Source organism: Pantoea sp. IMH, from assembly GCF_000599885.1.
Lineage (GTDB): Bacteria > Pseudomonadota > Gammaproteobacteria > Enterobacterales > Enterobacteriaceae > Erwinia.
Map to the genome: position 1 here is coordinate 1 of NZ_JFGT01000006.1, position 57,179 is coordinate 57,179.

The following is a 57,179-nucleotide window of genomic DNA, read 5'->3' on the forward strand; positions in this document are numbered from 1 at the left end:
GGGGGGGCCGGGGGGGGGAGCCGCTACAGGTGGTCAGGGGAATGGACGGCTGCCACTCCGCCAATATCGGGCCGGACAATAAAACGCTCTACGTACCAGCGCTGAAGCAGGATCGCATCTGCCTGTTCGATCTCAGTGAGCAGGGCGAGCTGACCGCGCATTCGCAGCCGCAGGTCACCACCGTTGAAGGCGCCGGTCCGCGTCATATGGTGTTTCATCCCCGCCAGCAGTATGCCTACTGCATCAACGAACTGGACAGCACCGTTGACGTCTGGCAGCTGAATAATGCACATGGCGAAATGGAGCGGGTGCAGACGCTGGATATGATGCCGGCTGGCTTCAGCGATACCCGCTGGGCGGCAGATATTCATATCACGCCGGACGGGCGTCATCTTTACAGCTGCGATCGCACCGCCAGCGTGCTGGCTATTTTCAGCGTTAGCGAAGATGGTGGATTACTGACGCTGGAAGGGCATCAGCAAACGGAAACGCAGCCACGCGGCTTTAATATCGATCACAGCGGCCGCTATCTGATTACCGCAGGACAGAAATCTCACCACATTGAAGTGTGCAAAATTGCCGGTGAGCAGGGGCTGCTGACGCCGCTGGGGCGTTATGCCGTTGGTCAGGGGCCGATGTGGGTGGTTGTGCATCGTCTGGACTGAATGCAGGGGCCTGCTGTCGGGATCGTTGCTGAGTAAAAGCAGGGCGGAGTCCTCTCCGCCCTGAGCATATTTCCGTATCAGGAATAGAGTGCCGTCACGGAGGCACTGGCAAGCTGGTGGAAATGCACATTGAAGCCAACCATCGCGCCACTGGCGGTGTCGTCAACTTCAAGCTTTTCCACGTCCAGCGCGTGCACGGTGAAGATATACCTGTGGCTTTCGCCCTTTGGTGGCGCTGCGCCACCGTAGCCCGCTTTGCCGAAATCGGTCCGGCACTGAACGGTGCCGGAGGGCAGCGCGGCGATACCGGAACCTGCCCCCTGAGGCAGCACGCGCGTGTCTGCGGGCAGATTGGCGACCACCCAGTGCCACCAGCCAGAGCCGGTCGGCGCATCGGGATCGTAGCAGGTCACAACGAAGCTTTTGGTGCCCGCCGGCACCTCATCCCACATCAGCTGCGGGGAAAGGTTGTCGCCCTCGTAGCCCATGCCGTTAAAGACATGACGCAGCGGAAGCTTATCGCCATCGTTGAAATCCTGGCTTAACAGTTTCATTCCACCTCCTGGTTTTATTGATGAAGCAGTTTCAGCAGCTCTTCGGCCGCTGCGGCGGAGGATGCGGGATTCTGTCCGGTCACCAGATGACCATCCGTCAGCGTAAAGACGCCCCAGTCATCGGTTTTTTCAAACTGTGCGCCCAGCGATTTCAGCGCATCCTCTACCAGAAAAGGTACCACATTCGTCAGTCCGACGGCCTCTTCTTCGCTGTTAGTAAAACCCGTTACCCTTTTGCCTGCCACCAGCGGCGTGCCGTCAGGTTTTTTAGCATGGCGCAGTACGCCAGGCGCATGGCAAACGGCGCCTACCGGCTTGCCGTTGGCGTAGAAATTTTCAATCAGCTCAATGCTCTTACGATCTTCCGCCAGATCCCATAACGGGCCATGCCCGCCGGGATAGAACACCGCATCGAAGTGGCTGCTGTCAATTTTCTCCAGCTGCTGGGTATTGGCCAGCGACTGCTGAGCAGCAACATCGCGGCGGAAGCGCTCGGTATCACTGGTCTGTGCGTCAGGCTCATCGCTTTTGGGGTCCAGTGGCGGCTGACCGCCCGCCGGGGACGCCAGTACCACATTGATGCCGGCATCGCGGAAAACGTACCAGGGAGCGGCAAACTCTTCCAGCCAGAACCCGGTTTTCTTGCCGGTTTCACCCAGCCGGTCATGTGAGGTTAATACCATTAGCACTTTCATACTGCTCTCCTTTACGGATTATCGCCGGCAACGCGGATCAGCACCTTGCCGAAGTTTTTACCTTCAAGCATACCGATAAAGGTTTCAGGTGCTTTATCCAGCCCGTCGACGATATCTTCGCGGAAGACGAAGCGGTCTTCTGCCACCCACTGACTCATCTGGCTGAAGAATTCACCGAAGCGGTGACCATAGTCCTGAGTGATGATGAAGCCTTGCACGCGTAGCCGCTTGCGCAGAATCGCGCTCTGGAACGGCTGCAGGCGGTCAGGGCCTTTGCCTGCTTCGGTACTGTTATAGTCGGCAATCAGGCCGCAGACCGGGATCCTGCCTTTGGTATTCATCAAGGGCAGAACGGCATCAAAGACCGGGCCACCGACGCTTTCGAAGTAGACATCAATGCCGTCGCGACAGTAGCGCTTCAGCGCTTCATCCAGCCCTGACGCGCGGTGGTCCAGGCATTTATCAAAGCCCAGCACCTCTTCAGCGTAGCGGCACTTCTCTTCGCCGCCGGCTATGCCAACCACGTAGCAGCCCTTCAGTTTAGCTATCTGACCGACCATCGAGCCGACGGCGCCGGTCGCGGCGGCAACCACAACCGTTTCGCCGGGCTGAGGATTACCAATATCGAGCAGGCCCATATAAGCGGTGAAGCCAGTCATGCCGAGCATACCCAGCGCCCAGGAAGGGTGCTTCAGAACCGGCCCGCTCAGCTTGAAAAGATCTTTGCCATCTGAAACCGCAAAGTCCTGCCAGCCGCTCTGGCTGACGACCCAGTCGCCGGGCGCGTAATCTTCGTGGTTTGACTGCTCAACGATGGCCACGGTGCCTGCGCCCATCACCTCATCAATGCCCACCGGCGGCACATAAGAGGGAGCGTCGCTCATTCTGCCGCGCATATAGGGGTCAAGCGAGAGCCAGACGGTGCGCAGTAAAACCTGACCCTCGCCGGGAGAGGGAACATGCTGAGATTCGAGACGGAAATTCGCTTCCGAAGGGGCGCCATGAGGGCGCGAAGCCAGCACAATCCGGCGATTAGTTTGTTTATCTTGCGGCATATATTTTCTCCTTTACGGGACGTGATCCCGTAAAAGCGTAGTGCATCAGCGCCATCGCCGCCTGGCGCTGTGTGCCAAAAAGCGCCTGCAGTGCGATTCCGTCATCAGGAAAGAAACAATTCAGGACGTTCCAGCGCTCCGGCGATCGCCCCGGTCAGCCGCGCCAGCGCTTCAGGCGCGATAATATAAGGCGGCATCAGATAGATTAACCGGCCAAACGGACGGATCCAGACGCCCTGATCGACAAAGAAAGCCTGGATCGCCGCCATATTGACCGGTTGGTGCGTTTCCACCACGCCAATAGCGCCCAATACCCGCGTCTCTTTTACCCTGGCGTGATCGTTAAGCGGCAGCAGAGCTGTCTGCAACTGCGCCTCAATGGCGGCGACCTGCTGCTGCCAGTGGTTCTCCTGCAATATCGCCAGACTTTCACTGGCGACGGCACAGGCGAGCGGATTTGCCATAAAAGTCGGGCCATGCATAAAGCAACCCGCTTTGCCGTTGCTGATGGTATCGGCCACCTCTCGCGTGGTCAGCGTGGCGGAAAGGGTCATGGTACCGCCGGTGAGCGCTTTGCCGACGCAGAGAATATCGGGCGAAATCCCGGCATGCTCGCAGGCAAACAGCTTACCGGTACGGCCAAAACCGGTGGCGATTTCATCGGCGATCAGCAGAATGTTGTGCTGATCGCACAGCTCACGTACCCGTTGCAGGTAGCACGGATGATAAAAGCGCATTCCGCCAGCGCCCTGCACAACGGGTTCCAGGATAACGGCAGCGATCTCTCTGCCATGGAGATGCATTTGTCGGGCAAAATCTTCGATATCCGCCTCCTGCCAGCTGTCGCCGAAACGGCAGTTTGGCGCTGCGGCGAACAGGTGTGCTGGCAGATACCCCTGATAAAGGCTGTGCATGGAATTTTCGGGATCGCAGACCGACATCGCGGCAAAAGTATCGCCATGATAGCCGTTGCGCAGCGTCAGGAAGCGCTGACGTTTTTCGCCCCGCGCCTGCCAGTACTGCAGCGCCATTTTCATCGCCACTTCTACCGCAACCGAGCCGGAATCAGCCAGAAAAACGCACGTTAGCGATTCGGGGGTCATCTCAACCAGCTGGCGGCAGAGCGCCACGGCGGCAGGATGCGTGATGCCACCAAACATAACATGTGACATCTGCGCGATTTGCGTCGTCATCGCCCGGTTCAGTCGGGGATGGTTGTAGCCATGTATCGTCGCCCACCAGGAGGACATGCCGTCGACAAGGCGACGTCCGTCAGCCAGTTCCAGCGAGGTTCCTTCTGCGGCCACAACCGGCCAGACCGGCAGCGGCTCGCTCATTGAGGTGTAGGGATGCCAGATATGGTCACGGTCAAATGCGAGGTCGGAAGGCGTCATAAAATACTTGTAAACCAAAATTAAAAAATTTAGTTTACAAGTATAACCAGACCGTCACCCCAAACGACAGCAATTTTTGGAGCATGCAATGGCAACCCCCTGGACGATCTCGCAGGCACAGGCCCTGTTTGATAAGCCTTTTCTCGAACTGCTATTTGAAGCGCAGCAGGTTCACCGTCAGCACTTTGATCCGCGTCAGGTTCAGGTCAGCACGCTGCTGTCGATCAAAACCGGCGCCTGTCCGGAGGACTGTAAATACTGCCCGCAGAGCGCCCGTTATAAAACCGGACTGACATCAGAACGGCTGATGGAGGTGGAAGAAGTGCTCAGCGCCGCACGTAAAGCGAAAGCGGCGGGTTCCGATCGCTTCTGCATGGGGGCGGCGTGGAAAAATCCTCATGAGCGCGATATGCCTTACCTTGAAGAGATGGTCAAAGGCGTCAGAGCGATGGGGCTGGAGACCTGTATGACGCTTGGCACGCTGAGTGATGAACAGGCGCAACGCCTGGCGCATGCCGGCCTGGATTACTACAACCACAATCTCGATACCTCACCCGAGTTTTACGGCAACATCATCACCACCCGCAGCTATCAGGAACGCCTCGATACACTGGGAAAAGTGCGTGATGCCGGGATTAAAGTCTGCTCTGGCGGTATCGTTGGGCTGGGCGAAACCGTTGACGATCGCGCTGGCTTGCTGGTGCAGCTGGCCAACCTGCCTATCCCGCCGGAAAGTGTGCCAATCAATATGCTGGTGAAGGTCAAGGGAACGCCGCTGGCGGAAAACGAGGACGTCGATCCTTTTGATTTTATCCGCACTATCGCGGTGGCCCGTATCATGATGCCGACATCCCATGTACGCCTCTCCGCCGGGCGCGAGCAGATGAGTGAACAGACGCAGGCTATGTGCTTTATGGCCGGCGCGAACTCCGTGTTTTACGGTTGCAAACTGCTGACCACGCCGAATCCGGAAGAGGATAAGGATATGCAGCTGTTCCGCAAGCTCGGCCTGAATCCGCGCCAGAGCACTACAGCGGCGGGCGATAACGAACAGCAGCAGGCGCTGGCCGGGCAGCTGCTCCAGGCTGATACCGAACAGTACTATAACGCGGCCCGCTAAATGAGCTGGCAGCAACGGCTTGACCAGGCGCTGGCGGCGCGCCATGAGAAAGCGCAGTTTCGACAGCGTCGTATTAACCAGCAGGGCGACGCCAGAACGCTGCGGATAGAAGGACGAAATTACCTCAATTTCTCCGCGAATGATTATCTGGGGCTGAGCCAGCATCCCCGCATCATCAGGGCCTGGCAACAGGGTGCCGCACGCTACGGCGTCGGCGCAGGGGGGTCAGGACACATCACCGGCTATCATCCGGCCCATGCGGAATTTGAACAGCGGCTCGCCAGCTGGCTGGGATACCCGCGGGCGCTGCTGTTCATCTCAGGATTTGCCGCGAATCAGGCCATTATTGCGGCGATGATGGCGAAAAATGACGTTATTTATGCGGATAAGCTCTCCCACGCCTCGCTGCTGGAAGCGGCAGCGCTGAGTCCGGCGACGTTACGCCGCTTTGCACATAACCAGCCTGATTCGCTTGGCAGGCTCTTTGCCAGACCGCACCAGGGAGAAGCGCTGGTGGTGACGGAGGGCATCTTCAGTATGGATGGCGACCAGGCGCCGCTGGCGGCGTTACAGGCGGTTTCCCGGCAGCACAGCGGCTGGCTGCTGGTGGACGATGCACACGGCGTGGGCGTCATCGGTGAGGAGGGGCGCGGCAGCTGCTGGCAGCAAAAGGTGATGCCGGAGCTGCTGGTGGTGACCTTTGGTAAAGCGTTCGGCGTCAGCGGTGCGGCGGTGCTCTGCCAGAACGACACGGCGGATTATCTGCTGCAGTTCGCCCGTCACCTCATTTACAGCACGGCGATGCCTCCTGCCCAGGCGTGTGCGCTTGATGCGGCGCTGACCTGCATACAGCAGGGGGATGATTTGCGTGAGCAGCTTCAGAGTGCTATCCGGCTTTTCCGGCAGGGCGCGCGGGAACGGGGACTGAATATCGCGGCGTCTGAAACGGCTATTCAACCGCTGATCGTGGGGGATGAGGTGCGAACGCTGAAGCTGGCAGAGATGCTGCGTCAGCAGGGATGCTGGGTGACGGCGATCCGTCCGCCCACCGTACCGCCGGGAACGGCCCGGCTGCGTATCACGCTCAGCGCAGCGCATCAGCCGGAGGATATAGAACGACTGCTGGAGGTAGTGCATGACGCAATGGGTCAATAAGGAGGCCGTGGCCCAGGCCTTTGGCCGCGCCGCCCGCCATTATGATCGGCACGCTGAACTTCAGCGGCTGAGTGGGGAAGGGCTGGCGGCGCTCGCCAGCCGCAGGCAGGAGATGCTGGTGCTTGATGCCGGCTGTGGCACCGGCTGGTTCAGTCGCCGCTGGCGTGAGGCCGGTAATCAGGTTACCGCGTTTGATTTGTCTGCTGAAATGCTGCAGCAGGCGGAAGCGCAACAGGTGGCCGACTGCTATCGGCAGGGAGATATCGAGGCGCTGCCTTTTGCCGCGCAGACGTTCGATCTTTGCTGGAGTAATCTGGCGGTGCAGTGGTGCAGCGATCTGCGGCGTGTACTGACCGGGTTCAGGCATGTTACCCGGCCAGGCGGGCAGGTTCTTTTCTCAACGGTGACCAGTGGCTCATTGCAGGAACTGAAAACGGCCTGGGAGAAAAATGATATGGCCGCGCCGGTAAATACGTTTCTAACGCCGGAGGAGGTCGCCGGGGCAGGAGAAGGGCTGGCGCTGCGTCTCCAGCCGCACAGCATTACGATGGCTTTTCCCGATCTGCTCAGCCTGCTTCATTCTTTGAAAGGGATCGGGGCGACGCATTTACATCAGGGCCGCAACGGCGGTCCATTGATCCGTTCTCAACTGCAAAAGCTGGCATGTGACTGGCCGCAGGACAGTCGCGGTTATCTGCTCAGCTATCAACTGATTTATGGAGTGATTCACTGTGACTGAACGCTGGTTTATTACCGGAACCGATACGGAAACAGGCAAAACGGTCGCCAGCTCGGCGCTGCTTCAGGCGGCAAAACGGGCGGGGAAAGTGAGCGTCGGTTACAAACCCGTCGCTTCCGGTTGCGAAGTAACGGCGGAAGGCGTACGTAACAGCGATGCGCTGGCTTTGCAGAAATACTCTGCGCTGGCGCTCCCTTACGAGAGCATTAATCCTCTGGCCTTTCTTGAACCCACGTCGCCACATATCGTCAGTGCGGAAGAAGGCCGGCCCATTGCGTTTAGCCAGCTCTCCGCAGGCCTTGCGGCGCTGACGCAGCAGGCGGACTGGGTGCTGATTGAAGGCGCAGGCGGCTGGTTTACGCCGCTGTCAGTCAGTACCACCTTCGCCGACTGGGTGCAGCAGGAACAACTGCCGGTGGTGCTGGTCGTCGGCATTAAGCTGGGCTGTATTAATCACGCCATGCTGACCGCCCAGGCGATAGCCGCGAGCGGCCTGCGACTGGCTGGCTGGATAGCCAATGATATTCAGCCGCCCGGAAAACGTCACCATGAGTACCTTGCCACGCTCAGGCAGCGGCTTCCCGCGCCGCTGCTCGGTGAGATCCCGTACCTGACCGATGCCGCCGCGTTCGACAACCTTGGCCAGTACGTCACGCTGCCCGCCTGATCCTGATAATGCCGCCGGAGAAGCCTTTTCTTGCTCCGGCATTACACTCATACCCTGAGCCAGGTATTCACCATATGCTCATCAAGCTGGGCAACCTTGCCATGCGCAACATTGCGCCCACGATGCAGCAGCAAAAAATAATCCGCAACCTTGCGAATAAAAGAGAGACGCTGTTCCAGCAACAGGATCGTCAGGCCAAAATCGTGATTCAGAATATGGATCAGATTTCCCGTCTCTTCTTCCAGCCAGGGCGACATTCCGTCGGTTGGTTCATCCAGGATCAGCAGCTTAGGCTGCAACACCAGCGCCCTCGCCAACGCCAGCTGCTGCTGCTGGCCGGGTGGCAGCTCGCCGCTGCGCTGGTGCCGCAGCGCGTAAAGCGCAGGGAAGAGGGTGTAAACCATCGGCGGTATCGCCGGATGAAGATCGCCCTCTTTGCCCGCCAGCAAAGCGATATGCAGGTTATCTTCAACGCTGAGCTGCGAGAAAATATGCCCCCGCTGCGGCACGTAGCCAATACCCAGCGCGGCACGCTGTTCCACAGGTTGCAGCACTAAATTCTGTGGCGGCAGATCACCTTCCTGCCAGATCATGGAGCCGCTGTTAACCGGCAAATGGCCCATGATGCAGTTAACCAGGGTCGTTTTCCCCATGCCTGGCTGGCCCAGCACGCCGGTACAGGTGCCGGGCGGCAAATCCAGATCCATATCCCAGAGAATATGATTTTGGCCGTAAAATTGGTTTACCGAACGTAAGCTGAGCATCTGACTCTCTCCTCCAGACAATTTTCGGTTGCGCCCGATTGCGTCCGCTCCCTGGCGGCGACGCAGCTTCAGCGCTTAGCAGGAAAACCCTGCAGCTCTCTTTATCTCGCTCTGGTGTTGAGAAACGCGAGGCGGTCAGGAGTTAGCCTGCAATTCGCGGGCCAGAATCATCATTTTTGCTTAAGAGTGCCGGAAAGGGGCAATCAGGACCGCTGATTAGTCAATGATGTTAACTAATTGCTCCGGGAAATGGTCTGTTGCACTTCGCCAGTGCTGACGGAGAGAAAAATGGCTCGCAATTATCTGTCATCAGGACAAAAAAAAGCGGCAGACCTACGACGAAAAGCGCAACAAAAGGGCTGGCAGAAGCGGATGAAGTATGCATTGCTGGCGTGCCAGTTCTGCAATTTAAAGCGAAAAAAAAGCAAAAAAAAATATTTCGTCGCTCAGCGCCAGCCTTACGCCGGTTTATACACATCAGTCTGGTTGGGCGTTGAAATCAGTTATCCACTATTCCTGTGGATAACCATGTGTATGAGTGGCTTAAAACCCGTGGGAAACGAGAGCGGGCGCGGGCTGGCTACGAGTTGATGTGAAACTCGTCTTGTCCTTCAATCCACTAAAAATCAGTATGTTAGTGAAAATCAAGCATTGGAATATTCTGACCGCTTCGGAGTCAGCCATTTTGTCAGCGACACTTGACAAATGTTAAATGCTGCATCCGCCTGGGGATAACCCTAAGCCGACACGAAGCAAGACGAGATGCACTAAAGTAAGTCATAGCCTCTTCGTCGGCTAATTATGCAATCATGTAATATCACTGGGGATATATCCAGTATTATTTGCTGGCAAAATCGCCATGGCCGAGTAAAATAAGATCCCTGTTCGCGTAAATTCATCACCAGGTAGCCCGTCAAATGAGCAAAGTCTTTAAACTCAACTCCGAATTCAAACCGTCAGGCGACCAGCCGGAAGCGATCCGTCGTCTTGAGGAGGGCCTTGAGGATGGGCTGGCGCATCAGACGCTGCTGGGCGTGACCGGCTCGGGCAAAACCTTTACCGTCGCCAACGTCATTGCCGATCTGAACCGGCCCACGATGGTGCTGGCGCCGAATAAAACTCTCGCCGCCCAGCTCTATGGCGAAATGAAGGAGTTCTTCCCTGATAACGCGGTTGAATACTTTGTCTCTTACTACGATTACTACCAGCCGGAAGCTTATGTGCCGAGTTCCGACACCTTTATCGAAAAAGATGCCTCGGTAAACGAACATATTGAGCAGATGCGGCTTTCTGCGACCAAAGCGCTGCTGGAGCGGCGGGATGTCATTGTGGTGGCCTCGGTATCCGCCATCTATGGCCTTGGCGATCCCGATCTCTACCTTAAAATGATGCTGCACCTTTCGCGCGGCATGGTTATCGATCAGCGCGCTATTCTGCGCCGGCTGGCGGAGCTGCAATACACCCGCAACGATCAGGCGTTTCAGCGTGGCACCTTCCGCGTGCGGGGTGAAGTAATTGATATTTTCCCTGCCGAGTCGGATGACTATGCGCTGCGCGTTGAGCTGTTTGACGAAGAGGTGGAGCGGCTGTCGATTTTCGATCCGCTGACCGGCCAGATTGATTCGGTGATCCCGCGCTACACGATCTATCCCAAAACGCACTACGTCACGCCGCGCGAACGTATCCTGCAGGCGATGGAAGAGATCAAAGATGAGCTGGCCGATCGTAAAAAAGTGCTGCTTGCCAATAACAAACTGCTGGAAGAGCAGCGCCTCTCTCAGCGCACCCAGTTTGATCTTGAGATGATGAACGAGCTGGGCTACTGCTCGGGAATCGAGAACTACTCCCGCTACCTCTCCGGCCGCGGTCCCGGCGAAGCGCCGCCAACACTGTTCGACTACCTGCCTGCTGATGGCCTGCTGGTGGTCGATGAATCACACGTTACCATCCCGCAGATCGGCGGAATGTATCGCGGTGACAGGGCGCGTAAAGAGACGCTGGTGGAATACGGTTTCCGTCTGCCGTCGGCGCTGGATAACCGTCCGATGAAGTTTGAAGAGTTTGAGGCGCTCGCACCGCAGACCATCTACGTTTCCGCCACGCCGGGGAACTACGAGCTGGAAAAATCGGGCGGAGAGGTTATCGATCAGGTTGTGCGTCCTACCGGTCTGCTCGATCCGCTGATTGAGGTACGCCCTGTGGCGACCCAGGTGGACGACCTGCTCTCTGAGATACGTAAACGCGTGGCCGTCAATGAACGCGTCCTGGTGACGGTGCTGACCAAGCGTATGGCGGAAGATCTTACGGAGTATCTGGAAGAGCACGGTGAGCGGGTGCGCTATCTGCACTCCGATATTGATACCGTCGAGCGGGTGGAGATCATTCGCGATCTGCGTCTTGGCAAATTTGATGTACTGGTGGGCATCAACCTGCTGAGGGAAGGGCTGGATATGCCGGAGGTGTCGCTGGTGGCGATCCTGGATGCTGACAAAGAGGGCTTCCTGCGCTCCGAACGTTCGCTGATCCAGACCATTGGCCGCGCCGCCCGTAACGTCAACGGTAAGGCGATCCTCTACGGTGATAAGATCACGCCTTCCATGGAGCGCGCCATTGGTGAAACGGAGCGCCGCCGTGAGAAGCAGGAGATCTACAACAAGGAAAGAGGCATTGTGCCGCAGGGCCTCAATAAGAAAATTGCCGATATCCTCGAGCTGGGCCAGGGCATTAACAAATCCAAAACCAAAGGGCGCGGAGGAAAATCGGGGCGTGCCAGCATTGTGGAAGATGATGCGGCCTACCTGGATATGTCACCAAAAGGGCTGCAGAAGAAAATTCACGAGCTGGAAGCCCGGATGCAGCAGCATGCCCAAAATCTGGAGTTCGAAGAGGCAGCCCACGTGCGCGATCTGCTGCACGAAGCCCGCGAGCTCTTTATTGCCGCCTCATAAGGGCGGCGCGCTCCCCCGCCTGTGATATCCCCTTTTAAAGATGGCGCTGTGCAGGTCCCTTTACATCGTCTGATCAACAGCCCGCTGTACCGGGCCGTTTTCGTGCCGCCCAGGTGTTTTACGTTTCCGTCGCTGCTGCGCCAGCAATTGTCAGACGATAGACTGAATGGCATGCTCCAGCGCAGCGTGGAGCAGTTGGCGATCGTGACGATATTTAATATCTTTCGCTTCCAGCGGCTCCTGAATGACCACCCGATCCTGAAGATCGCTGGTGTCGATATTGGGGCCAGTCACTACCGCATCGATCACTTTTCTGCCGATTGCGCGCTCCATCAGCGTCAGCCTACCGGCCAGCGTAAGCTGTGCCGCTGCCGGACTCAGCTCCTTGCCCAGGTTGTCGATAAATACCATGGTGGCGGGCGTACGACGCAGCGCCTGGGCCATGTCCGGCATCAGCAATACAGGCATCAGGCTGGTATAAAAGCTCCCCGGACCAATCAATACCAGATCGGCTTCGCCAATAGCCTCGATCGCTTCCCGTGTCGCTTTTACCGCCGGACAGAGCATCAGTTCGAGGGGCGGCTGCGGCATACGGTCAATATCGGTTTCGCCATAGACGGTATTACCTTCGTCATCGATCGCGACCAGATCAACCGGCTGTTCTGACATAGGGATCAGAAACGCGTGTACCTTGAGCAGATTGCGGATCAGGTTGATCGCCTCGACTGGCCGGACGCTGAGATGATCCAGCGCTTTCAGCATCAGATTACCCAAATTATGCCCTGCCAGTTCGCCATTGCCCGCGAACCGGTATTCAAACATCGCCGACGCCACGCTCGGCTCGGTAATCAGCTGGTTGAGGCAGTTACGCATATCCCCCCAGGCAATACCACCCTCGGAGCGGCGGATGCGGCCGGTTGAGCCGCCGTTATCCGTGGTGGTGACGATACCGGTCAGACGTGAGCCCAACGGGGAGAGGGCGGACATGACCCGGCCCAGGCCGTGTCCGCCTCCCAGAGCCACTACGCGGTCGAGATCGGCCAGTGTGCGGTTACGCATATCATTCCTTTATGGTTATCAGGCGGCGCGTTGACCCAGCGCAAAAGGGATTACCGCCCGCTATCTTATCCTGCCTCTCGGGGAAAATGCTGTGAAAATCCGTTATATATCAAAATATACACCGAAACGCTGCGCTGGTAACAGGGCGATAATAGCAGTAGAATTTTCCCACCATGATTTGCCGATGTCCGGTTTATCACACTTAGCCTTGGCACCTACGTCTCCTGATAGGGTGCCCTGGCCGCAACGATCCGTTGCCAGGGTGCAGAAAGAAATGCCTGCATCTCCCGTATTTGGAAAGGTGTTCTGGTGCCACAATTTACCGATAGCTACGACCGCAGCTTCTATTATCTGCGCCTGTCGATTACCGACGTTTGCAATTTTCGTTGCAACTACTGCCTGCCTGACGGCTATAAGCCGCAGGGTGTCGCTAACAAAAGTTTCCTGACGCTGGATGAAATCCGGCGCGTTACCCGTGCCTTCGCCGCGGCGGGCACTGAAAAGGTGCGTCTGACCGGCGGAGAACCTTCACTGCGGCGCGATTTTACCGATATCATCGCCGCCGTGCGGGAAAACCCCGCTATCCGCAAGCTGGCTGTGACCACCAACGGTTACCGGTTGGCCCGTGACGTCGCGCAGTGGCGCGACGCAGGACTGACCGCCCTTAACGTCAGCATCGACAGCCTGGATGCCCGTCAGTTTCACGCCATTACCGGCCAGGATAAGTTCCATCAGGTGATGAGCGGCATCGACGCGGCTTTTGAGGCGGGCTTCAGTAAGGTGAAGGTCAATACCGTACTGATGCGCAACATTAATCATCAAAGCCTCAATACCTTCCTCGACTGGATCCGCAACCGGCCTATCCAGCTTCGCTTTATCGAACTGATGGAAACGGGCGACGGCGGTTCGCTGTTCCGTCAGCACCATATTTCCGGTGAGGTTATCCGCGACAGCCTGCTGATGCAGGGCTGGACGCGCCAGCCCCGCGAACGCAGCGACGGCCCGGCGCAGGTGTTTACCCATCCTGATTATCAGGGTGAAATTGGTCTGATCATGCCGTATGAGAAAGATTTCTGCGCCAGCTGCAACCGGCTGCGGGTGTCGGCCACCGGCAAGCTGCATCTCTGCCTGTTTGGCGACGGCGGCGTTTCCCTGCGCGATCTGTTGCAGAACGACAATCAGCAGGCCGAGCTACAGGCGCGCATCGCCGCCAGCCTGCGGACCAAAAAGCAGACGCATTTCCTCCATCAGGGAAATACCGGCGTGACGCAAAACCTCTCTTATATTGGTGGCTAACTAAGGACGCAAACATGGCTAAACCTGTTAACGAATTTATGCCGCTCAGCGCGGCTGTACTGACCGTTTCCGACAGCCGCGATGCGGCCAGCGACAGCTCCGGCGATTATCTGCGGGAAGCGCTGACCGGGGCAGGGCATGAAGTGCTCGATCACGCGCTGGTCAGAGATGACCGCTACCGTATCCGTGCCGTCGTCTCCAGCTGGATTGCCAGCGCGGACGTGCAGGTCGTGCTGATCAACGGCGGCACCGGTTTTAACAGCAAAAACAGCACGCCTGAAGCGCTGCTGCCGCTATTTGATCGTGAGATTGAAGGCTTTGGCGAGCTGTTCCGCATGATCTCCTGGGAAGAAATTGGCAGCGCCACGCTGCAGTCGCGTGCGGTAGGCGGCATCGCGAACCAGACGCTGATCTTTGCCGTGCCGGGTTCCACCAGCGCCTGCCAGATCGCCTGGGAGCGGATTATCCGCGAGCAGCTGGATGCGCGGACCCGCCCCTGTAATTTTGTCTCTCATCTGAAGAAGTCCTGAAACCATGTCTCAACTGACCCATATTAATGCCGCCGGTGAGGCGCATATGGTGGATGTTTCCGCCAAACGGGAAACGGTGCGTGAAGCGCGCGCGGAAGCCTTTGTGGTGATGCATCCCGATACGCTGCAAATGATCGTTGAAGGCAGTCATCATAAAGGCGACGTGTTTGCCACTGCGCGTATTGCCGGTATTCAGGCCGCCAAGCGTACCTGGGAGCTGATCCCGCTTTGCCATCCGCTGCTGTTAAGCAAGGTGGAAGTGGCACTGACGGCGGATGTGGCGCAAAACCGGGTGCGGATTGAATCGCTCTGCCGACTGACCGGTAAAACCGGCGTCGAGATGGAAGCGCTGACGGCGGCGACGGTTGCTGCGCTGACCATCTACGATATGTGTAAAGCGGTACAGAAAGATATCACCATCGAATCCTGCCGCCTGCTGAGTAAAAGCGGCGGTAAATCGGGCGATTTTCAGGCGGTTGAACATGATTAACGTGCTCTTTTTTGCGCAGGTGCGTGAGCTTGTCGGCACCGACAGCATCACGATCACGGAGGATTACGCCACCGTGGAGGCCCTGCGGGCCGCGCTGGCGTCAAAAGGCGATCGCTGGTCGCTGGCGCTGGAACCGGGCAAGCTGCTCGCGGCGGTCAATCAGACGCTGGTACCGCCGCACCACCCGCTGAAAGCGGGTGATGAAGTGGCATTTTTCCCACCGGTAACCGGAGGCTGAGATGGAAACGCGGATCAGAGTCGGGCAGTCTCCCTTTGATATGGCGGAAGAGTACCGCTGGCTGGCGGCCTGCGATGAGGATGGTGCGGTTGTCACCTTCACCGGTAAGGTACGTAACCATAACCTTGGTGATAACGTGTCTGCGCTGACGCTTGAACACTATCCCGGCATGACCGAGAAAGCGCTGGAGGCGATCGTGGCCGAAGCGCGCACCCGCTGGTCAATGCAGCGCGTCACGGTCATCCACCGCATTGGCGAGCTCTTTCCGGGCGATGAAATCGTTATGGTTGGCGTGAGCGGCGCGCATCGCGGCAGCGCTTTTGCCGCCGCTGAATTCATCATGGATTATCTGAAAACCCGCGCGCCGTTCTGGAAGCGTGAAGCGACGCCGGAAGGCGATCGCTGGGTTGAGGCGCGCGACAGCGATCGTGACGCCGCCACCCGCTGGGAATAAGCGGTTCCGCGCTGACAAAAAGTGGCTGCGCAGCGGGGCGACATGAAAGCCGCCACGCTGATGGATTATTACGGCTCCGCTGTGTACCCTTGGCGCACTATTTCGTTTAACAGGGATTGCGATGTCATTTATTTCGCTGAGAAGCGCGACGCTGCTGGCGCTGATGGTACTGGCGGGCTGTAGCAGCCAGCCTGAAAAAGCGCTTCCGGAGCGCCGACCTGCCGATGTGAAGGCGCAGATCGCTAAATTGCTGCCGCCGGGCATCACCGACCGGCAGGGCTGGACCAACGATATCTTCGCCGCCTTTAACAGCCAGCAGCGCGACCCTTCCGTCAGTAATCTTTGCGCCGTGATCGCCGTGACCGATCAGGAGACAAACTTCAGCGCCGACGGCAACGTTTCCGGACTGTCCAAAATCGCCTGGGGTGAGATTGACCGGCGGGCGGCCAAACTGCATATTCCCGGTTTCGTCGTGCGCACCGCGCTCAGGATCCCTTCGCCTAACGGTAAAAGTTATACCGAACGCCTGGATAACGTGCGCAGCGAAAAAGAGCTGAGCGCGATCTTTGATGATTTTATCAATATAGTGCCGATGGGGCAGATGCTGTTTGGCAATCTGAATCCTGTCCACACCGGCGGGCCGATGCAGGTCAGTATCGCCTTTGCCGAAGCGCATGCGGAGGATTATCCTTATCCGGTTGACGGAACAATACGCCGGGAAGTCTTCACCCGACGCGGCGGCATCTATTTCGGCACACTGCACCTGCTGGGCTATCCAGCCAGCTACAGTAAACCCCTCTACCGCTTCGCAGACTTTAACGCAGGCTGGTATGCCAGCCGCAACGCGGCGTTTCAGGCTGCCGTGACGCGGCTTACCGGCATCAATCTGGCGCTGGACGGCGATCTGATCCTTTACGGAACGGATAAAGCGGGAGCCACCGAGCTGGCGGTCCGCACCTTAGGCAAACGTCTGGATATGAGCGACAGCGCGATCCGGCGCGCGCTGGAGAAGGGGAACAGTGAGGACTTTGGCGAAACCGATCTCTGGAACCGCGTCTTTGCGCTGGCGGATAAAAATGCCGGTAAACGTCAGCCCAGGGAAAGACTGCCTGGCATCAAGCTGGAAAGCCCCAAAATCACCCGCAATCTGACCACTGCCTGGTTTGCCCAGCGGGTAGAGAGCCGCTACCAGCGCTGTCTGGCGCGGGCCAAATAGCGCGCCGGTATTTCTCCATAAAAGCAGGGCGGCCCGCTGAGTGGTCGCCCTGCTTTTTTAACGCTCGGGGTTTTAACTTCTTACCGGTCTCAAACCTGAACGGGTTAGTGCTCTGAACCCGTCTTGTTGCTGACAAGCGTGAAACTTCTCTCTTTCCATCACATTATGCGACTTATCACTCAACATCCTGCATCCTGACGGAGGCCGTCCTGATAATTTGCCGGTATTGTTTTACTGCTTACGCATTTTCCAGCCTGAACAACTGAACGGTCTGCGCCAGCTGCTGCGCCTGATCCTCCAGAGAGGATGCGGCGGCAGACATCTGCTGCACCAGCGCGGAGTTCTGCTGGGTGGCGCCATCCATCTGATTTACCGCCACCGTCACCTGGCCAATCCCCTGCGACTGCTCGTCGGAGGCGTGGACAATCTCACCGATAATGGTTTTCACGGAATTCACCGCAACGGTCATTTCATGCATCGTTTTGCCCGCATCCTGAACCAGGGTTACGCCACGGCCTACACGACTGGTCGATTCATCAATCAGCGCGGAGATATCTTTTACGGCGTTGGCACTGCGCTGTGCCAGGCTGCGTACTTCTGCTGCCACCACGGCAAAGCCGCGTCCCTGTTCACCGGCGCGGGCCGCCTCCACCGCGGCATTCAGCGCCAGAATATTGGTCTGGAAAGCGATACTGTTGATAATGCTGGTGATAGCACCAATTTTGCGGGAGCTGTCATCAATTTGCTGCATAATCTGCACAACTTGCTGCACCAGCGCTTCGCCACGTCCGGCGATTTCGTTCGCCGTATCGGTCAGCGCGGTCGCCTGGTGTGCATTGTCCGCGTTATGTTTCACCGTGGCGGTAAGCTGTTCCATACTGGCCGCGGTCTCTTCCAGCGCCGCCGCCTGCTGCTCGGTACGTGACGCCAGATCGAGGTTGCCGCTGGCAATTTCCCCGGCTCCCTGACGCACGGAGTCGCTGGCGGAAATAATTTCACCGACCATGGTGCGCAACTGCTGCTGCATCGTCTGCATGGCGAAGAAAATGCTCTGGCTGTCGTTCTTCTCTACCGGAATATGGGCGGTCAAATCGCCATCTGCAACGCCAAGCGCAATCTCTGCGGCCTGGGAAGGCTCGCCGCCGACGGGTCGGGCAATTTTGCGGCTGAAAAGCAGGCCCAGTACCGTACAGACGATAATGATGCTGAGTACCATCATGATCAGCGCATGCATCAGTTGACGATTCGCTTCAGCCATCACCGCGCTGACAGGCGCAACAATGCTGATATACCATGGATGTTCGCTGTTTCCGATAGTCACTGGGCGCCAGGTTTGCAGCACATCTTCGCCCAGAACACTGTCGTAATGCTCCACTACCTGAGTGGTGAACTCGCTGGTTTCGCCTTTATAAGGCTTGCCTGCCAGGGTTTTATCTGGCGCGGAAACTACCAGACCGTTACTGGAAAGCAGCAGCGCATAGCCCGTGCCCTGCCAGGGCTTGATGGCACCGATACTCTTCTGCAACGAGGCCAGCGAGAGGTCAGCGGTGGCAACCGCCTTCAGCTTGCCCTCATCCATTATCACGGCAGCGACCGAGGTCAGTAACGTGTCCACGCCGTTATAGGCGTAGCTGTAAGGTTCTATCAGCGTATCTTTCTGCGCCTTTTGCGGGATGAGATAGTAATCGCCCTGGCCAGGCGTCAGAAAAGAGTCAAGGTTATGCAAAGCGTATTGCCCGGCGCTGTTGCGATCGACAAAGCGGGCAAAGCGTCCCTGGGGGGCGGAATCGGGCTGCAATGCATACTCCGCATCACGGCCATCATAGGCATTCGCTTCAAAAATGATCGACATCGACAGATAATCAGGGTTTTGTCTGAGCGAATATTTCATCAGATTTTCGGCAACGCTGCGATCGGTGATGCCGGAAGCCGGTAGCGCAAGGATACTTTGACCCAGATCGCGCGCCACAGTACGGGCGTAATCCAGCTCTTTCTGTACGCTGAGCGCGTTACCGAGAGCGATTTGACCAAGATAGTCTTCCGCCAGCTTGCGCTGCTGCTGGCTTGACTGCCAGCTAAGAAGGCCGATGGTAAGGGTAAAGCCAAGCGTAATCGTCAACCCACCTGCCAGCAGCATCAGAGTTCGGGTACGCATTTTTCGCCTGGAATGTGGCTGACTGTTCATGGAGATTCCCCGGTGTAGAAGAATGATACAAGTTATGTACTTCCTGTCAGTGAATCTCCCTGTGCACTATTTATCGGCAACAAATGTGCAACCTTTAAGCGCTCCGGTTTATTTTTAAACGCCTCCCGACAGCCCCTGGAAAGCGTTCCGCATAAAATGCCTGACAGACGCTGGCTTAATCTTCCCGGACTGTGCCAGACTTAAGGGGCACCTTTTGGTTAACCCATTCAACCCCGAATTATGAATAAGGAGAGCATCATGGATCGATATCCACGCTCAAATGACACCCTCGTCTCGCAGGCAAATGCGGGTCTGCAAACCTATATGGCGCAGGTTTATGGCTGGATGACCTGCGGCCTGCTGCTGACGGCATTTGTTTCCTGGTTTGCGGCCAATTCGCCTGCGGTAATGGAGCTGGTTTTTGCTAACCGCATCACTTTCTTCGGCCTGATTATTGTGCAGCTGGGGCTGGTTTTTGTGCTGTCAGGTATGGTGCACAAGCTGAGCGGGGCGGCTGCCACGGCGCTGTTTATGCTCTATTCCGCGCTGACCGGGCTGACCATGGCGAGCATTTTCCTCGTCTACACCTACTCCTCTATCGCCAGCACTTTCCTGGTCACCGGCGGGATGTTTGGTGCGATGAGCTTCTGGGGCTACACCACCAAACGCGATCTCAGCGGCATGGGCAGCATGCTGTTTATGGCGCTGATCGGCATTGTGCTGGCGTCGCTGGTGAACATCTGGCTGAAAAGCAGCGCACTGATGTGGGCAGTCACTTATATCGGCGTGGTGGTTTTTGTTGGTCTGACCGCTTACGACACCCAGAAGCTGAAAAATATCGGAGAAGGGATTAACGTTGAGGATAAAGAGAACCTGCGTCGCTATTCGATCATGGGTGCGCTGACCCTTTATCTGGACTTTATCAATCTGTTCCTGATGCTGCTACGCATCTTCGGCAATCGCCGCTAACGGAAAAAAGGCGAATCGCAAGATTCGCCTTTTTAGATCGCTTTTCAGCTTCCCAGCTCTTGCTGATTTTTCTGCCGCAGCGATTTGGCGCGGCTTTCCAGCCAGAGATAGAGCACCAGTGCCAGCAGCAGCGGTGCGATAAAGTAGATCACCCGATAGGCGAGCAGGGCGGCGATAATGGCGCCATGCGACATATGTTCGCCACTCAGCAGCGCCAGAAAGACCGCTTCAAGTACGCCGATGCCCGCCGGAATATGAATAATCACTCCCGCAATACTGCTGATCAGCAGCACGCCCAGCACCTGGGGATAATCCGCTTTCTGCCCAAGAAGCAGCCAGATGATCGTACCCATTACCAGCCAGTTGGCGCTGGAAACCGTAAACTGAATCAGCGCCATTCGCAGGGAAGGGAGCGCCAGCTTGTGGCCTTTTACCTGCCAGCTGCGGCGTTTTGAGAAGGCACACAGTGCCAGGTAGAACAGGGTAAAGGCGAGCAGCGCGACGCCGATAACCCGCAGCGTTCCGTCGCCAATAAACCAGCCCGACGGGACAGGCACCATGCCGGTGCTGAAGACGATGCCCGCCACCAGTACATAGCCAAGCCAGTTGGTGGCAATACTCAGCGAGAAAATACGCGTGATAGTGCTGCCGTCCAGGCCCAGACGGGAGTAAAGGCGATAGCGCATCGCCACGCCACCTACCCAGGTACTGAGCGTCAGGTTAAAGGCGTAACAGATAAACGACACCAGCATGACCTGGCGCTTCTGGAGTTTGTGGCCGCAGTAAGCCCGGCCAATCAAATCGTATAAGCCATAGGTGAGATAGCTGACGATTACCAGCGCGACTGAGGCGAGAATAGCCAGCCGGTTATAGTTGACGATAACGTCAAATACATCCTGCCAGTTCACCTTTTTGGCATAGATTACCAGCAGCACCACGACCGCAATAAAAAATAACCATGTCAGGATTTTTTTAATCGTTTTCCAGCGGGCATGCGAATCAGACATCAGATTTCACTCTCTTAATCAAAGGCATCAGGCTATAGCGCATCAGTGTTCAACTCGTTTATCGTCAGGCTCAGCACGATCCTGGCTTTCAATTTCCGGCTGAACGGGAGGGTCCACCTGCGCCAGTTTTGGCGTATGAGCGGGCAGCCAGCCGGCAATCGCGGGAAAATGGCGCAGAAAGTGAAAAACAATCACGCTTTTACTCAGCTGCCACCAGTTCTGTTTAGGCAGTTCGCTCTCATGAACGCGCTTACAATCTTCTTCCAGCAGGCGGTTCAGCGTATCACGCACCGTTTCGTTGAAAGTGCGATCGTGAATAATCAGGTTTGCTTCAAGATTCAGCGACAGACTCAGCGGATCGAGGTTGCTGGATCCCACGGTAGACCAGTGATCGTCCTGCAGGGCGATTTTCGCATGCAGAGGACGCCGGATATATTCATAGATCTCCACGCCGCCGCCGACCAGATAATTGTAGAGCAGCTTGGCGCCAACCTTGACGATCGGCATATCCGGCTCGCCCTGAACGATCAGCTTGACCGAGACGCCCCGCTGGGCGGCATCCCGCATCTCCCGCAGCAGGCGATAACCCGGGAAAAAATAGGCGTTGGCGATAATCACTTCCTGCTTCGCCGTGCGCAACATTTCGATATAGTGCTGCTCAATATCGTTGCGATGCTCATCGTTATCACGCCAGACAAACAGCACCTGAGCGTTACCTGGCCGGGTGTTTTTCGTCGGGCGGTGCGAGCGTTGTCCCCACCAGCGGCGCGGCTCCTGTTTGCTGTTTATCGCCAGCTGGACGTAGCGGGTAATGTCCTCAACAATCGGGCCTTTCACCTCAACAGCATAATCCTGCTTCGCTTGCTTGCCGTAGCTGGAGTTGTGCTCGGCTGAAAAGTTAATGCCGCCGACGAAGGCGATCTCAGCGTCGCAAACCACGGTCTTACGGTGCAGGCGACGGAAGATGTTGGTTCTCATGCCGAATACAAGCGGACGCGGATCGTAAAAAATAAAGCGTACGCCAGCAGCGGTCAGGCTTCTGACATAGCTGTCAGGCAGATCGTTAGAGCCATAGCCGTCCAGCAGCATTTCGACTTTTACGCCACGCTGCGCCGCTTCGATAACCACGGTGTGCAGTTCCTGGCCAACTTCGTCATCAAACAAAATAAATGACTCCAGCAGGACGCTGTGCTGTGCGCGGCGGATTGCACCAAATACCCGGGGAAAATACTCTTCGCCATTTTCCAGAAGCCGCAGGCTGTTACCGTCGCGCCATTCCATGTTCATAGGTGAATCTCCACTGCCAGAGGCGCATGATCGGATAAGTGTGACCAGGGCCGCAGAGGGATGGTCTGGGGATGGCTGATGCTGGCATTTTTCACATAGATGCGATCCAGTCGCAGCAGCGGAAACCTGGCGGGAAACGTGCGGGCCGGGCGGCCATATTTACGGCTGAAAACCTCTTCCATTGCTGCTCCCTGTTTCAGAATCCTGTTGGCTTTTTGCTGCCAGTCATTAAAGTCGCCTGCCACCACCACCGGCTCACCGGCGGGCAGACTGTTCACCAGATCGCAAAGCAGCCTGAGCTGCGCGTTCCGGTGGGCATCCTTGAGCCCCAGATGAACGCAGATGGCGTGCAGGGTGGTATGCGGTGCTTCCGCAGGCAGGGTTACTTTGCAATGTAAAAGGCCGCGTTTTTCCGTGCCTTCTACCGAGATATCGCGGTTCTCATATTCCGCGATCGGAAAGCGGGACATCACCGCATTGCCATGATGCCCTTCCGGATAGATCGCGTTGCGGCCATAAGCGTAGTCATTCCATATCGTATCGGCCAGAAATTCATAATGCGGCGTTTCAGGCCACTTATCCACCTTGAGCTGATTAATGGCATGGCTGCCCATGACCTCCTGGAGAAACACGATCTCCGCCGATGTGGCGCGGACGGCGTCGCGAAGTTCGGGCAAAATAAAACGGCGATTAAAGGTGGTGAAACCCTTATGTGTATTGATCGTCAGGACTTTTAATGAAAATCCTTGCGGTTTTTGTGACATACTGTGCGCGCTCTCCTTTTCGACGAGGGTGGAATAAAGTGTAGTCTTTGTCACAAAAGAGTGCCGACAAGCTTTGATGTTTGGGGCATTATCCGAAAACTACGATAGTCTGAGGAAATCCGTTATCACTTACTGTGTTAACAACGCTGGGCGACCGCTATCTGGTCTGCCAGGAGAAAAAGATGAAATGGTCTAATCGTATTCAGATTGTCACAGGACAAACCTGTGTACATATCACGCTCCACCTGCTGCTGATTGCCGCGCTGGTGTGGGGATGGAAGCATCAGGCCCTGTTACAGGTATCCACGGTATTACTGGCGATGTATGCCGGCGTTTTTGCCGCAATGCTGTTAACTCAGCGCCTGCCACGCCTTCGCCGCGTGGGCGACTTCCTGGAACACGTTACAACAACCTACTATTTTGGCGCCGCCATGCTGGTGCTCTATCTGCTCTCACGTGTGATCCATAACAACCTCCTGCTGGGTTGTGTCGGCGTGCTGATGCTCACCGGCCCCGCTGTGGTCTCGCTGCTGGCTAAAGAGCCGGTCCGCGTACGCCAGCGCCACCGTTAACCTGTCTGGGGCCGCTCCGGCGGCCCCGATCCTGCAAACGCTTCACGCATAATCTGCCAGGCAGATAGCCTGTTCCGTTGGATAAATAAGACGGAGCGGGGCGATCCTGAACCTCAGCACTGCCCACATGAATCCACAATCAGCTATTCTGTTTCGTCAGGTAAATATCATGGGACAGGGCGGCGTCACTCTTCTACCCGCCATTAAGGCCGGAAGATGGAAGCGCCTGCTGAAAAGAATCTCTCCCGCCAGCGTAACATCTGTTATAATCCGGCCCTTACGCACCGTGGTTTGTGCCCCCTTTCAAGCGTCAGGCGAAGCCTGACGTCCAAGTGTCCCCCTCGAAACTACACCGCTCATGGCGGTCAGGGCGGAACCGGAGTCTTTCAATTCTATGTCATTTGATTCTCTCGGCCTTAATGCCGACATTTTGCGTGCTGTTGCAGAACAGGGCTATAACGAGCCGACCCCTATCCAGACCCAGGCTATCCCGGTAGTGCTGGCGGGACGCGACCTGATGGCCAGCGCCCAGACCGGTACCGGTAAAACAGCCGGCTTTACGCTGCCGCTGCTGCAGCTGCTCAGCACGGCCACGCCGCATCCAAAAGGACGCCGCCCGGTCCGTGCGCTGATCCTGACCCCGACCCGTGAACTGGCGGCTCAGGTAGGTGAAAACGTTCATGACTACAGTAAATACCTTGATATGCGCTCGCTGGTCGTTTTTGGTGGCGTCAGCATCAACCCGCAGATGATGAAACTGCGTGGCGGCGTGGACGTGCTGGTTGCCACCCCTGGCCGCCTGCTCGATCTGGTACATCAGAACGCGCTGGACCTCTCCAAAGTTGAAATTCTGGTGCTGGATGAAGCCGATCGTATGCTGGATATGGGCTTTATTCACGATATCCGCCGGATCCTGGCGAAGTTGCCAGCCAAACGCCAGAACCTGCTGTTCTCCGCCACTTTCTCTGATGAGATCAAAGGCCTGGCGGAAAAACTGCTGCATAATCCGGAACAGGTTTCCGTGGCCCGTCGCAATACTGCTTCTGAGCAGATCGATCAGCACGTGCATTTCGTTGATAAGAAACGCAAACGGGAGCTGTTATCCTTCCTGATCGGCCGTGATAACTGGCAGCAGGTGCTGGTCTTCACCCGTACCAAGCACGGCGCCAATCACCTTGCCGAGCAGCTGAATAAAGACGGCATCACCGCTGCCGCTATCCATGGTAATAAAAGCCAGGGAGCACGTACCCGCGCGCTGAGCGACTTCAAAGAAGGTAACATTCGTGTGCTGGTGGCAACGGATATCGCTGCACGCGGTATTGATATCTCAGAACTGCCACACGTGGTGAACTATGAGCTGCCTAACGTGCCGGAAGATTACGTTCACCGTATCGGTCGTACCGGTCGTGCTGCGGCAACCGGTGAAGCGCTGTCGCTGGTCTGCGTGGATGAGCACAAGCTGCTGCGCGATATCGAACGCGTGCTGAAGCGCGAAATCCCGCGTATTGCGATTGAAGGCTACGAGCCGGATCCCTCGATCAAAGCGGAACCGATCCAGAACGGTCGTCAGCAGCGTGGCGGTGCGGGCGGCGGCGGCGGTCGTGGACGCGGTGCGCCACAGGGCAACCGTGGCGGCGGTCAGGGACGCGCTAACGGCGGTGAACGCAGCCAGTCTGCTGGCGGTGAGCGCAGCGGTAGCGGCCCACGTCGTCAGGGCGCGGGCAGCAGCAGCGCAGGACGCAGCGCGAGACCAGAAGGTGGCGACGCATCACGCGGCAAGCCCCGCCAGCGCCGTTCTAACCCTGCTTAATACCTCCAGGGGATCTCAGGATCCCCTTTCTCAACGCTACGAACGGGTTGTGATATGCGCGTTTTACTGGCCCCAATGGAGGGCGTACTCGACTCACTGGTCCGGGAACTTCTGACGGAAGTTAACGACTACGATCTCTGCGTCACCGAGTTTCTGCGTGTTGTTGATCAGCTTCTGCCGGTCAAATCCTTTCATCGTCTCTGTCCTGAACTTCTCCATGCCAGCCGCACGCCTTCTGGTACGCTGGTGCGCGTGCAGCTTCTGGGTCAGTCGCCCCAGTGGCTGGCGGAAAATGCCGCCAGAGCGGTGGAACTTGGCTCCTGGGGCGTCGATCTTAACTGCGGTTGCCCCTCGAAAACGGTCAACGGCAGCGGCGGCGGCGCGACGCTGCTCAAGGATCCCGAGCTGATTTATCGCGGCGCTAAAGCGATGCGTGAAGCCGTTCCTGCCGGACTGCCGGTGACGGTAAAAGTGCGGCTGGGATGGGATAACGGCGACCGGCAGTTTGAGATTGCCGATGCGGTGCAGCAGGCGGGCGCAACCGAGCTGGTGGTCCATGGCCGCACGAAAGAAGATGGCTATAAAGCGGAGCGGATCAACTGGGCCGCGATTGGCAAAATTCGTGAGCGGCTCGCCATACCCGTGATCGCCAATGGTGAGATCTGGGACTGGCAGAGTGCGCAGAACTGCCTTGCGGCCACGGGCTGCGATGCGGTGATGATTGGCCGGGGGGCGCTTAACGTACCGAACCTCAGCCGGGTAATCAAATACAACGATGCGCGGATGCCCTGGCCGGAAGTGGTCACGCTGCTGCAAAAATATGTGCGGCTTGAAAAGCAGGGCGATACCGGGCTTTATCATGTGGCGCGCATTAAGCAGTGGCTGGGCTATCTGCGTAAAGAGTATGACCAGGCCACCGTGCTGTTCGCGCAGATCCGTGCGCTGAAAAGTTCAGCAGAGATAGCTCGTGTGATCGACAACGTCAGTCTGCCTTTCTGATGATAGGGGTTTTCGCTCTTTATGTGATTCAGAAAATATGAAATTCAGCCGCACCGTGTGCCGATCATGCGGCTGGAAATGGCAAAAGAAATGCTAAAATCCGTCAACTTTGCGGCGATGCGCTGCTTTCCATTCTTCGTAGGTAGCCTCAAGGATCCAGAGGCAAACAGCGCCTTTTTCAGTACTCAGTAAAGCCAGACGGGTTTGCTGGTAAAACGTTTCAATATCAGCGGCTTGTTTGTTAACTGGCCCCATGCAGACGATATCACTCCCTACGAAATGTGGCCATTCCCCGGCGTCAAGAACGGTCAGAGCCTTCAGCGTTCCTTCGGTGTTAGTTGACAGGGCGGACGACAAAGCGCTCTCAAGGGCCTGCGCCTGTTGCACGTCCGCGGCGCTGGCGAGTTCCGGAGTTTTATTGAGCCACGCGTGTTCACCCGCTGCAATTCCTGCCAAAGCATCGGGCCAGCTGATGGTGGAGCCTTGCGAACAGGTCGCCACGCCTGATAATAAGAGCAGCAGAAGTAACCACCTCATCGGACGACCTCCAGCGTCCCGCCGACGCTGATTATCCTCCAGCGAGTCGAGGGCGACATTATGATGCAACCTTCCGAAGCAAATCCCGCAGGTTTATTCACACGCTCGCCATGTATACGAAACGCGGAGCGACCATAGGACTCTCCAGAGATTTGTTCCAGAATAATCGTCGCCGGGCCTTTAGAACGGGAATGTCCCGCTATGCGATAAGTACCACGGGGAAGCGGCCCCATCCCCTTAACTTGCTGTCGATCAGGGTTGTTTTTATTTGTCAGGTTGCCTGAATAGCCTGTTTCGACCAGCTCGCTACCGAAGTAAAGCCTGCCAGTGCTTTGTTCATATTTCCATGCCATAACTGATTTCCCTTATATGGTTACGCGTTCGTCCCAGCTGTCCGTGTGAATGATGTTTCCATCGACATAGCGCCAGTTAATTTTTTCATAAACCAGCTCAATCATTTCCAGATGATTTCGTGCTTCGCCATACTGACATTTGATGTCATACATCATCGGTGCGACTGTCACGACTGCCACGCTTTCAATCATGATGATGAAGTATTCCGCTTCCTGACCGGCGTCATTAATGCAGTAAAATTTAACCTCAGCTGATTTTAGCTTCTGGCCTGTTGTCACGGCCTTGTAAAGATAGAGGCTGGAAGCATCGATTTCTTTGCTAAAAAGGAAGGGGGCGTGTTCGCGAATCGTTGTAGTTTTTCCCGATGCGTCGTCGGTTGGAATGCTGATGCCATGGTGCAGGCCATGGATCTCGATACTGCCTTCACGGCCCGTAACGTTGACAGAGCCGCGAATAGCCTTGCCGTCGCTGTCGTTAAGCCACAGATAAGCTGGAATAGCCATATTTAAACTCCATTTTAAAATGAGAGCCAGCCAGAATCCTGCTGGCTAAACTGCTTTTTGCAGTGAATTTAATCTATCCTTAAGGCAAATTTGTGTCAATTTTTGTACAAAATGGGAGTTGAGTGATTGTTCTGTGCAAGCCAGAGATACTGGTTCATCACACGCTTCCATGATAAATCTTACAAAATCATTCAGGATGGGTTAATAACAGCAGAAGAAATTTTATGATCGGCAGGGAAGGCCATAAAAAATGGGCCAAAGTTGGCCCATTTCAGGATCACGATCAGGAAGCGGTCGTAACGGCTTTTTTGCTTGCCTGAGCAGCGGGCGCTTTTTCATAGATTGGGCCGGGCTGGGCTGGCACCACAAAGGTTGCGCTTCCGTTGCTGTCGACGGAATCGGTGGTTTCAGCTGCTGGCGCTGGGGTGGTGACCTCAGCAGGAGCGGTTTGCTGCTCCACCGCGCTGGCACCTTCTGGCGTAACCGGCGTCATTGGCTCTTCTGTCGGCAGCGCGCCTTCCATTTCCGGAACGGCAATCGGTTCGGCAGAGGTGTTCTCATCAGCCGCACCGTTAACTTTAGTCGGCATACCGGAACGGGCTTTCAGGGCAGCGTCCAGGGCAAGAGTATCGACGCTGGCATCAGAAACCACTTTGCTGACGACCGGGGTAATGGTCAGCGGCACCGGCTGGCGTGAGTTAAACTGCTCTTCGGTCTCGGAAAGCGGGTTATGCACTTCGACCAGACGTGAACCATCGGGCTCAACGGAAGCCTTGATCGGCTGGTTGATAAACTGTACGCGGGTGCCGACCGGCACGTTATCGAACAGCCATTTGATATCTTCTGAACGCAGGCGCACGCAGCCGTGGCTGACGCGCAGGCCGACGCCGAAGTTGGCGTTGGTGCCGTGGATAGCGTAGAGACGGCCAATATAGAGTGCGTAAAGCCCCATCGGGTTATCAGGACCGGCAGGGAAGACCGCAGGCAGCACTTCGCCGCGCGCAGCATATTCTTCATGCATTTTTTTGGTCGGCGTCCAGGTCGGGCCATCTTTCTTGCGCTGAACGGTGGTCGTCCAGTTGACCGGCGTATCCTTGCCCAGCTCACCAATCCCTATCGGCAGCACGACCACGGTTTTGGTGCCTTTCGGATAGTAATAAAGACGCATTTCCGCGCTGTTGATGATGATGCCTTCGCGGGGCGCATCGGGCAGCAGCAGCTGCTGCGGGATGATAAGCTTACTGCCAGCTTTTGGCAGATAGACATCCACGCCCGGATTAGCCTCCATAAGGTTACTGAGGCCCATCTGGTACTGTGCAGCAAAGGCTTCGAGAGGAAGCGTGCTGTCCTGAGGGATGGTAATTTCAATGTTTTCACCCACCAGGCGGCTGTTCGCGGCCGGTAGCGGGTAGACCACGGCAAAGGCCGAGTGGCTGTATGCCGTAACGGCCAGAACGAAAGTAACTAACGCGCGGATGCTCTTTTTCATATTCTTCAGGGTATAGCGCCATGTGAACGGTGGATAAACAAACCAGTTCCGCCCGGAAGTGAGCGGCTGCACATTATATGGTCATGCCTGTCAGGAATAAACCTGGATTTATCTTCGTTGAACTAACTTTACGCAAAATTGTCACGCTTATCCGCGCCTGGCGTCAGATGTTGCTGGCTTTTTCATCAGGGTTGCCACTGCGGATCGTCGCCATTGAGCTTTCTGTTCAGGAAAAATGCCGCGCTGATTAAGGCCAGATGACTTAAAGCCTGTGGCGTATTGCCCAGCGCGTAGCCCCGCTTATCAAATTCTTCAGCGTAAAGTCCCAGTGGATTAGCGTAGTTCAGCAGCTTCTCAAATTCGAAATGCGCCTCACTTACCCGGTCCGCCCGCGCCAGGCACTCGACGTACCAGAACGAGCAGGCGACAAAAGCACCCTCGGTGCCTTCCAGCCCATCGGCGGGCGTCTGATGAATATTGTAGCGCCGGACCAGCCCGTCGCTCACCAGTTCCTCTTTGATCGTATCCAGCGTGGCCAGCCAGTCTGGATCGGTGGCGCTGACAAACCGCACCAGCGGCATCAGCAGCATGGAAGCATCGACAAATTCCCCCTGACGGGTGGAAACGAAATGGCCCCGTTCTTCATTCCAGAAATTCTGCCAGATATCCTCGCGGATTTCGTCCCGGACCTGGCACCAGCGGTCGCGGGGAAAAGCGAGGGAACGCTTTTCGGCCAGGCGCACGGCGCGATCCATCGCCACCCAGCACATCAGCCTGGAATGGAGGAAGTGCTGCGGCTCGCCGCGCATTTCCCAGATCCCGGCGTCGGGCTGATTCCAGCTTACGCAGACATGGTCGATCATTTTACTGACGTGTGCCCAGCCGCGATGAGAAATCGCTTCGCCATACTTGTTAGCAAGGTAGATGGCGTCCATCAGCTCGCCGTAAATATCGAGCTGCCGCTGATGCCAGGCATCGTTGCCGATCCTGACCGGCGTGGAATCAGCGTAGCCTGAAAGATTAAGCAACTCGCTCTCGTGAAGCTCGGTGCGGCTGTTAAGCCGGTACATCACCTGCAGCTTTTCAACGTTATTCTGGCTGTTTGCCACGCAGCGCCCGACCCAGTGGGTAAAGTGCTTCGCTTCATCGACGTAGCCGAGACGCATCAGCGCATAGACGCTGAAAGAGGCATCACGTATCCATGAGGCGCGGTAGTCCCAGTTACGCTCACCGCCCAGTTCCTCAGGCAGGCCGAAGGTTGCCGCTGCGGCGATCGAACCATGCTTTAACGAGGTCAGCAGCTTCAGCGTCAGCGCCGAGCGGTTAACCATCTCCCGCCAGCGCCCGTGATAGCTGCTTTTTGCGCTCCAGTTGCGCCAGTAGTTCAGCGTTTCCTGAAAATAGTGAGCCGTGCTCTCTTCATCAAGGTGCTTATCGTCAGCGCTGCCAAAGACAAACTCCCGATGTTCGCCCGCTTTCAGAGTGAACCGGGCGATGGCCGCGCCGCCTTCTGTTGTGAACTCAACGTTGCCGCACAGTTGCAGGGTAGGCTGGTTACTGGCGCTGAACTGCACGCTGCCCTCTTTCAGGGTGGCGATGGTGTCGGCACGTGCATAATCGTGTACGGGCGCGCAGCACAGCGTAAAATTCGCCTGACCGTGCAGCACTTTTATCCGGCGGATAATCCGCGGCTGGATATCATCCGGCTGGCAGAGCGGCATATAATCGGTGATTTCCGCGACGCCTTCATCGGCCAGCCAGCGCGTTTGCAGCATATTGGTGTCGGGCAGATAGAGCTGCTGCCGGCGGGCCTGCGTCCAGTCGGGCGCGATACTGAAAATGCCTGCCTCATCGCCGTCAAGCAGGGCAGTGAACACCGAGGGGCTGTCGAGATCGGGCCAGCATAAGTAATCAATGGTGCCATCGCAGGCAACCAGCGCACAGGTTCGCAGGTCGCCAATAATGCCGTGATCTTCAATTCTTCGTTTTATCTGGCTCATCGTACTCCCGGACAGTAGTGAATTAGCAGACTGCTGCGTTAACTATAGTCTCTGTGACTGTCAGCGAAGCGGAACAGCGCAACCGGACCTCAATGAGAACAAATTTCCATCAACTATACTTCCTGCGGACTTCACATTACTGAACAGGAGAAAACCATGAGTAGACCTGAAGATAAGGTTGCCATCGTCACTGCATCAGATTCGGGGATAGGTCAGGCTTGCGCGATTATGCTGGCTGAGCAGGGGTTCGATGTGGGTATTACCTGGCGTTCAGATGACAAAGGGGCGCAGGAAACGGCAGAGCAGATCCGGAAACTGGGCAGAAAAGCGGAAATTGAGCGGCTCGATCTGGCCGATCCTGAAAAGGGCAGTCGCGCGCTGGAAACGCTTATCGGCCGGCTTGGGCGGATTGATGTGCTGGTTAATAATGCCGGGACAAACGTCGAGGGCGAGTTTCTGGAAACCCGTTTTGAAGACTGGCGGAAAGTTTTCAGTGTCGATGTGGATGGCGCGTTTGCCTGTGGGCAAATCGCCGCACGGCATATGGTGGAGCAGGGACAGGGCGGCAGGATTATTAACATCACCTCGGTGCATGAGCATACGCCACTGCCGGGTTCAGTCGCCTATACCGCCGCCAAACATGCTCTGGGTGGCCTGACCAAAGGGATGGCGCTGAGCCTGATGCCGTATAACATTCTGGTTAACTCCGTCGCGCCCGGCGCCATTGCCACGCCGATGAATAAGATGAGCAATCAGGATGCTCACCGCGTCGAGATCCCTGAGATCCCGGCGGGACGGCCAGGCGATACGCGAGAGATCGCCAGCATGGTTGCCTGGCTCTGCTCGGAATGGTCTTCTTATACGACCGGTCAGTCATTTGTCATTGACGGCGGTTTTATGCTGGCCAATCCGCAATATTACAGATAGCGATCCAGAACGGGAACGTTAGTCGTTCCCGTTTTTCGCTTTCTGAGCAGCAGCTCGCCGCTTCAGGGCAATCCGCACGGCCCATACCAGCGCCAGCGCCAGAACAACCCAGAATATCTGCTTGATATGGTGATCCAGCACAGCGAGCCAGGGCGCGATGATCTGACCGCCGAGGTAGCCCAGGGTGACGAATATCGTTGCCCAGAGCGCGGCTCCAATCAGGTTGAGCGGCAGGAATTTCCGCAGCTTAAGCCCGCTGGCGCCGATGATAACGGGGCCAATCAGCCGCATGCCGTACATAAATCTGACGCCGATAACCAGCAGAACCGGGCGCTTGCGGATCAGGCGATTGGTCCGGTTAATCTGGGGCTGATGATGTTTAAAACGCTTAAGCAGCGCGGTGCCATAGCGGCGACCGACCAGAAAGAGCAGGGTATCACCCAGCGCGCCCCCTGCCATGGCAGTCACCACAACCCAGCCGTAGTGCAGCAGTCCCTGATGCGCCGCCACGCCGCCTAACAGCGTAAACGTTTCCCCTTCGGCCATACAGCCAATAAACAGCGCCAGATAACCGTATTGTGAAATCAGTTCGTTCACGTCCAGATGCATTATGTCTTACCGGCTCTTGCGCAAAGAAAGGTTGAGTGTAAACCCTGTGGCTGTGGGCGGGAAAAAGTTTATCCGCCGTGCCTATTTTTTTAGCCGAATGAATGCATTAGCAGAAATAAAGTGTGATGAAAAAATAAACAGTGAACATGGGCTTATACTTGAATTATCCGCCCGGCCATCCAGGGCGATCGTTGTCCAAGAGGAGTGAAGATATGAACCACGTTTGGGGACTTCTTACGCATCCAGACCGCGAGATGCGTGACATCAAGCAGGAAAACGAAACTGTTTCTCATCACTATACTCACCATGTTCTGCTGATGGCGCTGATCCCGGTAATCTGTGCCTTTATTGGCACCACACAAATCGGCTGGGATTTAGGTGCTAACGAAACGATCCCGCTGTCGATCCTGAGTGCTCTGGGACTGGCCGTGCTGTTTTATGCACTGATTCTGGGCGGCGTCGCGGTGATGGGCAGGGTTATTCACTGGATGGCACGGGACTATCCACAGCGTCCCAGCCTGCAACGCTGTACGGTATTTGCCGGCTATGTGGCTACGCCGCTGTTCCTCAGCGGGCTGGTGGCGCTCTATCCGCTGGTCTGGCTCTGCGTGCTGGTGGGGGCGCTGGCGCTGGTCTATACCGGCTATCTGCTGTACGTCGGTATCCCGCTCTTTCTGAATATCGATCGGGAAGAGAGCCTGCGTTTTTCCAGTTCAACGCTGGCGATTGGCGTGCTGGTTTTCGAGGTTCTGCTGGCGCTGACCGTGGTGATTTGGGGCTACGGTCATCTGATGCGCTAATCTCCCGCGCCGCCGGTTCCCCGGCGGCTTTACGTAATGCCCGGATACGATTCTTCTGTAGGCAAAAAAATGCTGGCCAGAGTATGATGCGCGGGCCAGCCTGGCGCAGTCAGTTTACGTCACGGCAGCGTGTGGCGACGCCGCACCAGAATCAATCTCCGGTTAATTTCAATAAATGCCAGCACATATTCGCTCGTCCCTGTTGAGTTTTGCGCTTCTTTTTTCCAGCCAGGTTGCCCTGAATCAGGCTGTTGCAAGTCCACCGCTGGCTGAGGTCGCCGCCCATCCGCAGATCGCCTCGGGCAGCGCGATGATCGTGAATCTCAACAGCAATAAAATCCTCTACGCCAGCAATCCCGACCGGGTAAGGCCGATGGCCTCGATCACCAAACTGATGACGGTGATGGTCGCGCTGGATGCACGCCAGCCGCTGGATGAGAAAATCGCTGTGGATATCAGGCATACACCAGAGATGCGCGGCGTCTATTCCCGCGTCCGTCTGAACAGCGAAATCAGTCGTAAAGAGATGATGCTGCTGGCGCTGATGTCATCGGAGAACCGGGCGGCGGCCAGCCTGGCGCATCACTACCCTGGCGGCTACGACGCCTTTATCCGCGCGATGAATGCCAAAGCGAAAGCGCTCGGTATGACCCATACGCGCTACGTCGAGCCGACCGGCCTGTCGACGAAAAATGTCTCCACCGCCCGCGATCTGATTAAGTTATTGATCGCCACCAAAGGCTATCCGCTGATGGGGCAGCTCAGCACAACCCGTGAAGATATGGCAACGTTCCGCAGTCCGGCTTATACACTGCCGTTTCGTAATACCAATCATCTGGTCTACCGGCCTGACTGGAATATCCAGCTGACCAAAACCGGCTTCACCAACGAAGCGGGGCACTGTCTGGTGATGCGGACGGTGATTAAGCAGCAGCCGGTGGCGCTGGTGGTGATGGATGCTTTTGGCAAATATACCCATTTTGCGGATGCCCGCCGGCTGAAAAGCTGGATGGAAACCGGGAAAATCACGCCGGTTCCCGCCGCCGCGCTGGCCTATAAAAAGCAGAAGGCGGCGCTGACGGCCAGCAATAACACCCTGGCTGATAACGTCGAATAGCCGCTGTTTCTGCCGCTATCTGAGATAAACATCAGGCTCTCTCCGGCTCCCCGCCGGAGAGAAACAGTGTGTCATTTTCGCTGATAAATCTGATAGTGTCGCCCCGGTCAAAAGACTAGACTGGCGCTCAACTCTTCCCGGCCTTCATGGCCGTTTTACTGGCTATCTGGAAATCTCCATGTCTACGTTACTCACCTGGTTTCGGGTCTTTCTGCTGGCGCTGACCACGCTGACGCCTTTGCTGTCACAGGCAGCCGAACAGGCTCAGCAAAGCGAAGAGGTTGCGGTAAAAGTTAATGCGGCCACCGAACTGCCCAAAATGCAGAAGGTGCTGGATAAAATTAAGCAGCAGGTCTCGGGTGAAACCAACGACAGCCGCCTCACCGCGCTCAACGAACTGGCGCTGGAATTATCCGGCGCCGCCGATACCCTGACGCAGGCAATTATTCCTCAGCGGGCGCAGCTTCAGACCCAGCTTGCCGTGCTGGGGCCGGCACCGAAAGCTGACAGCGGCGTTAAGGAAACGGCTGATGTGACCCGACAGCGCAAAAGCCTGGAAAATCAGAAAACGAAAATAGATGAGCAGATTAAACAGGCTGAAGCGATCAAAAGCGGCGCTATCACGCTCTCAGCGCAGATCGTCGCTCTGCGCCGCGATGCGCTGAAAACGCAGCTGGCGCTAAATGCCGGCAGTCTGTTCGGACCGCGCTTCTGGTCGCCGATGTTTAACAACCAGAGCAATGACAGCCAGAAGATCGGCAGTTTCCTCGGCAAGTTACAGGCTACGGCAGCGCTGTCGTGGCAGCCGGACTGGCGGATTGGCACCCTGCTCTGGATCCTGCTCGCTGGCGTGGTGGCAACGGCGGGGCGCCGTTATCTGGAAGAGTTCCTCGCCTGGGTCGGCATCCATCTGCTGCCGGAAGGGCGACTGCGCCGCAGTTTCCTGGCCGCGGCGACTGCGCTGACCTCGCTGGTGGCGATAGTGCTGGCGTTTAATTTCCTTGATCTGGCGTTCACACGCCACGATCTCGTTGAAGATGAGGTGCGGGATTTTGCCGATAGCCTGGTCAATCTGAGCATCCTCTGCGGGCTGATTGCGGGGCTTGGCAGGGCATTTCTCTCCACCCGTCGTCCCTCCTGGCGCCTGCCAAATATCTCCAATGAAGTGGCGCTGACATTAAAACCGTTTCCGCCGATCACCGCCGCGCTGGTCTTTATTTGCCAGATGATTGAAACCCTCAACAGCAGCGCAAATACCAGCGTGGCGACCACGGTTCTCGCCAACGGCATGACGGCGCTGCTGATTGGCGCGACGGCGCTCGCCATCAGCTGGCGCACCAATCGCGTGCGCCGCCGCATGATCCTGCAGGGAGAGCAGCCGGAAGCCCGATCCACGCTGGTGGGCCTGATTCAGATGTCCATTACGCTGGTCGGCGTGGCCATTATGGCATCGCTGGTCATCGGTTACGTAACGCTGGCGCGTTTTCTCAGCTATGAACTGATCTGGATCGGTATCGTATTTGGCTCTTTCTTTATTATGAGCCAGCTACTGGCCGACAGTTTCGAAAGTCTCTTTTCCCCCCAGAATGCCTCGGGCAAAAGCATCCAGCGTTCGCTTAATATCGACGAGCGTTACCTCGGACAGGCGGCGGCGTTGCTGACCGGCCTCAGCCGGGCGGTGCTGATCCTGGCGGCGGCCATGGCAATACTGAACGGCACATTTGGCAGCGCAACGCCGATTGAGCTGATGCAAAAGGCGATCGAATTCTGGGGCGGAAAAGGGCTGGAATCCCTTAATATCGTGCCCGCGCATGTGCTTAACGCGCTGCTCTGCCTGGTCGTGGGCATCTACGTACTGCGTTCGGTAAAGCACTGGCTGGAAAGAGATTACCTGCCTAAAACCACGATGGACGTGGGGATGCGCGTCTCGCTGATCACCCTGTTCAGTAACGTCGGCTACGTGCTGGTTATTCTGCTGGCGCTCTCGGTGATGGGGTTGCAATGGAACAAGCTGGCATGGATCGTCAGCGCGCTGTCGCTGGGGATGGGCTTTGGCCTGCAGGAGATCGTTAAAAACTTCGTCTCCGGGCTGATTCTGCTGACGGAGAGGCCGGTAAAAGTGGGCGACCTGGTGAGCATCAGCGGCATTGAAGGCGATATTCGGCGCATCAGCGTGCGCGCAACGGAGATCCAGCTTGGCGACCGTTCGACGGTGATTGTGCCTAATTCACAGTTTATTTCTCAGAACGTCCGCAACGCTACCATGGGAAATGCTCAGGGCGTGGTAACCGTCACGCTGACGTTCCCGCTGGATATCGATCCGGTGCAGGTTCGTCAATTACTGCTGGATGTTTACCACGAAAATGAAAGCATTCTGGCTGCCCCGGAACCTTCGGTCTCCTTCAAGGATCTCACCGCGTCAGGCATCATCATGTCAGTGACCGGAAACGTTTCAAGCCCGCGTCAGGTGGGGGGCGCGAAAAGCGATCTGCTGTTTGCTATTCTCACGCGGCTGCGCGATGAGGGCGTCATGCTGTCAACGCCGCAGACGATGATCGTCGAGCAGCGCAACGGCATTGTCGTGCCGCGGGAGTCGGACGCTTAACCTCAACCCAAAGCGGCCAGCAATAAGCTGGCCACGCCACAGACAATTCAGTGCGTTTTATCGCAGCCGCAGCTGCCCCACTGTTTTGTTTTGGGCGTTTTGCCGATGCCGGGATTAAAGCTGTTGGTCGGATCAAGCTGCTGGTAAAACGCTTTCAGCTGCGGTTTGGCCTCGTAAAGATGGCCCACGTTGTGCTCCGCCGGATATTCAGCTCCCCGCTCTGCGAGCAGCGCTAACATCTTCTCTTTCAGCGCGTGCACATCGACGCCTTTCTTCACGATGTAGTCCTGATGAAACACATGGCAGAAGAAATGACCATAATAGAGCCGGTGAATTAACGCATCGTCAAATTCGGCGGGAAGACGTTCAAACCAGTCGTGGTCGTTGCGGCGCAGGGCGATATCCAGCGCCAGAATATCCTCCACTTCATCGTGATGAACCGCATAGTAGCGCACGGCGGCCCCCGCTGCGGCAAACCGATGGAGAAACGCTTTCGCTCCTTCTTCCGGCGTACACTCAAAAAATTCTCCCTGCCCCTGCTGAAAATAGCGGGTCAGGTAACGGCGGGCCTCTTCCGTGCCTTCACCTGACATTTTCAGCATCAGGTGGTGTTCAAAGCGATCGCGGTACTGTTTCAGCCGCTTGGGCAAATGCGAAGGGAGAAGGCCGCTGATTTTTTGCAGCGTCCGGTCAATCAGATGCGGTTTGAGAAAGGAAAGATGATTTAACAGCGCGTCGGCGCGGCCCTTGAGCGTAAAAAAAGCCGGCATCTTGTCGGTGCCAAGCTTATCAATCATCACAAAGGTATCTTTGCCATACACTTCGGCAATATCAAAAATATCGCGGTGCAGATATTCACCTGCCACCGGCAGATGGGTAAATTTGCTCAGGATATGACGTCGGATGTCATCCAGCACCGAAGTGTCGTTGGTGCCGATATAAAACACCTGCTGGGCCTGCTCGGCGACAAACGTATCCAGCCGCACAGCAAAGACCGCCAGCTTACCCGCGCAGCCGGAGGCTTCAAAAAGCCGCCGGGCATCGGCATTAAAGCGGGAAGGGGTGTCAGCGTCCACGTCGCGAACGCGGCTGGCATACTCATGATCCGAAGCGTGACGCTCGTCATGACGGACATCGCTCTGCTGCCAGGTTTCATCATCCAGCCGCGTCAGGATCTGCTCCGGACTGGCACCGAGGTCGATGCCAAGATGGTTAACCAGCGTCAGCTTACCCTGCGCGTCAATCTGCGCATAGAGCGCCATTTCGCTGTAGGCTGGTCCACGCCTGATTAGCGATCCGCCGGAATTATTGCAGACGCCGCCCAGCACCGAAGCGCCGATGCAGGAGGAGCCAATCACCGAGTGCGGTTCACGTCCCAGCGGCTTAAGCATTTTTTCCAGCTGGTAGAGCGTACTGCCGGGAAAAGCCACCACCTGCTTACCGCCTTCAATAAGCTGAATTTTATCCATTCGCAGCGTACTGATAATCACGATCGGGCGATCGTAATCCTTGCCCTGTGGCGTGGAGCCTTCGGTCAGACCGGTATTGGCTGCCTGCATCAGAATAATCACGTCCGCCGCCACGCAGGCCTGCAGGACACGCCACTGCTCCAGCAGCGTACCGGGAAAAACCACCGCCAGCGCCTCGCCCTGACCCGAGCGGAAACCCTTGCGGTAGCGTTCAGTGTCGCGGGGATCGGTCAGGAGGTGAGAGCGGCCGACGATGCGTTTCAGTTCAGCCAGCAGCGGCTGGCTGGCCGGAGCCGTAGAGTTATGCATAGCCATTGTCCTTTTCTGTCAGATCGACTGATAGTAGCATCACTCCGCTGCCTGCGAAGTGGTTAACAATCATAAGGCTAGCGTTACAAGGTTGAAAGCTACCTGCTATCCTCATCTTATGGCACACTGGTGCCTTGCCAGGCAGTCTTATTATAATCCCTTGCTACGCAGTCACTTAAGAGAAATAACCTGATGAAATGGATTTGCTCTGTCAGTCTTGCTGTCGCGCTGGCGATGCAGCCGGGTCACGCTGAAGACCTTTCTGGCCCTCATCCGCTGACGCCGGAAGCCCGCGATGCTTTTGTTACCAACCTGCTTAAGAAAATGACGCTGGATGAAAAAATCGGCCAGCTCAGGCTTATCAGCGTCGGACCGGATAACCCGAAAGAAGCCATCCGCGAGATGATCAAGCAGGAGCAGGTTGGCGCAATCTTTAATACCGTTACGCGCCAGGATATCCGAGAGATGCAGGATCAGGCGATGCAGCTCAGCCGCCTGAAGATTCCCCTATTTTTCGCCTATGACGTGGTGCATGGTCAGCGCACCGTGTTCCCTATTCCGCTGGGGCTGGCGGCAAGCTGGGACCGCGATGCGGTGGCAACGGTGGGACGCATTTCGGCGTATGAGGCCGCCGATGATGGGCTGAATATGACCTGGGCCCCAATGGTGGATGTGACGCGTGAACCGCGCTGGGGACGCGTCTCCGAAGGGTTTGGCGAGGATACTTATCTGACCTCAGAGATGGGCCGCACGCTGGTGGCGTCAATGCAGGGTAAAAGCCCGGCCGACCGCTACTCGGTGATGACCAGCGTTAAACACTTTGCCGCCTATGGCGCGGTGGAAGGCGGACGCGACTACAACACCGTAGATATGAGTCCGCAACGGCTTGCCCAGGATTATCTGCCGCCTTATAAAGCCGCGCTCGATGCGGGCAGCGGCGGGGTGATGGTGGCGCTTAACTCGCTGAACGGCGTTCCCGCCAGCGCTGATGACTGGTTGCTGAAAGATCTGCTGCGTGATGAGTGGAAATTTAAAGGGATTACCATCAGCGATCATGGTGCCATTAAAGAGCTGATGCAGCACGGCGTCGCCAGCGATCCTGAAGACGCTGTGCGTATCGCCATCCAGTCCGGCGTCAATATGAGCATGAGCGACGAATACTACAGTAAGTATCTGCCCGGCCTGGTGAAAAGCGGTGCTGTCAGTGAAGACGAAATTAATGACGCGGCGCGTCACGTGCTCAACGTAAAATATGATATGGGGCTGTTCAACGATCCCTACAGCCATCTGGGCGATAAGGCGAGCGATCCGGCAGACACCAATGCTGAAAGCCGTCTGCACCGTGCAGAAGCGCGCGACGTTGCCCGCAAAAGCATCGTTTTGCTGAAAAACCGGCTCAATACGCTGCCCTTAACGAAAAGTGGCACCATCGCCCTGATCGGCCCGCTGGCCGACAGCCAGCGTGACATTATGGGCAGCTGGTCGGCGGCAGGCGTGGCGGCGCAATCCGTAACCGTACTGCAGGGGCTGAAAAACGCCACAGCGGGTGAAGCCACTGTCCTTTATGCCAAAGGGGCTAACGTCAGCGATCACAAAGGTATCCAGGATTTCCTGAATCTTTATGAACAAGCGGTAACGGTAGATAAGCGCACACCGCAACAGCTGCTGGACGAAGCGGTCGACACGGCGAAAAAAGCGGATGTTGTGGTAGCGGTGGTGGGTGAAGCGCAGGGGATGGCGCATGAAGCGTCCAGCCGCAGCGATATCACGCTGCCCGCCAGCCAGCAGGCGCTGATTAAGGCGCTGAAGGCGACCGGCAAACCGCTGGTGCTGGTGCTGATGAACGGACGGCCGCTGGCGCTGGTAGACGAAGATCGCCAGGCGGACGCGCTGCTGGAAACCTGGTTCAGCGGGACGGAAGGCGGCAATGCCATCGCGGATGTGCTGTTCGGGGATTATAACCCGTCGGGCAAGCTGCCGATGTCTTTCCCGCGCTCCGTTGGACAGATCCCGATTTACTATAACCATCTGAATACCGGGCGTCCCTATAATGCGGACAGACCGAATAAGTACACCTCTCACTACTACGATGAGGCTAACGGCCCGCTCTATCCGTTTGGCTATGGGCTGAGCTACACCACCTTCAGGCTATCGCCGGTGAAAATGTCTGCGCCAACCATGCCGCGTAACGGCGTGGTCGATGCGAGCGTAACGGTCACCAACACTGGCGACCGTGAGGGGGCAACCGTAGTCCAGATGTACCTGCGAGATCAGATGGCGAGCATCAGCCGCCCAGTGAAGGAGCTGAAAGGCTTTAAGCGGATCACGCTTAAACCAGGTGAGTCGCAAACCATTACCTTCCCAATCGATGTGAAGGCGATCCAGTTCTGGAACGCGAAAATGCAGCAGGTGGCGGAACTGGGTAAATTCAGCGTGATGATCGGACTGGATTCCGCCCGCACTCACGATGCGGAATTTGAATACCTTTAATCAGAAGTCATACCGTGCCCAGGGGACGACGCGATTCGCCCTCTGGGGTTATCGACAAAACGCGAGCGCCGGAAACAGGGCCTGTTGGTAAACACGCAACAACATCATTTCTGCCAGCGCATCCCTTGCCGTCCGTGGTGTGGGATGCACTGTTCTCAGTCCTGTTCCCCTCGCTTTACGTTTTCAGCCTTCCGGAAGTGCGACGCGATCTGGCCTCTCTTTTCAGCAACAGGAATCTTTATGCCTTCGGTTCGGGACAAAATTCAGCAGCAGATCTTTCGTCTGAACGGGCTGGCGATGAACGAGTTTGATCTCTCTCAGCCGCCGGGCGATCCCGGACTTTATGGCCCGGAGAGCGTCATCTGGCGCGTGCATGGCGATTTTTCATCTATGCTGTGCGGCGGGATTTCGGCGCTGTTGATGCAGATGCTGCACCCGCTGGCGCTGGCGGGCGTCTGGGATCACTCCACCTTCCGCGACGATATGATGGGACGGCTTCGTCGTACCAGCCAGTTTATCGCTGTGACGACCTTTGGTAACACGGCTGATGCCAATACGCTGATCGAGCGGGTCAGGCGGATCCATCTCAAAGTAAACGGCGTTGATGCCTGTGGTACGCCTTATGCGGCAAGCGATCCGGCCCTGTTGACCTGGGTGCATGTGGCGGAAACCAGCCGTTTCCTGGCGTCGCATCTGCGTTATAAAAACCCGCAGCTCACTCTTGCCGATCAGGATCGCTACTATGCTGAAGCCGCCGTCGTGGCTGAAGCGCTCGGGGCGGAACAGGTGCCGAAAACCGTACAGGCGGTGGAGGACTATTTTGTGGCGATGCGGCCTCAGCTTCGCTGTGACGCGCGAACCCGGGAAGTGCTTTCACTGCTGCTCAGCGCGCCGGCCCCAAGCTGGCAGGCCCGCCCGGCAATGAAGGCGATGATGATGGCTGGTATTGAGCTGCTGCCGGGTTGGGCGCAGGCGCAGTTCGGTTTTCAGTTCTCTGCACCGCGCCGTCAGATCATTCGTCAGCGCGTTAAGCTGCTGGCCGCCATGCTGCGCTGGTCTATTCGCCGTGGCGCTTATCAGCGGGCGATGGCGCGTATGGGACGTGAATAACCGGTACGGTTGATCGCCCGCCCGCGCGGGCATTTTGAGACTCTTCCCCTTGTTCCGGCGCGCTGTATCGGGACATTCTGCTACTCTGCCCAAAAAGGATCACCCTCCACCGTCGAGGCTCTATGACACAGTCGTACCGGATTGCTGAAGTGTTTAATCAGCAACAAACTCTGATCGCCAGCGTTGAACAGGATGAGCGCGTCGCCTACTTCTACATCTGGCCCGCCGAGCCGTTTCGTCATCAGTTTGCCGTGCGCGGCTGCTGGCTGCGGAATCTGCTGCCTGCACCCGCCAGTGAAGACAACGAGGCGATGGAGCAGGGGCGTCCTCCGCTGCTGAGCGCGGCCTGTTGCCGCACGCTGCAGGCTGAACCGCCGCTTGATCCTGCCGGGCTACAGGTTATCTGGGAACCGGGTGATGACGGCGCTGCGCTCTGGTATCAGGGCCAGCTGCTGGCAGTGATCCCCGGCTGGAGCCTGTACCAACAGAAGCAGGTCAGCTTCTCCGCCGGCTGTATCAAAGAGAATCGGCTGACCGCGCCGCTCGGCTCGGCCTCCACCAACGACTATTACGCCCTCGCGGAAAAACATCGTCACTTCTGGCGGGACTGGCACGACGGCCATCTCTGGGAGCCGATGCAGCGCGATATGCTGAAGTGTTACCAGGCTCAGTTTGGCGACTCGCTGAAATATTACGCCATCGACCAGGGCAGCTGGCCGCCGATGGCGATCTCCCAGCACTATCATCAGGGCAGCTGGTTTTTCCTGACGCTGGGGATGAGTATTCGTCCGATGCCGTGGGTGGCGTTTCTCTATGAGGATCTGGCGCCCCACTATCGGCGCGTCGAGCTGGGCATGGCGATCGATGCTGAGGTGATGACCGAAGATAACGCTGTGCAGATGGCCAGCGCCCTCGCCAGCTTTGCGCATCTACCATGGGCGCGCCTCAGCTGGGTGGGGGAAGGACACACGCTGACTTCCGCCGTCGCCCCGGTGGGTTTTGAGGGGTTTATCCTCTCTGGCGAGCTGGGCGGTGAAGAAGGGCAGTTTACGCTACCCAAACGTGAAGGTGACAAGGTCAATTTGCTCTGGGCGTCTCCGGTTACGGCTGCCGAACGGGAATTTGCCGAGGCGGAGGAGGATGGCGGTCATCAACTGGTGGCGAAGCTACTGGCCGAAGGATGCAGCCATATATTTCGTCCCCGACAGCAACTTGTTGAACCGAAAGAGTAATTTTTACGGCTTTTTTCGCCGCGGCGGAAAGATGAAATATTTACCTGAAATGTGATTACTGTCACCTCAAGTTCCGCCAGAAAGCGCCGTTAATTCGATCGGGCAATTGTGCCCGATTTGAGTGGAACGGGGTTCTACATGTTAAAAACCACCCAGGGCAGATTTACATTGTTGATCGTCGGCTTCTTTGCGTTATTGCTGCTGATCACGGTAGTCGTCATAAAAATTTTCGTCGCGCCACAGCTGACAAACAATGAGAGCCGCCTGGTACGTTACGAGGTGGACAGCATTGGTTCGCGGATTACCGCCATGATGAACCGAATCCAGGCACAGCAGCGCAGTATTACTGAAGCCGTATCGGTGCTGGACAGCGCCAGCATTGATACCCTGCTCCCCGCGCTGGTAAACCAGTATCAGGATGCGGATGTTTTCGGTGGCGGGATCTGGCCTTTGCCAAAAATGCGTGACCCGGCAACGGACAAATTCAGCACATTCTTCGCCCGTGACGGCAGCAACACGCTGACGGTCAATACCTTCTGGAACTCAGCCGAAGCTCCTAACTATTACGAGCAGCCCTGGTACAAAGATGGAATGGCGGCCGCGAAAGGCCAGTGCGCCTGGGCGAAAGCCTATCAGGACGCCGCCAGCCCGCAGCCCCGTACGAACTGCGCCATGACCATTTACCGCAACGGCGCGGCCTGGGGCGTGGCAACCATCGACGTCACGCTGGGCTTCTTTAATCATCTGGCGAAAGAGATGGGCGAAGCCATTGAAGGCAAGGTCTTTATTGTTGAAGCGGATGGGAAAGTTGTGGGTGACGCCAGTCTGGTTGGCGCGGCGCCAAAACTCAGCAACCTGAGCGATTTCACCTCGCCTGTGGCGGCACCGCTGAAAGCGATGCTGGCAGGAGCAGGCAGCGAGGTGGTACAGAACACCTATGAAGGTGAGGATGGTTCACATACGCTGTTCGTCCAGCAGATCGCGGGCAGCCCGTGGTTTATCGCCAGTGACGTCCCTACAGCGCTACTGGCAAAGCAGACCAACTCAATCCTGACCCGACTGGGTCTGGTGCAGATCCCGCTGGCGATTCTGCTGCTGCTGGTTCTGCTGGGCTTTATCCGTACCATGATGACCCGTCTGAACGGGCTGAATGAAAATATCCTCTCACTCTCTACCGGTGGCGCAGACCTGACCCAGCGTCTGCCAGCCAGCAGCAGCCCGGAATTTAATGCCGTTTCGCAAAGCTTTAACGCCTTTATCGAATATCTGCAGGGGTTGATGCGTCAGGTCGGCGACAGCGCACTGGCAATCACCTCGGCATCAAAAGAGATCGCCAGCGGCAATATGGATCTCTCTGCGCGAACGGAAGAGCAGTCCAGCTCCATCGTGGAGACGGCGGCTTCTATGGAGCAGTTGACCGGCACCGTCCGGCAGAATGCGGATAACGCCACGCATGCTAACCAGCTGGCCGGGGACGCGTCACGCGTGGCCGAACGCGGTTCCAGCGTGGTGAAGCAGGTGGTTGTCACCATGGGCGAGATCAATACCTCTTCGCGTAAAGTGGTTGATATCATCAGCGTGATCGACAGCATCGCTTTCCAGACCAATATTCTGGCGCTTAACGCGGCAGTTGAGGCAGCACGCGCCGGTGAACAGGGACGCGGATTCGCCGTCGTCGCCTCGGAAGTGCGCAATCTTGCTCAGCGATCGGCTAACTCCGCACGCGAAATTAAAAAGCTGATTGAAGAGTCGGTCGCAAATATCGATCAGGGCAGCCAGCTGGTGCAGGAAGCGGGCAGTACGATGGATGAACTGATGAACGGCGTCAGCAGCGTGACCACGCTGATGAGCGAAATCATGTCTGCCAGCCGTGAGCAGAGCATGGGGATTGATCAGGTTAATACCGCGATCAATCAGCTCGACAGCACGACGCAGCAGAACGCCTCGCTGGTGGAGCAGGTTTCCGCTGCCGCGCAGGCGATGGAAGAGCAGAGCGTCCAGCTTGAGCAGGTGGTCAGCAGCTTTAAGTTATAACCGCAGTGCAGTAATGTCTCTGACAGAAAGGGCAGCCTGAGGCTGCCCTTTTACGTTCCTTACTAAAATATCGCATTTTGCGGAGATCGACGCTTTGTCGATCCCGATCGCTTTGCGTCGCGGTTCCCTTCTCCTTTATCCCAAATAGCCGGACCGTCCCTGGTGAGCGAAGTAAAGCCGCCTGACGTCCTATGCAAAATCCTCCGCATCCACGTCGTAGCCGGAAGGCTCCCAGCGAATGGCAAGCAGCGCAATCAGACCTGCCAGCGGGGCCAGGGCGATGACCCAGAAAACGCCGGTGCTGAGTGCAGCCGACAGCAGCGGGAAGAGAAACAGTGAAAGCGTCGAGCTGGCGCGCATCAATGTCTGGTTAAAACCAACGCCGACGCCGCGCAGCGAGGTGGGATAGCTGAGGGAGGCGAAGGTCATGGAATGGGAACCGGGTCCGAATCCCTGTCCCAGCAGGAACAGTGCCAGCATCGCGACAGAGAGCGCCGCCTCACTGCCATCGTCCGGTCTGCCGACCAGCGCAAGGCCAACCAGCGCCGCCAGCTGACAGGCGTAGCCCAGCACCGTCATCCGCCACGCCCCGTAACGGGGAACCAGCCTGACCGCCAGCAATCCACCGGTAAAGGCGAAGAGCAGATTAAGCGCCAGCGACATCAGAATGGTGGTCAGCATCGACTGGGCGAGAAAGCTGGAGAGGATAACCGGCAGGCCGAAAGCCACAGCGTTATAGGCAAACGCGGAGGCGATGGCGATAACAGTGGCCAGCACGGTACGTCGCAGATAGACCCCTTTCAGCAATTCGCCATAGTTGCGCCAGCTGGCGCGCCGGACGGGCTTAGCCGGTGACAGATCGGCATCCTCCGCCACCTGAGCATTGATGCCCCAGGAGCTGCGCAAAATCGCTGCGGCACCGGCCAAATCCCCCTGATTGGCGGCCCAGACCGGCGATTCGCTCATATAGCGGCTGCGGATGGCGATAATCAGCAGCGCAGGGACCGCGCCGAAGCCCAGAATAATACGCCACAGCCAGCCCGCATGCTCGTCCGGCAGCACGGCATAAAAGAATAATACAAGCAGATAGGAGATGGAGATGGCGGCATACCAGGTGGGGCACCACATGGCAATACTGGCCGCCTTATTACCGCGTCCTTTCAGTTTGGAAAACTCCGCCAGAAACGCCATCGCCACCGGCAGATCGATGCCGACGCCAAGTCCCATCACAAAGCGTGCCGCCGTCAGCACATATTCATTGGGCGCAAAGGCGCAGGCGAGCGCGGCCACCACGAAGAAAAACATATCGGCCATAAAGACCCGGTAACGCCCAATTTTATCCGTCAGATATCCGCCAATCAGGGCACCAACGATGGCGCCAAAAGCGATCGACGACGCGACCATACCGGCGCCGGCAGGCGAAAGCCCAAACTCACGGGTCACATCCTTCATGCCAAAGGCCAGCGCTCCCAAATCGTAAGCATCGAGAAAAACGCCACCCAGTGCGATACCAATAACAATGCGTGCGTTGCTGCGCGCCTGCGTACTAGTATTTACCAGCCGGGAAACATCGGCGGCCTGGCGGAGCGTGACAGCTTCGCCCAGCGGGGCGCTACCTGCCGTGGCGACATGCGCCGTAGAAGTGAAATCGGTCATGATGTGTTTGTCTGTTTTTATTGAAATAGGGCCAGAGAATAGCGCTGTGCGGCGCGTAGTTAAATTCCTGCTGGTTATAAGTTAAAACCAAACTGCTGAACCAGGCCCAGCCCCAGCTCCAACCCCGAACCCCAAACCGCTATCCTTGATCTGAAACAATCAAAGGGACGGCGTTTTTTGACCCGCTTGTTTTACGTGCCGGTTTAATAAGCTACGCTTGTAACTATCTTGACGAGCAGGAACATAAAATGACAAAAATATCAGGAATTAGCGCGCTCGCGCTGACGGTTTTGCTGAGTCTTACCCAGGGCGCTTCTGCCGCCGAGCCGGTGAAGGTCGGGTCAAAAATTGATACCGAAGGCTCTCTGCTGGGCAATATCATTTTGCAGGTGCTGGATAAGCACGGCGTAAAAACCATCAACAAAGTGCAGCTGGGCAATACTCAGGTGGTTCGCGGCGCCATCACCGCCGGGGAGCTTGATATCTATCCCGAATATACCGGAAACGGCGCATTTTTCTTTAACGATGAGAAAGATGCGGCCTGGAAAAATGCCCAGGCGGGCTATGAAAAAGTGAAAAAGCTGGATCGCGAGAAAAATAAGCTGATCTGGCTGACCCCTGCGCCTGCCAACAATACCTGGACCATTGCTGTACGTGGCGATCTTGCCCAGCAAAATAATCTCAATTCCCTGGCGGATCTTGGCGCCTGGCTGCAAAAGGGCGGTACCTTCAAGCTGGCGGCCTCCGCAGAATTTATTGAGCGACCGGACGCGCTGCCTGCCTTCCAGAAAGCCTACGGTTTTACCCTCAAGCAGGATCAGCTGCTGACGCTGGCGGGCGGCGATACGGCGGTTACGCTGAAGGCGGCCGCGCAGCAGACGTCAGGCGTTAATGCCGCGATGGCCTATGGCACCGATGGCCCCGTGGCGGCGCTGGGGCTGAAAACGCTGAGCGATCCGAAAGGCGTGCAGCCCATTTATGCCCCTGTTCCGGTTGTCCGGGAAGCGGTGTTGCAGGCCTATCCCGGCATTGCCGAGTGGCTCAAGCCGGTGTTCGCCTCGCTTGATGCACAGACGCTACAGCAGCTGAATGCAAAAATTGCCGTTGAAGGTCAGGATGCAAAAAAAGTGGCCGCTGACTATTTGCAGCAGAAGAATCTGCTGAAGTAAGCCAGGGCCGGTTGACCGGCCCGTTGCCATAGCGGGGAAATTTTGCGTCTGACTCTTCACAACCGTGTGCTGCTGCTGCTGGTTATTCTGCTGGCCGTATCGCTGGCAGCCCTTCCTTTTCTGAATTATGCGCCGAATCGTCTGGTTTCCGGCGAGCCGCTGCCGCTTTCCGGACTGCTGCACGGCACAGGCTGGCTGCTGCTGTTACCGGTTCCCGCGCTGTTTCTGCTCGCTTTTCTGCGGGTGTCCGCTCTGTCGCTGGCGCTGACGCTTATCCTCAGCGAACTGCTGTTTGCCATGCTGGTTGCGCTGAGCGGCAGTCTGGCGGATGGCCTGGCGCTTGAGGGCAGTGCACTTGCCCGCACCTCCTTTGGCAGCGGCTTCTGGCTCTCCGCCGCGCTCTGTCTGCTGGCGGCGGCGGATGCGATTTCCCGCCTGACGCCGCGTCCCTTATGGCGACTGCTGCTCAACGGACAGATCTGGTTACCGGTCATCTTCATCCTGCTTAACGGTCAGCTCGACGGGCTGGCGCTGCTGAAAGAGTACGTTAACCGGCGTGAAGTCTTCGACCATGCTCTCGCGCGGCATCTGCTGCTGCTGGCGGCAACGCTGCTACCGACATTGCTGATTGGCATTCCTCTGGGCTGGTTTTGCTACCGGAAAAGCGCTGCGCAGTCGCCGGTGTTCGCTGCGCTAAATGTGATTCAGACCATTCCTTCCGTTGCGCTTTTCGCCCTGCTGATCGCGCCGCTGGCTGGCCTGGCGAAGGCCTTTCCTTTTCTGTCCGGTCTTGGGATTAGCGGGATTGGTATGGCACCGGCCCTGATTGCTCTGGTGCTCTATGCGCTTCTGCCGCTGGTGCGCAGCGTGGTGGCTGGCCTTGAGCAGGTGCCGAAAGAGGTGATCGAAACCGCACAGGGAATGGGGATGACCCCGCGCCAGATTTTCTGGCATGCCGAAGTGCCGCTGGCGCTGCCGGTGCTGCTCTCCGGGCTGCGGGTGGTGTCGGTGCAGACCGTTGGTATGGCGGTGATTGCCGCCCTGATTGGCGCCGGTGGATTTGGCGCCATTATTTTTCAGGGCCTGCTGAGCAGCGCGCTCGATCTGGTATTGCTGGGCGTGATCCCGGTTATCGCGCTGGCGGTGACGATTGATGCGCTATTCAAATTTCTCATTTCAGTGGCCGAGGCGAAGCGCCGATGATTGATTTTAACGGAGTCAGTAAATATTTCGCGGGCAAACCGGCTGTCAGTAACCTGACGCTCAATATTGCCGAAGGGGAGTTCACGGTACTGATTGGCACCTCAGGTTCCGGGAAATCCACCACGCTGAAAATGATTAACCGCCTGATTGAGCATGATGAAGGCAGCATTCAGTTTGCCGGAGAGGAGATCCGCCGCTTCAACCCGCAGGATCTGCGGCGCAGAATGGGCTATGCCATTCAGTCGATCGGCCTTTTTCCCCACTGGACGGTGGAAAAAAATATCGCCACCGTGCCGGCGTTGCTTAAGTGGCCTGAGGCACGTATTGCTGAGCGCGTCAGCGAGCTGCTGGCGTTGCTGAACCTCGATGAGCGTTTCCGGCACCGCTATCCTCATCAGCTTTCTGGCGGTCAGCAGCAGCGCGTGGGCGTGGCGCGGGCGCTGGCTGCCGATCCGGAAGTGTTGCTGATGGATGAGCCGTTTGGCGCACTGGACCCGGTGACGCGCGGCGCGCTTCAGCAGGAGATTGTGCGGATACATAAGCTTTCAGGCCGGACAATCGTGCTGGTCACCCATGATATTGATGAAGCTCTGGCGCTGGCAGACCGGCTGGTTCTGATGGATGGCGGTAACGTGATCCAGCAAGGTACGCCGGTAGAGTTGCTGACGCGGCCGCAGAACGATTTCGTGCGGGATTTCTTTGGCCGGGGAGAGCTGGGCATCCGGTTACTCTCGCTGGGCAATGCCGGTCAGGCAGCGCGTCGCGGAGAGTGGCTGGAAGGAGAGGCGATCCTGGAAAGCCTGTCGCTACGTGAAGCGCTGTCGGTTTTTATCGCGCGGAAAATCGACCGGCTGCCGGTGGTGGACGGGAAAGAGAAACCGCTGGGGGTACTGCATTTTGCCGATCTCCTGCGGCAGCGGGGGGCGATGTAATGCGGCTGTTACGCGATCCGCTGCTGTGGCTTATCCTGCTATTTATCACCTTACTGCTGCTGATGCCCTATAGCGGAGCGCTGTTTGCCAGCTGGTTCCCGCAGCTGGACAGGCCGCTTTACCAGCAGGAGAGTTTTCTGCAGCTGGCGCTGGCGCATATCAAACTGGTGGCAATATCCAGCCTGTTCGCCATTCTTATCGGGATGGGCGCCGGGATTCTGGTAACGCGACCGGCTGGCCGCGAATTTCGTTCACTGGTGGAGACGCTGGTGGCGGCCGGACAAACCTTTCCGCCCGTAGCGGTACTGGCGGTGGCGGTGCCGGTGATGGGATTTGGCGAAAAACCCGCTATCGTGGCGCTTCTGCTTTACGGGCTGTTGCCGGTACTTCAGGGGACGCTGGCCGGGATGGCGGCGGTGCCTGAGAGTGCGCGGGAAATTGCAGAAGGGGTGGGAATGAGCGCGTGGCAGAGGCTCTGCAAGGTGGAGTTGCCGCTCGCTGCGCCGGTGATCCTGACCGGCATCCGTACCTCGGTCATCATCAATATCGGTACGGCCGCTATTGCCTCAACCGTGGGAGCGAAAACGCTGGGCTCACCGGTGATTATTGGCCTGAGCGGCTTCAATACGGCCTATGTTATCCAGGGAGCCTGTCTGGTGGCGCTGCTGGCCATCGTGACGGATCGCCTGTTTGAGCGCCTGCTGAGACTGTTTAAGAACGGATAAGGATGGTATAGCCAGTCAGCATAACGCCGCCAATGCCGCCCAGCGCCATCAGCAGAAAGATAAAAATCACACCAATTTTTTGCAGGTTCATGCCGTTGCCCGTTTGTCTGAAGCAGAAAGAGGGGAAAGTATACCGTTTTTCTCCGGGGCGGGTTAAGCCTTTGCGGGGATTTTATTCTCCCTGTTCAGGCTGAGGTATCAGGGCAGGAAGAGAGTAATCTTCCTTCCGCCTCACAGGGCAGTAAGGCTGCCTTAGCTGTGCTGATGAGTAATCAGAAAGCCCTGATCCTGCCAGTGCGTTATCAGCTCCTGCTGCCTGCGGCTGAGCGGTTTACCGGTAAAGACAAACAGCTGCTGGCCGGGAAAGAGTTCCGGGCGCGGCATCGCCAGAGGCTCCGCCAGCACGTCCATCCGCCAGCCCTGCTGAGAGAGGCGCCAGGCTTCCATCCACAGACGTGTCCTGTCTTCCGTTTCCCAGCCGAGGATCAGCGCATCTTTACCGGGCTTCTTGCGTGAGCCAGCCAGGCAAAAAGCAACATAATCGATAATGGCGCCGTCCAGCAGGCTGCACATGACGCGGGCGGTATTCTGATCGAGTCCCAGCCGCTGCCTGATCGGCACAAATACGTGATCGATCAGGGCGTCAGCGGGATGCTCACGCCCGATAGTGGCGATTTTCGTGCGTAGCTTTGACGGCCTGACCAGTCTGAGCACCGCCATCATCTCTTCCTGTAGCGCGGTCCAGCCGTCATGAATGTTGACGTTACCGCCTTCCAGTAGCGCCTTAACTTTCCCTACCGGCACGCCGCTTTCCACCCAGCGCTTGATCTCCTCAATGCGCAGGATGTCCTCATCGTCAAACTGGCGATGTCCCCCTTCAGTGCGCTGCGGCTTAATCAGCCCATAGCGGCGCTGCCAGGCGCGCAGCGTGACGGGGTTGATGCCGCAACGTTCGGCGACGTCACCAATACTGTACAATGCCATAAACTCCCTGCTCCCGCTTGTAATAACTTCTGGCTACGCACCACCGTAGCGAACTCTGCATTACTGTACAACTATTATTTACCTGTACAACTTGATCCCGCTCAGTCAGCCTGTAATATCTCATAAATGAGAAAATTTCCCTTATTTGAGAATTACCGATGACTTCAACCCCAACTGACGTACGGCTGGCGCGGCGGCTCTGCGCGCTGCGGCTGGAAAAGGGCTGGTCGCTGGAGACGCTGGCGGAAATGACCAGCATCAGCCGGGCCACCCTTTCAAGAATAGAGCGCGGAGAGAGCAGTCCTACGGCGTCGCTGATGAACCACCTCTGCATCGCCTATGGACTGACCATGTCACGTCTGCTCAGTGAAGTGGAAGCGGAGGGCCCAGACTATCTGCGTCTGGCCGATCAGCCTGTCTGGCACGATCGTGAAAACGGCTTTGAAAGACGGAGCGTTTCGCCACCTGCCAGCCAGTTCAGAGGGGAGATGATCGAAGGCAGGCTGCGCGGCGGCGCATTGATTGAATACCATGCGCCCCCCGTTGATGGCATTGAGCAACATATCTGGGTACTTGGCGGCGTGCTGAATTTCAGCATGGGCCAGCATCAGTGGCGGCTGGAAGCGGGTGAGTGCCTGCGCTTTCATCTTTCCGGTCCAACTGCTTTTCACGCGCCTGACGAAGCAGGCGCTCACTATGTTCTGGTGGTGTGTCGATGACAATTATTCAGTATGAGGAGTTAAGCGCGGCACAGGCCGCTGCCGTAATGGCCGGACTGGCTGAGGTTCTTGATGGCTGCGTCGCTGAGGGGGCGAGCATCGGCTTTGTCAGCCGGGATCCTCTTCCGGTGAACAGGTTCTGGCAGGCGGTAGTGGCGGATATCGCCAGCGGCGACAGACGGCTGCTGGTGGCGCGTCAGCAGGAAAAGATTGTGGCGACGGTCATTCTTCAGCCTTGCGGTATGCCTAACGGCCGCCACCGTGGCGAGGTCGCTAAATTGCTGGTCCATCCTGTGGCCAGGCGGCAGGGTATCGCGCGGGAATTGATGCGCCGTATTGAGCAGATGGCGAAGCAGGCAGGCCTGAGATTGCTGGTGCTGGATACGCGAAGCGGTGATGTGGCGGAGCAGCTCTATCACTCCCTCGGCTGGCAAACGGCGGGTCAGATTCCCGACTATGCGCAATCCACCTGCGGCAGCTACGATCCTACTACGCTGATGTATAAAGTGATTCAGGCCTGAGCGAGAGAGACTGGCTTAGGTCGGCTTAACGTTTTTGATAAAGCGTCTCGCCAGGAACAGGACACACTGATAAAGGCGCCGATAGCCTTGTCGCTGGTAGCCCGACCCGCGCTTTGCTGGTGCGGGACGTTTGACTTCTCCATCCCAACTCTCATTCCCCTGCCAGCAGTTGAGGCGGGTTTACGTCAGCCGGGCTCCTTTTCGTGCGCGATCTGGGCCAATCGCCCTTCAGGGATTGAATGACTCGTTCGATTTCAGTAATGTGAATCTGGTCACTTTCCGGGCTACAGCGCTTCGGCTTTTCTGACTGACCACCCTCCCTGTTAACACCTTTGCCCGCGCAGCGGGTGGACGACCTGATCCTATGTTTTTTGCGAAAATGATTGGCCTTGGCTTGCTCTGCATCATGCTGCTCTCCTTTGGGCAAAGTTATCTGAAAGCGACCCACAGCGGTGCGAAAATCACCGGACAAGACTGGGCAACGGCCCGCCGTGACTCTGCGGGCGTGGCGCCCAGCCCGCTTCAGTTTAAAGAGACGGCGATTGTGCAGGTCTATACGGCACCCACCTTTGGCTGGCGGGGGCTGTTTGCCGTTCATCCGTGGATTATTTTTAAAAAAGCGGGGGAAACGCAGTTTCAGCGCTATGAAGTCGTCAGCTGGGGCAGTACCAATGTGGTTCGCCATAATTATGCGCTGCCCGATGGTTACTGGTTTGGCGCGCAGCCTGTACCGATCGTCGATCATCGCGGCGCGGCGGCTGAGGCGATGATCCCGCATATTGAGGCCGCCATTAAGCGCTATCCCTGGCCTCATACCTATCGGGTCTGGCCGGGGCCCAACAGCAATACCTTTCTGGCCCATATCGGCAGAGAAGTACCTGAACTCAGGCTGGATTTGCCCGCCAACGCCATCGGTAAAGACTTCCGCTCGCTTGCGCATCCGGTGGGCCTTCCTCCTTCCGGCAGAGGGATTCAGGTTACGCTGCTCGGCGTGCTGGGCCTGACGCTGGGTGCCGAAGAGGGGGTGGAAATCAATCTGCTGGGGCTTAATCTGGGCGTCGATGTCCGCTCGCCGGCGCTGCGTCTGCCTTTTGTCGGCAGGCTGGGAAGTGAGAAGTCGATCGGCGAGGCAGAGTAAAATGTGCTGGCGCGCAGGGCTGCCATTTGCGTGCCTTCAGGCGTCGTCATTAAAGGATCAGCCTGCGACGGTTGCGGCGCGGCTTATCAAGAATGAATCCGCAAGGCTGACGCGGACGCCATACTGTGTAAAAATACAGGCTCTTCTGGTCAAAAGTGGTTGTCATGGCGCTAACTGCCGCGTTAAAAGCGCAAATTGCGGAGTGGTATAAATCCCTCCAGCAGCAAATTCCCGATTTTATTCCCCGTGCCCCGCAGCGGCAGATGATCGCCGAAGTGGCGAAAACGCTGGCGGGCGATGAGGGGCGTCACCTGGCTATTGAAGCGCCCACCGGCGTGGGGAAAACGCTCTCCTATCTGATTCCCGGCATCGCGGTCAGCCGTGCGGAGGAGAAGCCGCTGGTGGTCAGCACCGCAAACGTGGCGCTTCAGGATCAGATCTTCAGCAAAGATCTGCCGTTACTGAAAAAAATTATCCCCGATCTGCGCTTTACTGCCGCCTTTGGGCGCAGGCGTTATGTCTGCCCGCGCAATCTGTCAGCACTGGCCACTGACGAAGAGAAACAGGGCGATCTGCTGCTCTTCCTGGACGATGCGATGACCGCCAGCAAAGATGAACGCGCGCTCTGTACCCTGCTGGAGAAAAGCCTCAACCGTCATCAGTGGGATGGCCTGCGCGACCACTGCGACGACGCTATCGAAGAGTCACTCTGGCAGCGGCTGAGCACCGACAAAGCGAACTGCCTCGGCAGCAACTGTCACTGGTTTCGCGAATGCCCGTTCTACGTGGCCCGCCGGGAGATTGAAGAGGCGGACGTGGTGGTGGCGAACCATGCGCTGGTGATGGCGGCGCTGGAAACCGAGTCGGTTCTGCCGCCGCCGAAAAACCTGCTGCTGGTGCTGGATGAAGGGCATCATCTGCCGGACGTGGCCCGTGATGCGCTGGAGATGAGCGGCGATATCACGCCTGGCTGGAGCACGCTACAGCTCGATCTTTTCTGCCGTCTGGTAGAGCAGTGCCTGGCGCAGTTTCGTCCGAAAAGGCCGCCAGGCCTGAGCCAGCCAGACCGTCTCAAAGCCCACTGTGAAGAGGTACGCGAACAGCTTCAGCAGCTGTCACAGATATTGAATCAGCTACTTCCTGCGGAAAATCAGGAGGGTGAATACCGTTTTGAAATGGGGCGGCTGCCGGAGGAAATCCTCACTCTCTGTGCCAGACTCTTTAAGCTCAGCGATGGCCTGCGCGGTCTGGCGGAAGCGCTGCTGAACGACCTCAGCGAGAAATCGGGACAGTTTGACGTGGTGCGGCTGCATCGTGCGCTGATTCAGATGAACCGGTCGCTCGGCTGGTTTGAAGCCAGCACCAAGCTTTGGCGCCTGGCGGCGCTGGAGCAGGCGTCGGGGGCACCGGTCTCAAAATGGGTGACGCGCGAAAGCCGGGAAGGCAACCCGCATCTGCTGTTTCACTGCGCCGGCATCCGCGTCAGCGAACAGCTGGAAAAGCTGCTCTGGCGTAAGATCCCCCATGTAGTGGTGACATCGGCCACGCTGCGCTCGCTGAGCAGTTTTCAGCGGCTGCAGGAGATGTCCGGCCTGACCGATAAAGCAGGCGATCGCTTTGTGGCGCTGGACTCGCCCTTTAATCATGTTGAACAGGGCAGGCTGGTGATCCCACAGATGCGCTACGAGCCAATGCTGGCCAATGAAGTTGCGCATCTGGCGGAGATGGCACACTTTTTCCGACATCAGGTGAAGGAAGCGAAGCATAAAGGTTTGCTGGTGCTGTTTGCCAGCGGCCGGGCAATGCAGCATTTTTTATCTTATCTGCCCGAGCTTCGTCTGATGATGCTGGTGCAGGGCGACAAACCGCGTCCGGCGCTGGTGGCGCTGCACCGCAAACGCGTGGAGCAGGGGGA

At 57.2% G+C, this 57,179-nt stretch carries 53 protein-coding genes and 1 riboswitch (1 of these 54 running past the window's edge); of the genes, 33 read left to right on the plus strand and 20 right to left on the minus strand.

Annotated features, from left to right (window positions below):
- Nucleotides 1–665, plus strand: a 665-nt coding sequence (locus tag EA20_RS0114375) for a beta-propeller fold lactonase family protein (protein WP_024967487.1), incomplete at its 5' end; no start/stop codon positions are given.
- A 77-nt stretch (nt 666–742) separates the two neighbouring features.
- Here the strand turns inward: EA20_RS0114375 and EA20_RS0114380 are convergent.
- The 4 genes from EA20_RS0114380 to bioA form a co-directional block, all read right to left on the minus strand.
- Nucleotides 743–1,219: a kinase inhibitor gene (locus tag EA20_RS0114380; protein WP_024967488.1), complete on the minus strand. Its 477-nt coding sequence runs from the start codon at nt 1,217–1,219 to the stop codon at nt 743–745.
- Between the two features lie 14 nt (nt 1,220–1,233).
- The gene (locus EA20_RS0114385) at nt 1,234–1,914 is read right to left on the minus strand and encodes a type 1 glutamine amidotransferase domain-containing protein (protein ID WP_024967489.1); all 681 of its coding nucleotides are present in this window, start codon (nt 1,912–1,914) and stop codon (nt 1,234–1,236) included.
- Nucleotides 1,915–1,925: 11 nt separating this feature from the next.
- Entirely contained in the window at nt 1,926–2,969 is a 1,044-nt protein-coding gene (locus tag EA20_RS0114390) for an NADP-dependent oxidoreductase (RefSeq protein WP_024967490.1), read from the minus strand.
- Nucleotides 2,970–3,073: 104 nt separating this feature from the next.
- Nucleotides 3,074–4,363, minus strand: a complete 1,290-nt coding sequence (gene bioA / locus EA20_RS0114395; RefSeq protein ID WP_024967491.1) for an adenosylmethionine--8-amino-7-oxononanoate transaminase — start codon at nt 4,361–4,363, stop codon at nt 3,074–3,076.
- An 88-nt stretch (nt 4,364–4,451) separates the two neighbouring features.
- Between bioA and bioB the strand changes: the two genes are divergently transcribed.
- From bioB to bioD, 4 genes are read left to right on the plus strand one after another with little or no spacing between them, the layout of a single operon-like run.
- Nucleotides 4,452–5,483 (plus strand): biotin synthase BioB, encoded by a 1,032-nt coding sequence (gene bioB, locus EA20_RS0114400; RefSeq protein ID WP_024967492.1) that lies wholly within the window; start codon nt 4,452–4,454, stop codon nt 5,481–5,483.
- On the plus strand, nt 5,484–6,638 hold the full coding sequence (gene bioF / locus EA20_RS0114405; RefSeq protein WP_024967493.1) for an 8-amino-7-oxononanoate synthase: 1,155 nt from the start codon (nt 5,484–5,486) through the stop codon (nt 6,636–6,638).
- A complete protein-coding gene (gene bioC / locus EA20_RS0114410) occupies nt 6,619–7,377 on the plus strand; it encodes a malonyl-ACP O-methyltransferase BioC (RefSeq protein WP_024967494.1) in 759 nt (252 codons plus the stop codon). Before bioF ends, bioC begins: the two co-directional genes overlap by 20 nt.
- The gene (gene bioD, locus EA20_RS0114415; protein ID WP_024967495.1) at nt 7,370–8,044 is read left to right on the plus strand and encodes a dethiobiotin synthase; all 675 of its coding nucleotides are present in this window, start codon (nt 7,370–7,372) and stop codon (nt 8,042–8,044) included. Before bioC ends, bioD begins: the two co-directional genes overlap by 8 nt.
- A gap of 47 nt (nt 8,045–8,091) precedes the next feature.
- Here bioD and EA20_RS0114420 read toward each other — a convergent pair whose 3' ends face one another.
- Nucleotides 8,092–8,808 (minus strand): ABC transporter ATP-binding protein, encoded by a 717-nt coding sequence (locus EA20_RS0114420; RefSeq protein ID WP_024967496.1) that lies wholly within the window; start codon nt 8,806–8,808, stop codon nt 8,092–8,094.
- 288 nt (nt 8,809–9,096) lie between these two features.
- On the opposite strand from EA20_RS0114420, the gene EA20_RS0114425 reads away from it, so the two are divergent.
- Together EA20_RS0114425 and uvrB are read left to right on the plus strand one after the other, a co-directional pair.
- Entirely contained in the window at nt 9,097–9,399 is a 303-nt protein-coding gene (locus EA20_RS0114425; protein WP_024967497.1) for a hypothetical protein, read from the plus strand.
- A gap of 326 nt (nt 9,400–9,725) precedes the next feature.
- A complete protein-coding gene (gene uvrB / locus EA20_RS0114430; protein ID WP_024967498.1) occupies nt 9,726–11,756 on the plus strand; it encodes an excinuclease ABC subunit UvrB in 2,031 nt (676 codons plus the stop codon).
- A 150-nt stretch (nt 11,757–11,906) separates the two neighbouring features.
- Here the strand turns inward: uvrB and yvcK are convergent, their stop codons facing one another.
- Nucleotides 11,907–12,815 carry a uridine diphosphate-N-acetylglucosamine-binding protein YvcK gene (yvcK, locus tag EA20_RS0114435; protein ID WP_024967499.1) on the minus strand — a complete coding sequence of 303 codons (909 nt, stop codon included), beginning with the start codon at nt 12,813–12,815 and terminating at the stop codon, nt 11,907–11,909.
- A 187-nt stretch (nt 12,816–13,002) separates the two neighbouring features.
- A riboswitch (molybdenum cofactor riboswitch) is annotated at nt 13,003–13,135 on the plus strand.
- On the opposite strand from yvcK, the gene moaA reads away from it, so the two are divergent.
- From moaA to EA20_RS0114465, 6 genes are all read left to right on the plus strand, one after another.
- Entirely contained in the window at nt 13,122–14,111 is a 990-nt protein-coding gene (gene moaA / locus EA20_RS0114440; RefSeq protein WP_152540243.1) for a GTP 3',8-cyclase MoaA, read from the plus strand. (Overlaps the previous riboswitch by 14 nt.)
- A 14-nt stretch (nt 14,112–14,125) precedes the next feature.
- Nucleotides 14,126–14,641: a molybdenum cofactor biosynthesis protein B gene (moaB, locus tag EA20_RS0114445; RefSeq protein WP_024967501.1), complete on the plus strand. Its 516-nt coding sequence runs from the start codon at nt 14,126–14,128 to the stop codon at nt 14,639–14,641.
- Between the two features lie 4 nt (nt 14,642–14,645).
- On the plus strand, nt 14,646–15,131 hold the full coding sequence (gene moaC, locus EA20_RS0114450) for a cyclic pyranopterin monophosphate synthase MoaC (protein WP_024967502.1): 486 nt from the start codon (nt 14,646–14,648) through the stop codon (nt 15,129–15,131).
- Complete coding sequence (gene moaD, locus EA20_RS0114455) at nt 15,124–15,369, plus strand: molybdopterin synthase sulfur carrier subunit (protein ID WP_024967503.1); 246 nt, start codon at nt 15,124–15,126, stop codon at nt 15,367–15,369. Before moaC ends, moaD begins: the two co-directional genes overlap by 8 nt.
- A gap of 1 nt (nt 15,370) precedes the next feature.
- Nucleotides 15,371–15,823 carry a molybdopterin synthase catalytic subunit MoaE gene (gene moaE, locus EA20_RS0114460; protein WP_024967504.1) on the plus strand — a complete coding sequence of 151 codons (453 nt, stop codon included), beginning with the start codon at nt 15,371–15,373 and terminating at the stop codon, nt 15,821–15,823.
- Nucleotides 15,824–15,944: 121 nt separating this feature from the next.
- Nucleotides 15,945–17,039 (plus strand): DUF1615 domain-containing protein, encoded by a 1,095-nt coding sequence (locus EA20_RS0114465; RefSeq protein WP_024967505.1) that lies wholly within the window; start codon nt 15,945–15,947, stop codon nt 17,037–17,039.
- 238 nt (nt 17,040–17,277) lie between these two features.
- On the opposite strand, the gene EA20_RS0114470 is transcribed toward EA20_RS0114465, so the two are convergent.
- The gene (locus EA20_RS0114470) at nt 17,278–19,224 is read right to left on the minus strand and encodes a methyl-accepting chemotaxis protein (protein WP_024967506.1); all 1,947 of its coding nucleotides are present in this window, start codon (nt 19,222–19,224) and stop codon (nt 17,278–17,280) included.
- A 258-nt stretch (nt 19,225–19,482) separates the two neighbouring features.
- Here EA20_RS0114470 and EA20_RS0114475 point away from each other — a divergent pair, with 258 nt between their 5' ends.
- The gene (locus tag EA20_RS0114475; protein ID WP_024967507.1) at nt 19,483–20,193 is read left to right on the plus strand and encodes a Bax inhibitor-1/YccA family protein; all 711 of its coding nucleotides are present in this window, start codon (nt 19,483–19,485) and stop codon (nt 20,191–20,193) included.
- A gap of 44 nt (nt 20,194–20,237) precedes the next feature.
- On the opposite strand, the gene EA20_RS0114480 is transcribed toward EA20_RS0114475, so the two are convergent.
- The 3 genes from EA20_RS0114480 to EA20_RS0114490 are packed head-to-tail and all read right to left on the minus strand — an operon-like array spanning nt 20,238 to nt 23,251.
- Nucleotides 20,238–21,200 carry a lysylphosphatidylglycerol synthase domain-containing protein gene (locus tag EA20_RS0114480; protein ID WP_024967508.1) on the minus strand — a complete coding sequence of 321 codons (963 nt, stop codon included), beginning with the start codon at nt 21,198–21,200 and terminating at the stop codon, nt 20,238–20,240.
- 42 nt (nt 21,201–21,242) lie between these two features.
- Complete coding sequence (gene clsB / locus EA20_RS0114485) at nt 21,243–22,487, minus strand: cardiolipin synthase ClsB (protein ID WP_024967509.1); 1,245 nt, start codon at nt 22,485–22,487, stop codon at nt 21,243–21,245.
- Nucleotides 22,484–23,251, minus strand: a complete 768-nt coding sequence (locus EA20_RS0114490) for an endonuclease/exonuclease/phosphatase family protein (protein ID WP_024967510.1) — start codon at nt 23,249–23,251, stop codon at nt 22,484–22,486. The genes clsB and EA20_RS0114490 overlap by 4 nt, the downstream gene beginning before the upstream one ends.
- A 182-nt stretch (nt 23,252–23,433) precedes the next feature.
- Between EA20_RS0114490 and EA20_RS0114495 the strand changes: the two genes are divergently transcribed.
- The 3 genes from EA20_RS0114495 (at nt 23,434) to dusC (ending at nt 26,632) form a co-directional block, all read left to right on the plus strand.
- Nucleotides 23,434–23,823 carry a YbhQ family protein gene (locus EA20_RS0114495; protein ID WP_024967511.1) on the plus strand — a complete coding sequence of 130 codons (390 nt, stop codon included), beginning with the start codon at nt 23,434–23,436 and terminating at the stop codon, nt 23,821–23,823.
- A gap of 394 nt (nt 23,824–24,217) precedes the next feature.
- Nucleotides 24,218–25,633: an ATP-dependent RNA helicase RhlE gene (gene rhlE, locus EA20_RS0114500; RefSeq protein ID WP_024967512.1), complete on the plus strand. Its 1,416-nt coding sequence runs from the start codon at nt 24,218–24,220 to the stop codon at nt 25,631–25,633.
- A gap of 54 nt (nt 25,634–25,687) precedes the next feature.
- On the plus strand, nt 25,688–26,632 hold the full coding sequence (gene dusC / locus EA20_RS0114505) for a tRNA dihydrouridine(16) synthase DusC (protein WP_024967513.1): 945 nt from the start codon (nt 25,688–25,690) through the stop codon (nt 26,630–26,632).
- 93 nt (nt 26,633–26,725) lie between these two features.
- Here the strand turns inward: dusC and EA20_RS0114510 are convergent, their stop codons facing one another.
- From EA20_RS0114510 to EA20_RS0114530, 5 genes are all read right to left on the minus strand, one after another.
- On the minus strand, nt 26,726–27,169 hold the full coding sequence (locus EA20_RS0114510) for a hypothetical protein (RefSeq protein ID WP_024967514.1): 444 nt from the start codon (nt 27,167–27,169) through the stop codon (nt 26,726–26,728).
- Nucleotides 27,166–27,522, minus strand: coding sequence for a tlde1 domain-containing protein (locus tag EA20_RS0114515; protein ID WP_024967515.1), 357 nt, complete (start codon nt 27,520–27,522; stop codon nt 27,166–27,168). Before EA20_RS0114515 ends, EA20_RS0114510 begins: the two co-directional genes overlap by 4 nt.
- A gap of 12 nt (nt 27,523–27,534) precedes the next feature.
- Nucleotides 27,535–28,026, minus strand: a complete 492-nt coding sequence (locus tag EA20_RS0114520) for a type VI secretion system tube protein TssD (protein ID WP_024967516.1) — start codon at nt 28,024–28,026, stop codon at nt 27,535–27,537.
- A gap of 283 nt (nt 28,027–28,309) precedes the next feature.
- A complete protein-coding gene (locus EA20_RS0114525; RefSeq protein ID WP_024967517.1) occupies nt 28,310–29,515 on the minus strand; it encodes a L,D-transpeptidase family protein in 1,206 nt (401 codons plus the stop codon).
- Nucleotides 29,516–29,700: 185 nt separating this feature from the next.
- Nucleotides 29,701–31,515, minus strand: coding sequence for a glycoside hydrolase family 15 protein (locus tag EA20_RS0114530; protein WP_024967518.1), 1,815 nt, complete (start codon nt 31,513–31,515; stop codon nt 29,701–29,703).
- 156 nt (nt 31,516–31,671) lie between these two features.
- Between EA20_RS0114530 and EA20_RS0114535 the strand changes: the two genes are divergently transcribed.
- Nucleotides 31,672–32,442 (plus strand): SDR family oxidoreductase, encoded by a 771-nt coding sequence (locus tag EA20_RS0114535; protein ID WP_024967519.1) that lies wholly within the window; start codon nt 31,672–31,674, stop codon nt 32,440–32,442.
- An 18-nt stretch (nt 32,443–32,460) separates the two neighbouring features.
- Here EA20_RS0114535 and EA20_RS0114540 read toward each other — a convergent pair whose 3' ends face one another.
- The gene (locus EA20_RS0114540) at nt 32,461–33,051 is read right to left on the minus strand and encodes a DedA family protein (protein WP_024967520.1); all 591 of its coding nucleotides are present in this window, start codon (nt 33,049–33,051) and stop codon (nt 32,461–32,463) included.
- Between the two features lie 212 nt (nt 33,052–33,263).
- Between EA20_RS0114540 and EA20_RS0114545 the strand changes: the two genes are divergently transcribed.
- The 3 genes from EA20_RS0114545 to EA20_RS0114555 all read left to right on the plus strand — a co-directional run bounded on the left by EA20_RS0114545 (nt 33,264) and on the right by EA20_RS0114555 (nt 37,573).
- Complete coding sequence (locus EA20_RS0114545; protein WP_024967521.1) at nt 33,264–33,851, plus strand: Yip1 family protein; 588 nt, start codon at nt 33,264–33,266, stop codon at nt 33,849–33,851.
- 175 nt (nt 33,852–34,026) lie between these two features.
- Nucleotides 34,027–34,968: a D-alanyl-D-alanine endopeptidase gene (pbpG, locus tag EA20_RS0114550; RefSeq protein ID WP_024967522.1), complete on the plus strand. Its 942-nt coding sequence runs from the start codon at nt 34,027–34,029 to the stop codon at nt 34,966–34,968.
- Nucleotides 34,969–35,146: 178 nt separating this feature from the next.
- Nucleotides 35,147–37,573, plus strand: a complete 2,427-nt coding sequence (locus tag EA20_RS0114555) for a DUF3772 domain-containing protein (RefSeq protein WP_024967523.1) — start codon at nt 35,147–35,149, stop codon at nt 37,571–37,573.
- A gap of 47 nt (nt 37,574–37,620) precedes the next feature.
- On the opposite strand, the gene dld is transcribed toward EA20_RS0114555, so the two are convergent.
- Nucleotides 37,621–39,351: a D-lactate dehydrogenase gene (dld, locus tag EA20_RS0114560; RefSeq protein ID WP_024967524.1), complete on the minus strand. Its 1,731-nt coding sequence runs from the start codon at nt 39,349–39,351 to the stop codon at nt 37,621–37,623.
- 192 nt (nt 39,352–39,543) lie between these two features.
- On the opposite strand from dld, the gene bglX reads away from it, so the two are divergent.
- From bglX to EA20_RS0114580, 4 genes are all read left to right on the plus strand, one after another.
- Nucleotides 39,544–41,841, plus strand: a complete 2,298-nt coding sequence (gene bglX / locus EA20_RS0114565) for a beta-glucosidase BglX (protein ID WP_024967525.1) — start codon at nt 39,544–39,546, stop codon at nt 41,839–41,841.
- 240 nt (nt 41,842–42,081) lie between these two features.
- Entirely contained in the window at nt 42,082–42,951 is an 870-nt protein-coding gene (locus EA20_RS0114570) for an oxygenase MpaB family protein (protein WP_024967526.1), read from the plus strand.
- Nucleotides 42,952–43,073: 122 nt separating this feature from the next.
- A complete protein-coding gene (locus tag EA20_RS0114575; protein ID WP_024967527.1) occupies nt 43,074–44,183 on the plus strand; it encodes a suppressor of fused domain protein in 1,110 nt (369 codons plus the stop codon).
- Between the two features lie 138 nt (nt 44,184–44,321).
- Nucleotides 44,322–46,217, plus strand: coding sequence for a methyl-accepting chemotaxis protein (locus EA20_RS0114580; protein ID WP_024967528.1), 1,896 nt, complete (start codon nt 44,322–44,324; stop codon nt 46,215–46,217).
- Nucleotides 46,218–46,406: 189 nt separating this feature from the next.
- Here the strand turns inward: EA20_RS0114580 and EA20_RS0114585 are convergent, their stop codons facing one another.
- Complete coding sequence (locus tag EA20_RS0114585) at nt 46,407–47,873, minus strand: MFS transporter (protein WP_024967529.1); 1,467 nt, start codon at nt 47,871–47,873, stop codon at nt 46,407–46,409.
- A 248-nt stretch (nt 47,874–48,121) separates the two neighbouring features.
- Here EA20_RS0114585 and EA20_RS0114590 point away from each other — a divergent pair, with 248 nt between their 5' ends.
- The 4 genes from EA20_RS0114590 to EA20_RS0114605 are packed head-to-tail and all read left to right on the plus strand — an operon-like array spanning nt 48,122 to nt 51,902.
- The gene (locus tag EA20_RS0114590) at nt 48,122–49,042 is read left to right on the plus strand and encodes an ABC transporter substrate-binding protein (protein WP_024967530.1); all 921 of its coding nucleotides are present in this window, start codon (nt 48,122–48,124) and stop codon (nt 49,040–49,042) included.
- A 42-nt stretch (nt 49,043–49,084) separates the two neighbouring features.
- Nucleotides 49,085–50,245: an ABC transporter permease gene (locus EA20_RS0114595; protein ID WP_024967531.1), complete on the plus strand. Its 1,161-nt coding sequence runs from the start codon at nt 49,085–49,087 to the stop codon at nt 50,243–50,245.
- On the plus strand, nt 50,242–51,177 hold the full coding sequence (locus EA20_RS0114600; protein WP_024967532.1) for an ABC transporter ATP-binding protein: 936 nt from the start codon (nt 50,242–50,244) through the stop codon (nt 51,175–51,177). The genes EA20_RS0114595 and EA20_RS0114600 overlap by 4 nt, the downstream gene beginning before the upstream one ends.
- Complete coding sequence (locus EA20_RS0114605) at nt 51,177–51,902, plus strand: ABC transporter permease (RefSeq protein WP_024967533.1); 726 nt, start codon at nt 51,177–51,179, stop codon at nt 51,900–51,902. Before EA20_RS0114600 ends, EA20_RS0114605 begins: the two co-directional genes overlap by 1 nt.
- On the opposite strand, the gene EA20_RS20590 is transcribed toward EA20_RS0114605, so the two are convergent.
- Complete coding sequence (locus tag EA20_RS20590) at nt 51,889–51,993, minus strand: protein YohO (RefSeq protein ID WP_024967534.1); 105 nt, start codon at nt 51,991–51,993, stop codon at nt 51,889–51,891. The two genes, EA20_RS0114605 and EA20_RS20590, sit on opposite strands and share 14 nt — an antisense overlap.
- Before the next feature lie 161 nt (nt 51,994–52,154).
- Nucleotides 52,155–52,886: a MerR family transcriptional regulator gene (locus EA20_RS0114615; RefSeq protein ID WP_024967535.1), complete on the minus strand. Its 732-nt coding sequence runs from the start codon at nt 52,884–52,886 to the stop codon at nt 52,155–52,157.
- A gap of 158 nt (nt 52,887–53,044) precedes the next feature.
- On the opposite strand from EA20_RS0114615, the gene EA20_RS0114620 reads away from it, so the two are divergent.
- From EA20_RS0114620 to dinG, 4 genes are all read left to right on the plus strand, one after another.
- Nucleotides 53,045–53,605, plus strand: a complete 561-nt coding sequence (locus EA20_RS0114620) for a helix-turn-helix domain-containing protein (RefSeq protein WP_024967536.1) — start codon at nt 53,045–53,047, stop codon at nt 53,603–53,605.
- A gap of 2 nt (nt 53,606–53,607) precedes the next feature.
- The gene (locus tag EA20_RS0114625) at nt 53,608–54,126 is read left to right on the plus strand and encodes a GNAT family N-acetyltransferase (protein WP_024967537.1); all 519 of its coding nucleotides are present in this window, start codon (nt 53,608–53,610) and stop codon (nt 54,124–54,126) included.
- Nucleotides 54,127–54,490: 364 nt separating this feature from the next.
- Nucleotides 54,491–55,264 (plus strand): DUF3750 domain-containing protein, encoded by a 774-nt coding sequence (locus EA20_RS0114630; protein ID WP_024967538.1) that lies wholly within the window; start codon nt 54,491–54,493, stop codon nt 55,262–55,264.
- A 164-nt stretch (nt 55,265–55,428) separates the two neighbouring features.
- Nucleotides 55,429–57,179: the 5' portion of an ATP-dependent DNA helicase DinG gene (gene dinG, locus EA20_RS0114635; RefSeq protein ID WP_024967539.1), read on the plus strand. 412 nt of this gene lie beyond the right edge of the window; 1,751 of the gene's 2,163 nt are visible here — the first part of the coding sequence; it begins with the start codon at nt 55,429–55,431; the stop codon falls past the right edge of the window.

Coding starts and splice junctions, on each gene's coding strand:
- EA20_RS0114495 (WP_024967511.1), top strand. CDS start 23,434: ATGAAATGGTCTAATCGTATTCAGATTGTCACAGGACAAACCTGTGTA.
- EA20_RS0114470 (WP_024967506.1), bottom strand. CDS start 19,224: ATGAACAGTCAGCCACATTCCAGGCGAAAAATGCGTACCCGAACTCTG.
- EA20_RS0114520 (WP_024967516.1), bottom strand. CDS start 28,026: ATGGCTATTCCAGCTTATCTGTGGCTTAACGACAGCGACGGCAAGGCT.
- pbpG (WP_024967522.1), top strand. CDS start 34,027: ATGCCAGCACATATTCGCTCGTCCCTGTTGAGTTTTGCGCTTCTTTTT.
- EA20_RS0114380 (WP_024967488.1), bottom strand. CDS start 1,219: ATGAAACTGTTAAGCCAGGATTTCAACGATGGCGATAAGCTTCCGCTG.
- EA20_RS0114525 (WP_024967517.1), bottom strand. CDS start 29,515: ATGAAAAAGAGCATCCGCGCGTTAGTTACTTTCGTTCTGGCCGTTACG.
- EA20_RS0114390 (WP_024967490.1), bottom strand. CDS start 2,969: ATGCCGCAAGATAAACAAACTAATCGCCGGATTGTGCTGGCTTCGCGC.
- EA20_RS0114425 (WP_024967497.1), top strand. CDS start 9,097: ATGGCTCGCAATTATCTGTCATCAGGACAAAAAAAAGCGGCAGACCTA.
- EA20_RS0114465 (WP_024967505.1), top strand. CDS start 15,945: ATGTCATTTATTTCGCTGAGAAGCGCGACGCTGCTGGCGCTGATGGTA.
- EA20_RS0114590 (WP_024967530.1), top strand. CDS start 48,122: ATGACAAAAATATCAGGAATTAGCGCGCTCGCGCTGACGGTTTTGCTG.
- uvrB (WP_024967498.1), top strand. CDS start 9,726: ATGAGCAAAGTCTTTAAACTCAACTCCGAATTCAAACCGTCAGGCGAC.
- EA20_RS0114555 (WP_024967523.1), top strand. CDS start 35,147: ATGTCTACGTTACTCACCTGGTTTCGGGTCTTTCTGCTGGCGCTGACC.
- EA20_RS0114420 (WP_024967496.1), bottom strand. CDS start 8,808: ATGCTCAGCTTACGTTCGGTAAACCAATTTTACGGCCAAAATCATATT.
- EA20_RS0114490 (WP_024967510.1), bottom strand. CDS start 23,251: ATGTCACAAAAACCGCAAGGATTTTCATTAAAAGTCCTGACGATCAAT.
- EA20_RS0114535 (WP_024967519.1), top strand. CDS start 31,672: ATGAGTAGACCTGAAGATAAGGTTGCCATCGTCACTGCATCAGATTCG.
- bioF (WP_024967493.1), top strand. CDS start 5,484: ATGAGCTGGCAGCAACGGCTTGACCAGGCGCTGGCGGCGCGCCATGAG.
- moaE (WP_024967504.1), top strand. CDS start 15,371: ATGGAAACGCGGATCAGAGTCGGGCAGTCTCCCTTTGATATGGCGGAA.
- EA20_RS0114620 (WP_024967536.1), top strand. CDS start 53,045: ATGACTTCAACCCCAACTGACGTACGGCTGGCGCGGCGGCTCTGCGCG.
- EA20_RS0114540 (WP_024967520.1), bottom strand. CDS start 33,051: ATGCATCTGGACGTGAACGAACTGATTTCACAATACGGTTATCTGGCG.
- EA20_RS0114545 (WP_024967521.1), top strand. CDS start 33,264: ATGAACCACGTTTGGGGACTTCTTACGCATCCAGACCGCGAGATGCGT.
- clsB (WP_024967509.1), bottom strand. CDS start 22,487: ATGAACATGGAATGGCGCGACGGTAACAGCCTGCGGCTTCTGGAAAAT.
- EA20_RS0114600 (WP_024967532.1), top strand. CDS start 50,242: ATGATTGATTTTAACGGAGTCAGTAAATATTTCGCGGGCAAACCGGCT.
- EA20_RS0114605 (WP_024967533.1), top strand. CDS start 51,177: ATGCGGCTGTTACGCGATCCGCTGCTGTGGCTTATCCTGCTATTTATC.
- moaC (WP_024967502.1), top strand. CDS start 14,646: ATGTCTCAACTGACCCATATTAATGCCGCCGGTGAGGCGCATATGGTG.
- bglX (WP_024967525.1), top strand. CDS start 39,544: ATGAAATGGATTTGCTCTGTCAGTCTTGCTGTCGCGCTGGCGATGCAG.
- EA20_RS0114530 (WP_024967518.1), bottom strand. CDS start 31,515: ATGAGCCAGATAAAACGAAGAATTGAAGATCACGGCATTATTGGCGAC.
- EA20_RS0114475 (WP_024967507.1), top strand. CDS start 19,483: ATGGATCGATATCCACGCTCAAATGACACCCTCGTCTCGCAGGCAAAT.
- dld (WP_024967524.1), bottom strand. CDS start 39,351: ATGCATAACTCTACGGCTCCGGCCAGCCAGCCGCTGCTGGCTGAACTG.
- dusC (WP_024967513.1), top strand. CDS start 25,688: ATGCGCGTTTTACTGGCCCCAATGGAGGGCGTACTCGACTCACTGGTC.
- moaB (WP_024967501.1), top strand. CDS start 14,126: ATGGCTAAACCTGTTAACGAATTTATGCCGCTCAGCGCGGCTGTACTG.
- bioC (WP_024967494.1), top strand. CDS start 6,619: ATGACGCAATGGGTCAATAAGGAGGCCGTGGCCCAGGCCTTTGGCCGC.
- EA20_RS0114385 (WP_024967489.1), bottom strand. CDS start 1,914: ATGAAAGTGCTAATGGTATTAACCTCACATGACCGGCTGGGTGAAACC.
- EA20_RS0114585 (WP_024967529.1), bottom strand. CDS start 47,873: ATGACCGATTTCACTTCTACGGCGCATGTCGCCACGGCAGGTAGCGCC.
- EA20_RS0114480 (WP_024967508.1), bottom strand. CDS start 21,200: ATGTCTGATTCGCATGCCCGCTGGAAAACGATTAAAAAAATCCTGACA.
- EA20_RS0114580 (WP_024967528.1), top strand. CDS start 44,322: ATGTTAAAAACCACCCAGGGCAGATTTACATTGTTGATCGTCGGCTTC.
- yvcK (WP_024967499.1), bottom strand. CDS start 12,815: ATGCGTAACCGCACACTGGCCGATCTCGACCGCGTAGTGGCTCTGGGA.
- EA20_RS0114515 (WP_024967515.1), bottom strand. CDS start 27,522: ATGGCATGGAAATATGAACAAAGCACTGGCAGGCTTTACTTCGGTAGC.
- EA20_RS0114615 (WP_024967535.1), bottom strand. CDS start 52,886: ATGGCATTGTACAGTATTGGTGACGTCGCCGAACGTTGCGGCATCAAC.
- EA20_RS0114630 (WP_024967538.1), top strand. CDS start 54,491: ATGTTTTTTGCGAAAATGATTGGCCTTGGCTTGCTCTGCATCATGCTG.
- EA20_RS20590 (WP_024967534.1), bottom strand. CDS start 51,993: ATGAACCTGCAAAAAATTGGTGTGATTTTTATCTTTCTGCTGATGGCG.
- moaD (WP_024967503.1), top strand. CDS start 15,124: ATGATTAACGTGCTCTTTTTTGCGCAGGTGCGTGAGCTTGTCGGCACC.
- EA20_RS0114570 (WP_024967526.1), top strand. CDS start 42,082: ATGCCTTCGGTTCGGGACAAAATTCAGCAGCAGATCTTTCGTCTGAAC.
- rhlE (WP_024967512.1), top strand. CDS start 24,218: ATGTCATTTGATTCTCTCGGCCTTAATGCCGACATTTTGCGTGCTGTT.
- bioB (WP_024967492.1), top strand. CDS start 4,452: ATGGCAACCCCCTGGACGATCTCGCAGGCACAGGCCCTGTTTGATAAG.
- bioA (WP_024967491.1), bottom strand. CDS start 4,363: ATGACGCCTTCCGACCTCGCATTTGACCGTGACCATATCTGGCATCCC.
- EA20_RS0114510 (WP_024967514.1), bottom strand. CDS start 27,169: ATGAGGTGGTTACTTCTGCTGCTCTTATTATCAGGCGTGGCGACCTGT.
- EA20_RS0114575 (WP_024967527.1), top strand. CDS start 43,074: ATGACACAGTCGTACCGGATTGCTGAAGTGTTTAATCAGCAACAAACT.